The sequence below is a fragment of the Vibrio sp. 2-Bac 85 genome, from assembly GCF_037546705.1.
In the GTDB taxonomy this organism is placed as follows: Bacteria; Pseudomonadota; Gammaproteobacteria; order Enterobacterales; family Psychromonadaceae; genus Psychromonas.
On the sequence record NZ_JALAAB010000015.1, the window covers coordinates 1 to 57,671 of the forward strand.

The 57,671-nt window shown below is 36.8% G+C and carries 49 protein-coding genes and 1 tRNA gene; 26 read left to right on the top strand and 24 right to left on the bottom strand.

Annotation, left to right across the window (positions count from 1 at the left end; genetic code table 11):
• Window positions 1–353 precede the first annotated feature (353 nt).
• Both MT390_RS14570 and MT390_RS14575 read right to left on the bottom strand, forming a co-directional pair.
• Window positions 354–441 (bottom strand) — tRNA-Ser (locus MT390_RS14570).
• 117 nt (window positions 442–558) lie between these two features.
• The gene (locus MT390_RS14575; RefSeq protein ID WP_499441892.1) at window positions 559–1,509 is read right to left on the bottom strand and encodes a glucokinase; all 951 of its coding nucleotides are present in this window, start codon (window positions 1,507–1,509) and stop codon (window positions 559–561) included.
• Between the two features lie 245 nt (window positions 1,510–1,754).
• Here MT390_RS14575 and MT390_RS14580 point away from each other — a divergent pair, with 245 nt between their 5' ends.
• Together MT390_RS14580 and pyk are read left to right on the top strand one after the other, a co-directional pair.
• A complete protein-coding gene (locus tag MT390_RS14580; protein ID WP_166372497.1) occupies window positions 1,755–2,606 on the top strand; it encodes a MurR/RpiR family transcriptional regulator in 852 nt (283 codons plus the stop codon).
• Between the two features lie 210 nt (window positions 2,607–2,816).
• On the top strand, window positions 2,817–4,250 hold the full coding sequence (pyk, locus tag MT390_RS14585; RefSeq protein WP_499441894.1) for a pyruvate kinase: 1,434 nt from the start codon (window positions 2,817–2,819) through the stop codon (window positions 4,248–4,250).
• 218 nt (window positions 4,251–4,468) lie between these two features.
• Here the strand turns inward: pyk and MT390_RS14590 are convergent, their stop codons facing one another.
• On the bottom strand, window positions 4,469–5,029 hold the full coding sequence (locus MT390_RS14590; RefSeq protein ID WP_499441896.1) for a glutathione S-transferase family protein: 561 nt from the start codon (window positions 5,027–5,029) through the stop codon (window positions 4,469–4,471).
• Between the two features lie 362 nt (window positions 5,030–5,391).
• Complete coding sequence (locus tag MT390_RS14595) at window positions 5,392–6,411, bottom strand: GGDEF domain-containing protein (protein WP_499441897.1); 1,020 nt, start codon at window positions 6,409–6,411, stop codon at window positions 5,392–5,394.
• 540 nt (window positions 6,412–6,951) lie between these two features.
• Here MT390_RS14595 and MT390_RS14600 point away from each other — a divergent pair.
• Together MT390_RS14600 and MT390_RS14605 are read left to right on the top strand one after the other, a co-directional pair.
• Entirely contained in the window at window positions 6,952–8,229 is a 1,278-nt protein-coding gene (locus tag MT390_RS14600; RefSeq protein WP_499441988.1) for a YjiH family protein, read from the top strand.
• Between the two features lie 20 nt (window positions 8,230–8,249).
• Window positions 8,250–8,846, top strand: a complete 597-nt coding sequence (locus tag MT390_RS14605; protein WP_166372492.1) for a MarC family protein — start codon at window positions 8,250–8,252, stop codon at window positions 8,844–8,846.
• Window positions 8,847–8,971: 125 nt separating this feature from the next.
• Here the strand turns inward: MT390_RS14605 and dinB are convergent, their stop codons facing one another.
• Window positions 8,972–10,081, bottom strand: coding sequence for a DNA polymerase IV (gene dinB, locus MT390_RS14610; protein WP_499441898.1), 1,110 nt, complete (start codon window positions 10,079–10,081; stop codon window positions 8,972–8,974).
• 260 nt (window positions 10,082–10,341) lie between these two features.
• Between dinB and MT390_RS14615 the strand changes: the two genes are divergently transcribed.
• Both MT390_RS14615 and cueR read left to right on the top strand, forming a co-directional pair.
• The gene (locus MT390_RS14615) at window positions 10,342–12,732 is read left to right on the top strand and encodes a heavy metal translocating P-type ATPase (RefSeq protein ID WP_499441900.1); all 2,391 of its coding nucleotides are present in this window, start codon (window positions 10,342–10,344) and stop codon (window positions 12,730–12,732) included.
• Between the two features lie 128 nt (window positions 12,733–12,860).
• A complete protein-coding gene (gene cueR, locus MT390_RS14620) occupies window positions 12,861–13,247 on the top strand; it encodes a Cu(I)-responsive transcriptional regulator (RefSeq protein ID WP_166372489.1) in 387 nt (128 codons plus the stop codon).
• Window positions 13,248–13,362: 115 nt separating this feature from the next.
• On the opposite strand, the gene MT390_RS14625 is transcribed toward cueR, so the two are convergent.
• The 8 genes from MT390_RS14625 to malQ all read right to left on the bottom strand — a co-directional run bounded on the left by MT390_RS14625 (window position 13,363) and on the right by malQ (window position 25,142).
• The gene (locus MT390_RS14625; protein ID WP_499441903.1) at window positions 13,363–14,706 is read right to left on the bottom strand and encodes a dicarboxylate/amino acid:cation symporter; all 1,344 of its coding nucleotides are present in this window, start codon (window positions 14,704–14,706) and stop codon (window positions 13,363–13,365) included.
• Window positions 14,707–14,950: 244 nt separating this feature from the next.
• Window positions 14,951–16,039: a DNA alkylation repair protein gene (locus tag MT390_RS14630; RefSeq protein WP_499441904.1), complete on the bottom strand. Its 1,089-nt coding sequence runs from the start codon at window positions 16,037–16,039 to the stop codon at window positions 14,951–14,953.
• 238 nt (window positions 16,040–16,277) lie between these two features.
• Window positions 16,278–17,045 (bottom strand): class II glutamine amidotransferase, encoded by a 768-nt coding sequence (locus tag MT390_RS14635; RefSeq protein WP_028867111.1) that lies wholly within the window; start codon window positions 17,043–17,045, stop codon window positions 16,278–16,280.
• 8 nt (window positions 17,046–17,053) lie between these two features.
• Window positions 17,054–17,629 carry a D-sedoheptulose 7-phosphate isomerase gene (gene lpcA / locus MT390_RS14640; protein ID WP_499441905.1) on the bottom strand — a complete coding sequence of 192 codons (576 nt, stop codon included), beginning with the start codon at window positions 17,627–17,629 and terminating at the stop codon, window positions 17,054–17,056.
• 208 nt (window positions 17,630–17,837) lie between these two features.
• On the bottom strand, window positions 17,838–18,122 hold the full coding sequence (locus MT390_RS14645; protein WP_166372484.1) for a DUF1315 family protein: 285 nt from the start codon (window positions 18,120–18,122) through the stop codon (window positions 17,838–17,840).
• A 367-nt stretch (window positions 18,123–18,489) separates the two neighbouring features.
• A complete protein-coding gene (glgX, locus tag MT390_RS14650; RefSeq protein WP_499441907.1) occupies window positions 18,490–20,586 on the bottom strand; it encodes a glycogen debranching protein GlgX in 2,097 nt (698 codons plus the stop codon).
• Window positions 20,587–22,800, bottom strand: coding sequence for a 1,4-alpha-glucan branching protein GlgB (gene glgB, locus MT390_RS14655; RefSeq protein ID WP_499441989.1), 2,214 nt, complete (start codon window positions 22,798–22,800; stop codon window positions 20,587–20,589).
• Window positions 22,801–22,949: 149 nt separating this feature from the next.
• Window positions 22,950–25,142 (bottom strand): 4-alpha-glucanotransferase, encoded by a 2,193-nt coding sequence (gene malQ / locus MT390_RS14660; RefSeq protein WP_499441909.1) that lies wholly within the window; start codon window positions 25,140–25,142, stop codon window positions 22,950–22,952.
• A gap of 303 nt (window positions 25,143–25,445) precedes the next feature.
• Between malQ and MT390_RS14665 the strand changes: the two genes are divergently transcribed.
• The 12 genes from MT390_RS14665 to MT390_RS14720 all read left to right on the top strand — a co-directional run bounded on the left by MT390_RS14665 (window position 25,446) and on the right by MT390_RS14720 (window position 37,640).
• On the top strand, window positions 25,446–26,339 hold the full coding sequence (locus MT390_RS14665; RefSeq protein WP_499441911.1) for a D-hexose-6-phosphate mutarotase: 894 nt from the start codon (window positions 25,446–25,448) through the stop codon (window positions 26,337–26,339).
• A gap of 354 nt (window positions 26,340–26,693) precedes the next feature.
• The gene (gene gap / locus MT390_RS14670) at window positions 26,694–27,686 is read left to right on the top strand and encodes a type I glyceraldehyde-3-phosphate dehydrogenase (RefSeq protein WP_166372481.1); all 993 of its coding nucleotides are present in this window, start codon (window positions 26,694–26,696) and stop codon (window positions 27,684–27,686) included.
• An 879-nt stretch (window positions 27,687–28,565) separates the two neighbouring features.
• Entirely contained in the window at window positions 28,566–29,996 is a 1,431-nt protein-coding gene (gene sbcB / locus MT390_RS14675) for an exodeoxyribonuclease I (protein ID WP_166372480.1), read from the top strand.
• 95 nt (window positions 29,997–30,091) lie between these two features.
• Window positions 30,092–30,676 (top strand): hypothetical protein, encoded by a 585-nt coding sequence (locus tag MT390_RS14680; RefSeq protein ID WP_499441913.1) that lies wholly within the window; start codon window positions 30,092–30,094, stop codon window positions 30,674–30,676.
• Between the two features lie 136 nt (window positions 30,677–30,812).
• A complete protein-coding gene (gene cysK, locus MT390_RS14685; RefSeq protein ID WP_499441914.1) occupies window positions 30,813–31,778 on the top strand; it encodes a cysteine synthase A in 966 nt (321 codons plus the stop codon).
• Between the two features lie 403 nt (window positions 31,779–32,181).
• The gene (locus MT390_RS14690) at window positions 32,182–32,439 is read left to right on the top strand and encodes an HPr family phosphocarrier protein (RefSeq protein WP_113818788.1); all 258 of its coding nucleotides are present in this window, start codon (window positions 32,182–32,184) and stop codon (window positions 32,437–32,439) included.
• Window positions 32,440–32,490: 51 nt separating this feature from the next.
• On the top strand, window positions 32,491–34,212 hold the full coding sequence (gene ptsI / locus MT390_RS14695) for a phosphoenolpyruvate-protein phosphotransferase PtsI (RefSeq protein WP_499441915.1): 1,722 nt from the start codon (window positions 32,491–32,493) through the stop codon (window positions 34,210–34,212).
• Window positions 34,213–34,282: 70 nt separating this feature from the next.
• Complete coding sequence (gene crr, locus MT390_RS14700; RefSeq protein ID WP_028867124.1) at window positions 34,283–34,792, top strand: PTS glucose transporter subunit IIA; 510 nt, start codon at window positions 34,283–34,285, stop codon at window positions 34,790–34,792.
• 263 nt (window positions 34,793–35,055) lie between these two features.
• Window positions 35,056–35,406: an ArsC family reductase gene (locus MT390_RS14705; RefSeq protein WP_499441916.1), complete on the top strand. Its 351-nt coding sequence runs from the start codon at window positions 35,056–35,058 to the stop codon at window positions 35,404–35,406.
• A 9-nt stretch (window positions 35,407–35,415) separates the two neighbouring features.
• Window positions 35,416–36,549 (top strand): succinyl-diaminopimelate desuccinylase, encoded by a 1,134-nt coding sequence (gene dapE, locus MT390_RS14710; protein ID WP_166372475.1) that lies wholly within the window; start codon window positions 35,416–35,418, stop codon window positions 36,547–36,549.
• 20 nt (window positions 36,550–36,569) lie between these two features.
• Complete coding sequence (locus MT390_RS14715) at window positions 36,570–37,232, top strand: M15 family metallopeptidase (protein ID WP_499441918.1); 663 nt, start codon at window positions 36,570–36,572, stop codon at window positions 37,230–37,232.
• Between the two features lie 21 nt (window positions 37,233–37,253).
• Complete coding sequence (locus MT390_RS14720) at window positions 37,254–37,640, top strand: PilZ domain-containing protein (RefSeq protein WP_299664868.1); 387 nt, start codon at window positions 37,254–37,256, stop codon at window positions 37,638–37,640.
• 282 nt (window positions 37,641–37,922) lie between these two features.
• Here the strand turns inward: MT390_RS14720 and MT390_RS14725 are convergent, their stop codons facing one another.
• Window positions 37,923–38,405, bottom strand: a complete 483-nt coding sequence (locus tag MT390_RS14725; protein ID WP_166372472.1) for a YajQ family cyclic di-GMP-binding protein — start codon at window positions 38,403–38,405, stop codon at window positions 37,923–37,925.
• A gap of 243 nt (window positions 38,406–38,648) precedes the next feature.
• Between MT390_RS14725 and MT390_RS14730 the strand changes: the two genes are divergently transcribed.
• Entirely contained in the window at window positions 38,649–39,623 is a 975-nt protein-coding gene (locus MT390_RS14730; protein WP_499441919.1) for a ketopantoate reductase family protein, read from the top strand.
• On the opposite strand, the gene MT390_RS14735 is transcribed toward MT390_RS14730, so the two are convergent.
• The 6 genes from MT390_RS14735 to yejK form a co-directional block, all read right to left on the bottom strand.
• Window positions 39,577–40,584, bottom strand: coding sequence for an LPP20 family lipoprotein (locus MT390_RS14735; RefSeq protein ID WP_499441921.1), 1,008 nt, complete (start codon window positions 40,582–40,584; stop codon window positions 39,577–39,579). The two genes, MT390_RS14730 and MT390_RS14735, sit on opposite strands and share 47 nt — an antisense overlap.
• 93 nt (window positions 40,585–40,677) lie before the next feature.
• Window positions 40,678–41,922 carry a COG3014 family protein gene (locus MT390_RS14740; protein ID WP_499441922.1) on the bottom strand — a complete coding sequence of 415 codons (1,245 nt, stop codon included), beginning with the start codon at window positions 41,920–41,922 and terminating at the stop codon, window positions 40,678–40,680.
• A gap of 177 nt (window positions 41,923–42,099) precedes the next feature.
• Window positions 42,100–42,699: a penicillin-binding protein activator LpoB gene (locus MT390_RS14745; protein ID WP_499441924.1), complete on the bottom strand. Its 600-nt coding sequence runs from the start codon at window positions 42,697–42,699 to the stop codon at window positions 42,100–42,102.
• 185 nt (window positions 42,700–42,884) lie between these two features.
• A complete protein-coding gene (locus MT390_RS14750; RefSeq protein ID WP_166372467.1) occupies window positions 42,885–43,232 on the bottom strand; it encodes an HIT domain-containing protein in 348 nt (115 codons plus the stop codon).
• Between the two features lie 84 nt (window positions 43,233–43,316).
• Window positions 43,317–44,183, bottom strand: a complete 867-nt coding sequence (locus MT390_RS14755; RefSeq protein ID WP_166372466.1) for a 6-carboxytetrahydropterin synthase — start codon at window positions 44,181–44,183, stop codon at window positions 43,317–43,319.
• A 33-nt stretch (window positions 44,184–44,216) separates the two neighbouring features.
• A complete protein-coding gene (gene yejK / locus MT390_RS14760; protein WP_299664890.1) occupies window positions 44,217–45,293 on the bottom strand; it encodes a nucleoid-associated protein YejK in 1,077 nt (358 codons plus the stop codon).
• A 263-nt stretch (window positions 45,294–45,556) separates the two neighbouring features.
• Here yejK and MT390_RS14765 point away from each other — a divergent pair, with 263 nt between their 5' ends.
• Both MT390_RS14765 and MT390_RS14770 read left to right on the top strand, forming a co-directional pair.
• Window positions 45,557–45,781, top strand: coding sequence for a YejL family protein (locus MT390_RS14765; RefSeq protein ID WP_028867137.1), 225 nt, complete (start codon window positions 45,557–45,559; stop codon window positions 45,779–45,781).
• A 5-nt stretch (window positions 45,782–45,786) separates the two neighbouring features.
• Window positions 45,787–47,592 (top strand): DUF3413 domain-containing protein, encoded by a 1,806-nt coding sequence (locus MT390_RS14770; RefSeq protein WP_499441926.1) that lies wholly within the window; start codon window positions 45,787–45,789, stop codon window positions 47,590–47,592.
• A gap of 119 nt (window positions 47,593–47,711) precedes the next feature.
• Here MT390_RS14770 and pncB read toward each other — a convergent pair whose 3' ends face one another.
• Both pncB and MT390_RS14780 read right to left on the bottom strand, forming a co-directional pair.
• Entirely contained in the window at window positions 47,712–48,932 is a 1,221-nt protein-coding gene (gene pncB / locus MT390_RS14775) for a nicotinate phosphoribosyltransferase (RefSeq protein ID WP_499441927.1), read from the bottom strand.
• A complete protein-coding gene (locus MT390_RS14780; protein ID WP_166372462.1) occupies window positions 48,932–49,576 on the bottom strand; it encodes an isochorismatase family protein in 645 nt (214 codons plus the stop codon). The genes pncB and MT390_RS14780 overlap by 1 nt, the downstream gene beginning before the upstream one ends.
• A 613-nt stretch (window positions 49,577–50,189) precedes the next feature.
• Between MT390_RS14780 and MT390_RS14785 the strand changes: the two genes are divergently transcribed.
• Window positions 50,190–51,572 (top strand): sodium-dependent transporter, encoded by a 1,383-nt coding sequence (locus MT390_RS14785; protein WP_166372461.1) that lies wholly within the window; start codon window positions 50,190–50,192, stop codon window positions 51,570–51,572.
• A 481-nt stretch (window positions 51,573–52,053) separates the two neighbouring features.
• Entirely contained in the window at window positions 52,054–52,350 is a 297-nt protein-coding gene (locus MT390_RS14790; protein ID WP_499441929.1) for an HlyU family transcriptional regulator, read from the top strand.
• 131 nt (window positions 52,351–52,481) lie between these two features.
• Here the strand turns inward: MT390_RS14790 and MT390_RS14795 are convergent, their stop codons facing one another.
• Entirely contained in the window at window positions 52,482–52,913 is a 432-nt protein-coding gene (locus MT390_RS14795; RefSeq protein WP_499441930.1) for a MarR family winged helix-turn-helix transcriptional regulator, read from the bottom strand.
• Between the two features lie 92 nt (window positions 52,914–53,005).
• Between MT390_RS14795 and MT390_RS14800 the strand changes: the two genes are divergently transcribed.
• A complete protein-coding gene (locus tag MT390_RS14800) occupies window positions 53,006–53,746 on the top strand; it encodes a siderophore-interacting protein (RefSeq protein WP_499441932.1) in 741 nt (246 codons plus the stop codon).
• Between the two features lie 534 nt (window positions 53,747–54,280).
• Window positions 54,281–55,552 (top strand): O-acetylhomoserine aminocarboxypropyltransferase/cysteine synthase family protein, encoded by a 1,272-nt coding sequence (locus MT390_RS14805; RefSeq protein ID WP_182690248.1) that lies wholly within the window; start codon window positions 54,281–54,283, stop codon window positions 55,550–55,552.
• Window positions 55,553–55,630: 78 nt separating this feature from the next.
• Here the strand turns inward: MT390_RS14805 and MT390_RS14810 are convergent, their stop codons facing one another.
• Window positions 55,631–56,623 (bottom strand): YheT family hydrolase, encoded by a 993-nt coding sequence (locus tag MT390_RS14810; RefSeq protein ID WP_499441934.1) that lies wholly within the window; start codon window positions 56,621–56,623, stop codon window positions 55,631–55,633.
• Window positions 56,624–56,733: 110 nt separating this feature from the next.
• Here MT390_RS14810 and MT390_RS14815 point away from each other — a divergent pair, with 110 nt between their 5' ends.
• The gene (locus MT390_RS14815; RefSeq protein ID WP_499441936.1) at window positions 56,734–57,606 is read left to right on the top strand and encodes a carboxylate/amino acid/amine transporter; all 873 of its coding nucleotides are present in this window, start codon (window positions 56,734–56,736) and stop codon (window positions 57,604–57,606) included.
• Window positions 57,607–57,671: the final 65 nt, after the last annotated feature.

Below are 57,671 nucleotides of genomic sequence, written 5' to 3' on the forward strand. Positions count from 1 at the left end.
TATTATTAAACAGAATTATTCCGTATAACCGGTGGATATACAGAACACACTATTTTATTTAAATTTGACATGACAATACCAAAATAAGCAAGTTAATCATAATGTTAATAACAAAAACTAAAAGCTTCGTCATGTGGATAGACAGAAATATTCCGTATTTCCGGCGGAAATACGAAATGGCACATTAACTGTGTATAGAGGCACTATTTATAGTGTAAGGAAATTAAAATGAAGTCTGCATTTTTAAATGTTATTACTGATAAGATGCATTTTAAGTTTTTAGAGACATAAAAAAACCCGCAAGCCTTTTAATAAGCGTTGCGGGTTTTCCCGTACCTTGACGGTACTAAATGTGGCGGAGAACAAGAGATTCGAACTCTCGAAGGGTTGCCCCTTACACACTTTCCAGGCGTGCGCCTTCAGCCACTCGGCCAATTCTCCGTAAATTTTAAAACTGCTCATTAATCATACTGAAAGTGCGTATGTATTAGATAAGCGGAGCGCATGATAGTTAACTCAGTGCTGTAAATCAACTATTAACGCTCATTATTCAGATATTTATGACAATTCTTGTTGTAAATAGACGGCTGCGCCTAATAAACCAGGATTTTCATGGGTAATTAAATAAGTAGGTACTGTTTTCAAAAAGCCTGCAAAACGCCCTTTAGCTTCAAAAAATGCTCGGAATTCACTATTTTGGAAGAAGTCGATAAAGCGAGGCACGATACCACCCGCAATATAAACGCCGCCCTTACAATCTAAGTTCAAAGCTAAGTTGCCGGCAAAACCACCCATTGCTTGGCAAAACAAGGTTAATGTTTGTTCAGCTATTTCGCATTCTGCCGCTAATGCTGATTTGGTAATTTCAGCGGGTTCAAAAAACTCAGGTTGTTTACCAGCAAGGCGGCAAAGTGCATGATAAATATTGACTAAACCTTGGCCAGATAACAAGCGCTCATTGGATACATGACCAAACTGCGATTGTAATAATAATAATACATCGGCTTGTTGTGAGGTGTTAGGTGCAAAACTAGAATGTCCGCCCTCTCCATCTAAACTCACCCATTTTTGATCGTGTTTAATAAGGTGGGATACGCCCAATCCAGTGCCAGGTCCAAATATAGCTTTCACTGCATTGTCGACGACTTCACCACCACCAATTTGAATTTTTTGCTTATCGTCAACAAAAGGCACAGCCAGTGAAATAGCGGTGTAATCATTGATAACATAGAGCGTTTTTAAAGCTAGCTTGTGCTGTAACTCACTTTTTGAGAACTGCCAGCTCAAGTTGGTCATACTGACTAAATCATCTTCAACTGGGCAAGCAATGCCAACACAAAGGTGACTAACGGGATCTGATAAAGTAGCAAAATATTGCGCTAATGCAGATTCTAAAGTGATGAATTGTGCACATGGATACTCTCTTACTTTAGACATTTCACCACTGGCGATGTCTAACACTGCTAAACGTATATTGGTGCCACCGACATCTGCAACAACTGATAACATGGTTCTGCTCCTACACTTTTTAAGTTTCTTTGATCAAGAGGCAGATCAGCCTCTCAGTTTTTTTTATTTTAGCCTTTTTTATTTGATCTAAAACATTGTTTTTATGTAATAAAATGACAAAAAAAGCAGGCTACTTTATAATCCATTTAGAATTTAAACGATTTTTTTGTAGTTTTATTTCATTTCTAGTTACAAAAATTCTTACTAGACACTAATCGCATCGTTACTACTGAGTGAACAATATAATGAATACTTTAGAGTTAATTAAAAAAAATCTCGATACATTTAGTAAATCTGAACGCAAAGTAGCGGAAGCTATTTTGGCGTCTCCACAAACAGCGATTCACTCTAGCATTGCTAATTTAGCAAAAATAGCAGAAGTCAGTGAGCCGACTGTTAACCGCTTTTGTCGTCGCTTAGACACTAAGGGTTTTCCTGATTTTAAACTACATTTAGCACAAAGTTTAGCGAATGGTACCCCATATGTGAACCGTAATGTGAATGAAGATGATGGCCCTGAAGCTTATACGTCGAAAATTTTCGAGTCGACGATGGCTTGTTTGAATGCAGCGAAGAACGGCTTAGATGTTAATTTGATCAATCGTGCGGTCGATGTGCTTACACAAGCAAATAAAATATCTTTCTTTGGTTTAGGAGCTTCTTCATCGGTTGCGCACGATGCACTTAATAAGTTTTTCCGTTTTAACATTCCGGTATCGTGTTTTGATGATGTGGTGATGCAACGCATGAGCTGCATTAATTGTACTGAGGGTGATGTGATTGTTTTGATCTCTCATACTGGGCGCACTAAACCTTTGGTTGAAGTTGCCCAACTTGCACGTGAAAACGATGCTTTTGTGATTGCTTTAACAGCGGCTAACTCGCCTTTAGCTGAACAAAGCAATTTAGTGTTATCACTAGGCGTGCCTGAGGATACTGATATTTATATGCCTATGTCGTCACGTATTGCACAGCTGGTATTAATTGATGTATTGACCACTGGATTTACCTTACGCCGTGGCGCTAAATTTAGAGATAATTTAAAACGCGTTAAAGCGGGTATTAAAGATTCTCGCTTTGAAAAAACAGAAGATTAGGCATTTTTTATCTTGCAAACGTTCACTCGTTTTAATGTGATCCGTTTGCAAGTTAGCTTCCCTAACAATTGTTCCCAATACTCACAGCTAATGATCATAGCGAAGAACTATAGTGAAAAACCATAGCTAATCATCGTGATAACATAAGTTGTAATCGAAAGTTCATTAACCCCCTTTATACTTATCTTTTTATTTTTAACAGGAGTTAACATGCCAAGACGTACCAAAATCGTAACCACTTTAGGCCCCGCAACGGATCGCGGTAATAATTTAGAGCAGATTATTGCTGCTGGCGCTAATATGGTACGTATGAATTTCTCTCATGGTGAAGCAGCTGATCACGTAAAACGTGCCCTACAAGTGAGAGAGATTGCGAGTAGATTAGGCAAAGAAGTAGCTATCATGGGGGATCTACAAGGTCCTAAAATTCGCGTATCTACTTTTGAGAACAACAAAATACAATTGACTATTGGTGATAAATTTACACTCGATAGCGATATTGAAAAAGGCCAAGGTAACCAGCAACAAGTTGGCCTTGATTACAAAACATTACCCCAAGAAGTTGATACCGGCGATGTATTGTTATTAGATGATGGCCGCGTTCAATTAAAAGTTGAATCTGTTGAAGGTAATAAAGTACATACGGTTGTTACTATTGGCGGACCTTTATCTAACAATAAAGGAATTAATAAACAAGGTGGTGGTTTATCTGCCGCTGCGTTAACAGACAAAGATAAAAGAGATATTTTTACTGCTGCTGAAATTGGTTGTGATTACCTTGCCGTTTCATTTCCTCGAAATGGTGCTGATTTACATTACGCACGAAAATTAGCACAGGAAGCAGGCTGTTTTGCGAAAATAGTCGCTAAAGTAGAACGTGCTGAAGCAGTTGAAACTAAAGAAGCTTTAGAAGACATTATTTTAGCGTCTGATGTGGTGATGGTTGCCCGTGGCGATCTAGGTGTTGAAATTGGGGATGCTCGATTAGTGGGTGTTCAAAAAGATATGATCCGTACTGCTCGTCGTTTAAATCGTGTAGTGATCACTGCAACGCAAATGATGGAATCAATGATCAGCGCGCCAATGCCAACACGTGCTGAAGTAATGGATGTCGCAAATGCGGTATTAGATGGTACTGATGCGGTTATGTTATCGGGTGAAACAGCTGCGGGTGATTACCCTGTTGAAACGGTTAAAGCAATGAGCGAAGTGTGTATTGGTGCTGAAAAACATCCAAGCATTAACGTTTCTAATCACCGTATCAATTATACTTTTGATGATCCAAGTGAAGCATTAGCTATGACGACTATGTATGCGGCTAACCATACTAATGGCGTGACAGCGATTGTTGCTTTAACGGCCTCTGGCTCTACCCCATTATTAATGTCACGTTTGAGTTCTGGTTTGCCAATTTATGCATTATCAAGCAATCAACAAACATTAAATTACTGTGCTTTATACCGTGGTGTAACACCCGTTAAGTTTGACTCTACAACGACAAACAGTATTGAGTTTATTGCTAATGCGCTAGAAACGCTTAAGTCATCGGGTTTAATTAAAACTGGCGATCTAATCTTATTAACGCACGGTGACAATGTTAAACAAGGTTTCACCAATACTTGTAAGATTATTAAAGTAGAATAACGTTTAATTAAGCTTGTAGTATTACAGTTAAGCTTATTAACGACTATAAAAAAGAACGCTCATAAAAACAATGACCATAAAAAAAGCCGCTTTATTGTTAACCTTATTAGTTAGCAAAAAGCGGCTTTTTTGTTTTTATCGATTGACGAGTCAATCTACAAGTTAACGAATCAATTAATAGTCACCTAAGTAATTGAAGTTCATTAAACACTCAGTCTTTACCCTACAGGTGCTGTTTCAACAAAGATTGGGTCTGTATTCGCTAGGGTTAATAGTTGTTGTAAATTAGGCAGATCTTTTAATGATAAAAGATCTCGGTACGTTGCCCAGTCAAGAAATACGGCTACTCTCATTTCTGCATTGGTTAATGGTAAAGCTTGGCTAAACTTTTTGTTATTCATCGCCACTACCCCTGATTGTGTACGCTGCTGTTGACGTGTTAAATACAGGCTTTTTTCAGGCGTGATGCCATCAAACTTAGCTAACATAAATAAATTTACGTATGCATCCATCAAGGTATTGGTCATATGGTAGAGCTCAACTTCTTCTACATCTGATAAAAAGTCTTCCCCTGCTACTTCATAGATATGTGTTAAAATCGAGCTAGAGTCAGTCAATTGTAATTCACAATCAACCAATAAAGGTACTTTTTGGGTTGGTGATAACTCTGCGCTTTTGGTCATGTCTATTTCAATGAAATCAAAATCTAGTACCGTTTGTAAAAATGCAATACGACATTGGCGTACAAAAGGCGAAGTATAACTACCGTATAATTCCATGAGGATCCCTAAAATATCAGTAAACTAAAAAATAAATGCAGCGTCTCAGCTTTCCATGACTTTGCATCAGTGAGGTGCTACAACATTGAGAACGTTATTAGCACCTTGAAAAACTTACTGTATGGGCAGATTAATGAATAGTCAATAAACACTGTTTATTAAGTTAACTGTTTTTAATGCGTTGGCATCATTGACAGCTAGTCCTATAAACAAAGTTGTAAATATACCTATAAACATATTTGTAATTAAAATTGTAACCAAAACTTCAATTACAGCTTTAAACAAAGCTGTAACTAAAAGCTATCGTTATATCGAAAAATATAACTGTGGGCAGGGGTTGAGCTTTGGCTTTGCCATGTTCGTTATATTGGCAAAACCCGATTACGACCTAAACGTTTTGCTTTATATAAATAGTCATCGGCCCGTGCGATTAATTCGGTGATGCTTTCACCCGATTTACTTTCAACGACACCAAACGATGCGGTGATGTTATTGATCATTTGTCCTGAACGTTTGTCTTTTAAGGTCAATTTTTCAAATTGTTTTCGTGTGGTTTCGGCAAATTGCCGTGCGATTCGTACATTTGTTTTAGGTAATAACATCACAAACTCTTCACCACCAAATCGATAAGCCGTGCTCCCATTGCGCATAACATCATTGATTTTTCTGCCTACTGCTTTTAAGACTTGATCACCTAATAAATGTCCCCAAGTATCATTGAATTTTTTAAAATGGTCGATATCACAAAGAATAAGGCATAAACCTTTGGTATCGGCTTTTAAATACGCAGATAACTCAGTATCAAATGCATTGCGATTAAATAATCCCGTTAAAGAGTCATACATAGCCGCATGGCGAGTTTGCACTAACTGTTCTTTTAATGAATCAATTTCACTTTTTGCAACGCTTAAGCTATTACCAAAAAAACGCGTTGCATTACGCATCTGTTTGGCATCTCTTTCTAGATTCTTTAATAACCCGATCACCTCATCGATAGACCAGCCTTCTTCTTCCACTTTACTAATATTAGCGACAGTCTTTTCAAAAGATTGTTGAAATTGATTGGTATCAGAATGGGTATCGATAATTGACTTATCAAGCTGAAGCATCATTTTTTCAATGGAGGTACGGAGCTCTGAGGTTGCATTCTCTTCTTCCGAACGAATATGTTCTCGATACAAGGATTCAGCTTGAATAGGTGGGCAGTTATCATTATCTTTCAATAATTTATCCATTGACTCTTTTAATGCAACATTTTTTTCTGCTGCATAATGATACCAAAGTGCATAATTACTGGGTGTGGTCGGGACTGAATATTTCATCATCAGTGGTAATGCTTTTTTTAAATTTTTTGCTGATTCAACAATTAATTCTCTGCTCATAAGGCTTCTTTCTTATCAAGTCATTGTAAATAGTGATTATAGTGGTTAAGAGTATAGATTGATTTATGAAAATTGATTTATTCAGTATCAATAAGTAAACGTAATGGATCACATTTTTAATCATAACTCGCCTTAATTATTGGCTGAAAAATAGTTTTATAGGTATTAAGCGATAATGCACCATTAACTGTGTCCGTTGCCGTTCAAATTACAGAAGCTAATAAGCAGTTAGCTATCCCCTTACTTTCTATTCACTGATTTAAATTAGCTAACTTACTTTACTAACAGCGAGTTTTGGCCCCCCTTTTTTGCCTTAATTTAACTTTTTCTGATCTGGTTCAGTAAATGTTAGTACATGTCGATTTACAACAGAATATAAAGCAAGTACCCTTGCCGCCTTGCGCGTGATTGCGCTATTAACCTTAGCTTTTAATGCTAATAAACTTAACAAAGGTAGACAGTGTGACAGAAAAAAAATCATTTACGTTCGCGACGATTTTGACGTTTATTATTCCCTCTTTAATTGGCTTATTATTATTTATGACGCCTATTAATTACGATAATTCGTTAACTATCCCGATCGCTATTATCTCCAAAGCCCTACAAGCGTTTCTAGGAGATTCTGCCACATTGATCGTAACCTTAGTGGTTCTAACTACTGCGGTTTTAAGTTTATTATGTAAATTTATTAAACCTGCTTTTTTAGTAAATAATGAATTTTTAAATGGATTATTAAACGTCAGCCCTGCTTGGTTGTTGGTACGCGTATTAGGCGCGATTTTTATCACTCTAACCTATTGGCAAGTTGGCCCAGAAATGATCAACTCAGGTAATACAGGGGCCTTAGTGTTGAACGACCTATTACCTATTTTACTTTGTGTATTTATTTTTGCTGGTTTGTTACTACCTTTATTGCTTAATTTTGGTTTGTTAGAATTATTTGGTACCTTATTAACCAAGATTATGCGTCCTGTATTTAACTTACCTGGCCGTAGTGCCATTGACTGTATGGCATCTTGGTTAGGTGACGGCAGTGTTGGTATCCTATTAACCAGTAAACAATATGAATCACGTTTTTATACGCAACGTGAAGCGGCTGTTATTGGTACAACGTTCTCTGCTGTATCCATTACCTTTTCATTGGTGGTGATTGCACAAGTTAAATTAGAGTACTTATTTTTACCTTTTTACCTCTCTGTATGTGCAGCCGGTTTGGTTGCTGCTATCGTAGTGCCTAAATTACCGCCTTTATGCTTTAAAAAAGACACTTATATTGATGGTTCTTCACGTCACGAAAATGATGAAAAAACGCCTGAAGGTCACCATGTTTTATCTTGGGGATTACATCAAGCATTAGAGCGAGCTGAACATTCAAAAGGAATTAAACATACAATAGTAGATGGCTTAAAAAATGTTATTGATATGGTCTTTGGTGTGATCCCAGTGATCATGGCGATTGGTACGGTAGCTTTGGTTATTGCTGAATATACGCCTATCTTTAACTATTTAGGCATGCCATTTATTCCACTACTTGAACTATTACAAATTCCAGAAGCTGAACAAGCATCAACCACTATTGTGGTCGGTTTTGCTGATATGTTTATTCCATCGATTCTAGCGGCTTCTATCGAATCTGATATGACCCGTTTCATCATTGCTGCAATGTCTGTGACTCAATTAATCTATATGAGTGAAGTCGGTGCGTTATTAATAGGCAGTAAAATACCGATTAATATTGTTGAATTATTTATCATTTTTATTCTTCGTACTCTGGTGACTTTGCCTGTGATTGCTGGAATAGCACACCTTATATTTTAAAGCGGTACTGAGATAATAAAATGGACATTACACTATACTTGCACGCTATGACCGGTTTATTGGTTATTATTGACCCCATTGGTTCGGCGCTTATTTTTAATTCACTAACTTCTGGTAGTGATCAAAAATACCGTAACTTAATGGCCATAAAGTCAGTTTTAATAAGTGGTGTAACGCTCATTTTATTTGGTAATTACGGTGAGGCATTGTTTTATCACCTTGGCATTAATATTAACTCCCTACGCATTTCCGGCGGTTTATTACTTTTCTATACCGCCTTTATGATGATCACACAGGAGTTAAAATTTGCTAAGACTGAAAAAGACGCGGATATTTCAGTCTTTCCAATGTCGATTCCCTTATTAGCAGGGCCAGGTACCTTAACTTTAGCTATTTTATTATTTTCTCAAAATACAGAAGGTAATTCAGTGGTTTCGGTTAGCGCCGCCATCATCAGTGTTTTAGTAATAACCTTGTTCGCTATGGTCACATCAAAGTACTTAAAAAAAGTCATTGGTAAAACCGGTGATGAAATCTTACGACGTTTTTTAGGCGTGATCCTCGCTGCGTTAGCGATTCAATTTATTTATGAAGGTATTCGTAACATCTCGATGTGATAATAATTGGCAAGGTATAACTATTTTTACACCTTGCTAATTTTTAGTACCTTCTTATCTTTCGATGCTTTGTTAATTTTTTGTATGCTAAAAACAGCAATGGTTAATTAGCACACTTCAATACTTTATAAATCTAAATTAAGCTGCTTTTCTTGTACTTCAGGTTTTAACATGACACTGAGACCAAGTAACCTTATCTCTCGGCCCTGTTGTCGTTGTAGAATTTCCTGTAGTAATTCGCGAAAATGCGATAAATTTAGCTGCTTTTGCCCATGTTCTATGGTTGTTAATTGAAAATCAGCAAACTTAATTTTAATGCTCTGTTTGGTAATTTTTTTAGAAGGGGAAGCACGTTCTAATCGTTTATCCAATTCATGATAAAGGTGCTGTTCAATGAACTGCCAACATTCATCAAAAGTTGAAATATTGCTTGAAAATGTTCGCTCTACTCCAACCGATTTTCGCTCTCGTTCAGTGATCACTTCCCGTTCATCAATACCATGGCTGTAATTCCATAGCGATAATCCCATGCGACCAAATTTTCTAAGTAATTCACGATAATCAGTGTTTTTAATATCTTCACAAAGGTAAAAGTTTTCCTGATGAAGTTTTTTTAAACTGACTTTACCCACACCCGGTATTTTCTCAAGAGGCAGTGTATCGATGACACCTTGAACTTGATCCGGTGGAATAACACATTGGCCATCTGGTTTATTCAGATCAGAAGCCACTTTGGCCAGAAACTTGATGGGAGCAACGCCCGCTGAAGCAGTCAGATTCAATTCATTGCGTATATCATTTCTAATGGCTTCAGCTATTAACGTGGCCGAACCATGTAATTGTCGGCATTCTGTAACATCAAGGAATGCCTCATCTAACGATAACGGTTCTATAAGGTGGGTATAGCGTTCAAAAATAGCTCTTATCTGTTTCGAAACGGCTTTATAAACATGCATTCGACCAGGTACAACAGTTAATTGCGGGCATAACTTCAAAGCCTGAGAAGTTGGCATTGCCGAATGAACACCATATTGTCGTGCATTATAGTTACAAGTACTGATCACCCCTCGCTGTGAAGTACTTCCTCCAACAGCAAGCGGTATATCTTTATAATTTGGTTGATCACGCATTTCTACCGAGGCAAAAAATGAGTCCATATCGATATGTACTATTTTACGCTGCAAAGGTGTTTTAACATTCTCCTCTGTATTCGGATAGCGAGTATCTTTACTCATATCATGACAAACCTTAAATAGAATGATGTGATAAACGATTAGATATAGTTAAATTACATAGTTAAATCAACTGTTTTTATATCCAGTTGATGATATTGAAATATGCAAAAATTACAAGCGTTAATAAAATGTCTTAATTAGGTTTGACATTACCCTAAGGGTAAGGGTTATGCTTTATGCATCGAAACTATACAGTAAGGCTTTTTAGTCTTTTATGAACAACCTATTACTGGATAAACAATAAGCAGGAGATAACTGATATGACAACAACGCAACAAATAACATTCCCTGTCTATGGTATGAATTGTGCAAGTTGTGCGAGTAAGCTAAGTGCTGCCTTTAATACTCTTGATGGCATAGAGGCGAATGTAAATATCACACTAGAAAAAGCAAGTTTAGACGTCAATAAGTCGCTATTAAATGCCCCGCTTGCGCCACAAATTATGACTATTTTAGAGCAAAAAGGCTATCAAACGGATCATCAACAAGTTATTTTTGAAGCTGAGTGGTCTTGCTCAAGCTGTGTTGAATCAACGGTTACAGCCTTAAAAAAACATCCATTAGTTGTTGATGTTAAAGCTAACTTTGCAACGCAGACTGTGTATATTGAAACCCTAGCCAGCTTTGTCAACGACACATTCATTAGTGAACTTGTCGATTTAAGTCCCTACCCATTAACACAAAAAAAAGCACTAAACTCACAGCAACAACAATTAGCGAAACAACAAAAAGAAGATAAAAAACAGTTACATGAAAAACTCGGTTTAGCTATTGCGCTATTACTAAGCTTGCCATTTTGGTTGGCCATGGTGAGTATGCTATTTAATGATGCCCCGCTATTATCCCCTTGGTTAGAGTTTGCCTTGGCGACCCCTTTGCAATTTATTGTCGGCGCTCGTTTCTATAAAGGAGCATGGAGAAGCATTAAAGGACGTTCAGCAAATATGGATGTGTTAGTGGTCTTAGGCACCTCTGCCGCCTACTTTTTTAGCCTGTATATGATATTAACAGGACATGCTGGGCATCTTTATTTTGAAAGCAGTAGTTTAGTGATCGTATTGATCCGTTTAGGGAAGTTTTTGGAGTTTCAGGCTAAACAAGCTAGCTCAAAAGCCGTGAGTGCGCTTAGTAAATTACAAGCTGTTGATGCTTTAGTCAAAAAAGGCAAAGAATTTAAACGCGTGCTGATTGATCAAGTTCAAGTGAACGATCTAATACAAATCGCTGCCGGTGATAAAGTACCTGTTGATGGAATTATTTTAGAAGGAAGCAGTTATATTGATGAGTCGTTATTAACCGGTGAAAGTAAACCAATACTCAAGCAAGTAAAAGATACAGCCTTTGCCGGTACCATTAATGGCGATGGTGTTTTATTAATGAAAAGCACCGCTGTTAAAGAACAAACTAAATTGTATCAGATTATCCAATTAGTTGAGTCAGCGCAAATGAGTAAAGCGCCTATATTACAGTTAGTTGATAGAATAAGTTCTATTTTTGTACCGATTGTATTAGCCATTGCGCTGGTCACGTTTAGTGCATGGTGGTTATATAATGGTGATTTTGAACAGGCATTAATCCACAGTGTTGCGGTATTAGTGATCGCCTGTCCCTGTGCGTTAGGTTTAGCGACACCAACGGCTATGGTAGTGGGTACCGGCTTAGCTGCACAAAAAGGTATTTTAATAAAAGATATTAATACGTTACAGCTTGCACATAAACTAACTCATATTGCCTTTGATAAAACAGGTACTTTAACTAAAGGGCAAGTTAGTTTAAATAATATTACTGCCTTTGATAAAGACTTTTTGCCGTTATTATTGGGTTTACAACAGGCAAGCAAGCACCCGATAGCCAAAGCGGTCAGTGCACATTGTCAAACACTTGATGTACAAGCAATGGACGTGAGTGACATTCGTAGTATCCATGGTGAAGGCATTCAAGGTCATTTTAATAACCAAGTCGTGATTGCAGGTAATGCTAAGATATTAGCGCGATTTGATATCGATTTAATACAGCAACTTGCTATTCATGGTGTTAAGCCAGACTCAACAGATAATATTATTTATGTTTGTTATCAACAATATCTGATTGGCTATTTTACTATTGAAGATCAAGTGCGTGCTGAAAGCCAACAAGCTATTTCAGACTTACATGAATTAGGTTTAGCAACCACACTTATCAGTGGAGATAAGGAAAATGTAGTGCAGTCGATGAGCAAGAAGCTGGGTATAAAAAGTTACTTTGCTGAGCAAACGCCTGAACAAAAACTGCAACAGCTCTCGACGTTACAACAACAATCACTGGTTGCCATGGTAGGTGATGGTGTTAATGATGCGCCTGCATTAGCAAAAGCAGACGTCAGTATAGCAATGGGTGGCGGCAGTGATGTTGCAAAACAAACTGCTTCAATGACATTAATGCGCGACGATCCTCGTTTGATTGCCGTGGCGATTAAAATATCACGCAGTACTTGGTCAACCATTCGTCAAAACTTATTCTGGGCATTTATCTTTAATAGTTTAGCTATTCCAGCGGCTGCTTTTGGTTATTTAAACCCTACACTAGCGGCCATTGCGATGACAGCATCAAGTTTAACGGTGTTAAGTAATTCTTTATTGTTAAAACGCATTAAAATCGACATTGATAAATAAGTATAGAGATCACTGTTGCACGTTAATGTGTAATAGTAACACTAAACAATGATCTTATAAATTATGAACATATAAATCATAATTTTATAACGTATGACTTTAACACTCTGCGACAGGTAGGAGCCGCTATGTATTCAATCAGCCAAGCAGCAAAAGAAACGGGGTTGTCAGTAAAATCAATTCGTCATTATGAATCTATTGGTTTGATTAGCACACCGCCAAGGGGAGAAAATGATTATCGTTTTTACACTCCAAAAATATTAAAACAACTACATTTTATCCATAAAACTAAGTTGGCAGGGTTTAATCTAAAAGAGTGTAAAGCATTATTAGTACTCGGTGAGGATGAAAACAGAAGTAGCGCAGATGTAAAAAAGATTGCCTTAGAGAAAATTAAGGAAATCGAGATGCGTATTCAACAGCAGCAAGCGATTGTTAATCAATTAACCAAGATCACACAACAGTGTCACGGCGATCAACATTCGCAATGCAGTATTATCGACGCATTTAGCTAAACCTTTTCAGCTTGTATTGATCCTATTGCAATCTAGGCTTGTACTAAAAGTTAATAACATAAAAAACCCAGTTCAAACTGGGTTTTTAAACCAATGTAACAAGCCACCAGCTCTGTTATTGCTTGGTTTCGCCTAATTGTACTGATTCATCGATAGCACCAGCATTCGGGTCGTTAAATACATCAATGTCCATCTCTCCTTCTGACTTCGCAACAATACAGGTGACCACACTGTCACCAGTAATGTTAACGGCAGTGCGGATCATATCCAATAATCTATCAACACCAAGGATCATGGCGATACCTTCAACTGGCAACCCCACTTGATTCAGTACCATGGCGAGCATAATTAAGCCAACACCAGGTACGCCAGCGGTGCCTACTGAGGCTAAAGTCGCGGTCAGAATAACAGCTCCATAATCTGAAAGACTTAAGTGAATATTAAAAGCCTGTGCAATAAAGACGGTGGCGACACCGTGCATGATGGCAGTCCCATCCATATTAATGGTGGCACCCAGTGGAATGGTAAACGAGGCAACTTTATTATTAACCCCTAGACGCTTGGTTGCTGTTTCTAGGGTCACAGGAATAGTTGCATTTGATGAAGCTGTTGAAAAAGCAAAAGTGATCGAAGTTTCCATCTTTTTGAAAAACGTGATTGGATTTAAACCAGTGAACGTTTTAAAGAAAATACTATAGGTCACAAAAGCATGCAGTAACAAGGTAGCACTTAATACTAAGAAGTAATTGATTAAATTGAATATGGCTTCTAATCCAATTTCGTTAAATAGTTTTGCCATTAAGAAAAACACCCCGTAAGGCGCAATGTTCATCAACATAACAACTAACTTCATAATCACTTTGTTGAAGTCATAAAATAAGCTTGCAATGCGCTCGCCCTCTGGGCCTGAAACACTAATAGCAATACCGAACAAAATTGAAAATACAATAATTTGCAATGTATTACCTTCAGCCATAGAGCTAATAGGATTGGTTGGAAACATGTTAATAATAACGTCTCCCAACGATGGCGCATCTTTAGTGGAATAACTGGTTGCCTGCGCTAGATCGACACCTACGCCAGGTTCAAAAATATTAGCCATCAATATAGCAAGTGTGATCGCGATAGCCGTCGTGACTATATAAAATGCTAAGGTTTTTCCACCTAAACGACCTAATGTAGAGAGATCTTTTAAACTACTTGTTCCACACACTAATGACACAAAAATCAATGGCACTACGAGCATTTTAAGCGTAGCGATAAAAACTTTACCGCCAACATAAAAGATACCGTTTACAATATAGTCTTGAACAAATACAACATCAGCTAATAGACTGCGGATCAAAAAGCCGACCAAAATACCTAAGCCCATTCCTAACAATACACGCTTAGTTAATGACATTTTATTTTTGCTTGTTGTTGGTGTTACTGCGGGATTTACTGAAGGTGTTATGGTCATATTACTTCCCTGCTTTTCATTACGTAATCCTTTACTTTTCAAAACTTTAAAAATCAAACATTAGGCTTCAATCTATGCCTCATCGTTAAGTACACACGCAAGGCAAATTAACTACTCATAGGTTCGCAAAATAAATGTAGTTTAAGCACATAATTACGACCTAAGCAGTTTGTTGAATTTTGCAACTTGAATGGTAATGGGTATAGATCACAATTCTACAGAAATGACGAGATTTTAATACTTTTTAATCTTCTAACATAAAATCAATATCAGCCAATTGCACACCATTAACTAGGATAGCAACACTATGTTGGCCACTGTAATATTGTCTTGTAGAGATATTTTTAAAACTGAATGATTTATTAATTAGCTTGTTATCTTTATTGATAACCGCCTCCGAGAGTTGGAATATCTTACGGGCTTGTTGTCCATTTTTTTTCATAAAATCAATGGCAAATTCGATTCTTAGTTTATTCAAGGGCAAGGATTTTTGATGGACCAGATGACAAGAGAAAGTAAAAACCTCCCCCATCGACACTGCTTTATCTGCCTTAAAATTAACTACTTCGATATGTTCTGGTGGTAAAAAACCAAATAACGACAATGCAGTTGGATGGGCTTGCTTTAATAAGCTTCGACATGCGTGTTTTATTAAACGTTTTGTCTCTGTAGTTTTACTTTCAGCTAACCACTGTTGTGCTAAGTTAACCACAATCAAAGGGTGATCCTTGGCAATATCATTGAGATTATTAGCCACACTTCGTCGTACATATTCACTATCATCATTTTTTAATGCCTCTAAAATAGGCAAGATGAAGTTGGGATCTTTTTTGAATTCAGGTAAAGCCATTGCCCAAGGTAATCGAGGTCGGCACCCTTCCGACGCTAAACGACGTATATGACTATCATCACTATTACACCATGTTAATAACACCGCTTGCATCTGTTGCGGGTATTTAACAATAAAAGGCCGTACCGCAAACTCCGCACTGGCAAACTGGGTTATATAAGAGAGAGCATCAATAGAGGCTGAAAATTCATGTAATCCATAGCATTCCACAAAAGCAGGAATAAACATACCTTCGTAACTTGTAAAATGAGGTGCTATTTTTTTAATAATCGCTAAGGTTTGTAAGTAGTCGAGATCAATAAACAGATTTAATTGATGCGCAAGGTGTAAAGTCCGCGCTTTAAGCTCTTTATCTGCCCATTCGTCGTTAAACACCGCTTTGATAAATTGGCTTTTTTGTAATGATGGATAACTTTTTTCAACAACATCAGCAAGGTGCGAAATATAATCTGGGTTATATACATCTTTTAATAAAGCAGCCATGTTGTTCCTATTTTATTTAGTTAGTTGTTTAATTGGTTAGTTGTTTAATCGGTTAGTTGTTTAATCGGTTGGATGTTAAGTTGGTCCTAGATTAGCATAATAAGTGCAATTTCTTAGATTGGATGTTCAACAGTTTAGTGGCATAAATAATAGAGATGGTGCGGGAATGAGAACGAGGCCAATTTATTCACATCTATGACCTCATACTGATTACTGATTACTGATTACTGATTACTGATTACAAAATTAACTCACCAAAATGGAAAACACAGAACTGTCCTGTTTCCATCTTGTTCCAGGCTTCATCTTTAGTGAGCGGTCGCGTTGCAATCACAGTAACAATATCACTGTCAGAAGTTTCCTCTTGAAAATCAACAATCATGTCTTCATCGATTAACTGTGCTTTACCAAAAGGAGCTCGTCGTGTTATCCAGTGTAAATTATTAGTGCAATAGCACATCACGTACTGACCATCGCTCAGCAACATATTAAAAACACCTAATGCTCTTAATTGATCTGCATAACTGGCTATTTTTTTAAAGATTAATCGCATATCAGTCGGTTGTTCAGGGAAGTCTTGATGTAGCTTGTGCAAAATCCAACAAAAGGCACGTTCACTGTCTGTTTCTCCAACAGGGCAAGCGTGCCCCATTTCTAAGCTTTCGTATCCAGTAAGTTGTCCATTATGCGCATAAGTCCAATTACGTCCCCATAGCTCACGAATAAAAGGATGTGTATTCTCTAAATTAACACCACCACGATTTGCTTGACGGATATGGCTGATCACCGATTTACTTTTAATTGGATATTTTTTAACAAGCTCTGCAATTTTAGAGTCACAGCTAGGATTTGGATCTTTAAAACTACGACAGCCTTTGCCTTCATAAAAGGTGATTCCCCACCCATCTTTATGAGGTCCGGTTGCACCGCCTCGTTTCACTAACCCACTAAAGCTAAAACAGATATCAGTTGGGACATTGGCACTCATGCCTAATAATTCACACATTGTTTAACCTAAGCCATTTTCTTTTCAATTAAATAGATCAAAATATGAATGATCTTAATATGTATTTCTTGAATACGATCAGCATAACCAAAGTGTGGTACTCGAATTTCAACATCCGCAAGACCCGCCATTTTTCCACCGTCTTTACCGGTTAATGCGATCACTTTAATGCCTTTACTTTTTGCAACGTCAATGGCCTTTAGAATATTAGTCGAGTTGCCACTGGTCGATAAACAGAATAAGACATCCCCAGCACGTCCAACACCTTCTAAATAGCGCGCAAATATTTGTTCAAAACCATAGTCATTGCCTACACAGGAAATATGACTAGCATCTGAAATTGCAATCGCTGGGTATGATGGGCGATGTTCACGGTAACGTCCCGTTAACTCTTCCGCAAAATGCATGGCATCACAATGAGAGCCGCCATTACCACAGGCTAATACTTTGCCATCATTTTTAAAAGCATCAGCTAATAATGAAGCCGCATCTTCAATATTTTGTAAGTTTTGTTGTTCCGATAGAAATGCGGTTAACACCTGTTGAGCTTCTTGTAGCTCATCTTTAATAATCGATAAATTCATAGTACCTACTTAATTGGATTGATTGATAATCAGCTCAGAAAACGTAACCATCAATATTTTATTAATTTATATTTATTAACTTATATTGTTCAACTTACGAGTGAGCGCTCGTATTTCTCCATGATACTGTGAGATGTAAAGTCAGCAAGGAAAATCTACAACTTCAGCCGACGCGAGAAGTTTATTCTTAGCTTAAAATGACGAATGGCTATAAATTAATTAAATGTACTTCGTCAGTTTCAGCTGTTTTTGCAAATTGATTTTTTAATACTTTTTTTGATTCCATATAAATTTCACCATTTTGAGCAATGGTGAAATGGTCTGGCTCAACATTAAACTCTTTTTGGTAAGCCATCACCAACTGTAGCGAGTGTGCTTTTTGCTCCTCGGTAAGTGGCGCACCATCTAACCATTTCCCTGTTTCTACGGCTGTTTTTAGCTTTTCATAAAGCTCTGAAGATATATTTTTTGCATACTCATTGATATTTGACACAGACTTTACCCGTAACTAGTTTAGTAATGTGAAGCAAGTATATTTATTTACTTAAAATTATCTAGTGATGATTGCGCAAGCATGAATATTTTTGCCATAGATCGGCTTTTTATAACAAACAGTAGTTGAATGAGAATCATAACAAAAGGGTTTTGAACAATGGACGAATCTAAAAAATAATACAAAGGATAAACTGAAAGGTGGATATCTTGCGGGGACTTATATTCAATGAAGTGAATACGATTTATCACCATCAAAAACGCCTTAAACTTTTAGTTATCTATTATTAACAATAATTAAGATAAAAAATGTTTAAGGCATTTTTATAAGTTTTATATTCGCATAAGAAGACTTTATTTTTTAGCTATTAATCTCTTAATTTAGCTTTAAATAATAAAATAGAGTGTGCTTTTGCAAATACAGGACTGACTACTTTTTTAGGGTCTTCAATCAATTCTCCGCTAGGACAGTTAGTATCCATTACTTCATACCAATCTTTATTGTCAGGTAACTCAGGAAGTTGACAAGCAATTTGATAAGTTGATGCATTCAAGATTAAATGCCAATGTTCACCAGCAGGATCCGCTTCTTTTAACTCTACAGCAAGAGCTTGTGAGTTAGAGGCATGCCAATCAGACTGTCCCATCACATAACCATCTGGATGATACCATTGCACTTGATCACTCACTAACTCATCGTCATTTAATATCAAATCACCAAATAAACGAGAACTTTTACGTAACGCGATCAATTGAGAAGTGAATTTAAATAAGGCTAAATCTGCTTTACTTTGGTCCCAGTTAATCCAACTAATTTGGTTATCTTGACAATAAGCATTATTGTTACCAGATTGATGGTTACCCATCTCGTCACCGGATAAAAAATGCGGTGTGCCTTGAGATAAAAATAATGTCGCAATCATATTACGTTTTTGTTGCTGTCTTAATGTGTTGATACGCGCATCTTTAGTTGGCCCTTCACAGCCATAATTAGCTGATAGGTTATGGCCATGACCATCTCGATTGTTTTCACCATTGTCTTGGTTATGACGGTCTTGAAAAGACACCATATCATCCAAGGTGAATCCATCGTGATAACAGATATAATTAACACTAGTGGTATTGGTACGTAGTCCAATTGGAAAGAAGTCATGTGAGCCTAGAAGACGCATTGCCACTTCAGAGACGATCCCGGTATCACCTCGCCAAAAAGAACGCATTGTATCGCGATAACGATCGTTACACTCTTTCCATTGTTCAGGGAATGCGCCTAAACGGTATCCGCCCGGTCCAATATCCCAAGGTTCAGCAATCAAAATCACATCACTTAACACAGGATCTTGTAATAATGCTTTGAAAAAGGCACTTCTCTCTGTAAAGCCTTGTGCTTCACGCGCTAAGGTAACCGCCAAGTCAAATCTAAAGCCATCAACTTGCATTTCTGTTACCCAGTAACGTAATGCATCCATAGTGATCTTTAATGACCAACTAAAATCTAAATTAACCGTATTACCACAACCAGAGTGATTACTGTATCGCTGATAATCAAGCCCCAGTTTACTGTTTTCAAAGGTATAATATTGTTTATTATCAAAGCCTTTAAAACTCAGAATCAAACCATCACTACCTGATTCTGCAGTATGATTAAAAACAACATCTAAAATAACTTCAATGTTAGCTGCATGAAGTTCACGCACCATAGTTTTGAACTCAGCAATCGCATCATATTGGGCGTAACGAGTTTCAGGTGCAAAGAAGTTGATTGGGTTATATCCCCAATAATTGGTCAACCCTAGTTTTTTTAAACGTGGTTCACTGACAAAACTAAACACCGGCATGATTTGTAAACTGGTCACGCCTAGAGATTGGTAATGTTTGATGCTTTCAGGGTGTGATAAACCTCGATACTTGCCGCGCATTGGCAAAGGAATATTGGGGTTGGTTCGAGTAAAACCTTTAGTATGCACTTCGTATAAAATACGATGTTGTTCTTCTATTGCAGGTTTTTCTACATTCTGCCAATCAAAATGGTCATCAACCACCACTGATTTAGCTACATAGGCATCATTATAATCGCTTTGTGATTGCACAAAACTGTGTTGAATTTTACTTAGGCATTTGGTGTATGGATCAATTAATAAGTTTTTATCATTGAATAACAGCCCATTTTTAGGTTGATACTCACCGTAGACACGGTAACCATACATCTGCCCGGCCGTTACACCTTCTAAATAAATATGCCAAAGATGTGAATGAGCAGGTATGAGAAAAAAACTATCAATTTGATTTTCATTTTTATCAAATAGACATAATTCAACACGCTTCCCTTCCTGGCAATGCACTGAGAAGTTGCAACCTTGTTTGTCTAAGGTTGCTCCTAAGGGATAGTTCTTCCCCGTAAAACTAACAAATAGATGCTCTTTAGCATCTATTTGTGTAGCCAATTCCATTTTTTTTCCTGACACTTACGATCCTTTTTTCTTCAAATACACTGTCGATAATGGAGGCAAGTTTAACACAATAGAATGATCTTTACCCTGCCAAGGGTAATCTTCACTATTAAAGACACCCATTTGGTCTCCCATTTGGTAATTACTACCCCAATAATATTCACTATCAGTATTTAAAACGACTTCGTACTGGCCGGCTTCATCAACGGGTAGACGGTAACGCTCACGCGGTACAGGAGTGAAGTTACTCACACAGATAACATGTTCGGTTTTAGCAATGTTATAACGAATAAACGAAACAACGCTATTTTCACCATCACTGTGGTCTAACCAAGCAAATCCCTGTGGCTCATAGTCAGATTCATACATTGCACTGTGACTTTTATAAAAATGGTTCAAGTCACAAATAAGTTGTTTTTGGCCCTTATGTTTATCATAAGATAATAGGTCCCAATCTAAACTTTGGTTATGGTTCCATTCACGAGCTTGCGCGATCTCCCCGCCCATAAAGTTTAGTTTCTTACCAGGGTGGCCGTACATATAACCCATATAGGCACGCAAGTTAGCAGCACCCTGCCATTCATCACCAGGCATTTTTTCTAACATACTTTTCTTACCATGTACGACTTCATCGTGTGATATTGGTAAAACAAAATGTTCATTGTAGTGATAAACCATCGCAAAAGTCATTTCATGGTGATGATATTTACGGTACATAGGATCTTGCTGCATATAACTTAATGTATCGTGCATCCAACCCATATTCCATTTGAAGCCAAATCCAAGTCCGCCATCAAAAGTAGGCTTTGAAACACCAGAGAAAGCTGTCGACTCTTCAGCAATGGTCATTGCGTGAGGATATTGTTTATAAACTTCTTCGTTAAACCATTTTAATAAGCTGATCGCTTCATAGTTATGATTCCCGCCATCAACATTCGGTACCCACTCACCCTCTTCGCGAGAGTAATCCCAATACAACATAGAGGCAACGGCATCAACACGTAATCCATCAACATGGAATTTATCAAGCCAAATCAAAGCACTTGCAACTAAGAATTGACGCACATTGTCACGACCAAAATCATAGATATAAGAATTCCAATCTGGGTGCCAACCACGACGTGGATCTTCGTATTCATAAAGTGGAGTACCGTCGAAGCGTGCTAATCCATGGGGGTCTGATGGGAAATGTGCAGGTACCCAGTCAACAATAACGCCGATGCCAGCTTGGTGACATTGGTCAATAAAGTATTTAAGATCATCTGCATCACCGAAACGACTGGTAGCAGCAAATAAACCTACCGGTTGATATCCCCACGAGCCGTCGAAAGGAAACTCTGAAATAGGCAACACTTCTAAATGTGTATATCCCATCTCAACTAAGTAAGGTAACAAGTCAGACGCCAATTCACGATAGGTGAGCATGCGTTCATGACCATTTTCATTTTTGCGTTTCCACGAGCCTAAGTGCACTTCATAGATACTCATGGCAGCGTAGCGTTTATCACCTAACTGCGAAGCACGCCATGCATCGTCATTCCATTGGTAAGCATCATGGTCAACCACAATTGATGAATGAGAAGGATATAATTCAGCTTGAAAACCAACTGGATCGGCTTTATGCGGTAAACGATTACCTAGTCCATCTTTGAGTTCAAATTTATAAGCACAACCAGCAGCTAAACCAGGGATAAATAACACCCAATGCCCGCACCAACTGCGTTGCATAGGATTACGTTGTCCATCCCAATGATTTTCAGCAGAAATAAGACTGACACTACTTGCATTGGGTGCATATACAATAAACCTAACACCACTAACTTCAACACCGTCAACAGTCACTGTTTTTAATTGAGCGCCTAACGTATGGTAAACATTTTGTGGTGCTTCATGCAAAGTAGATAAACCATCAAATGCAATCTCATGAAACTGATAGGGGTCGATGAATTGATGACTACCACTTTTATATTGAGCATCTAACTGATAAACAAATTTATCGGTTACTTGCGGTAAGTTAATTTCAAATAAACCATCTTCGTAGACTTTTAATAATTCACCAGAAATACCGCTATCATCAAGAGCAGAAAATGAAACTGAAGTCGCATCAGGCAGCCAAGCACGTAACAAGAAACCATCACTAATTGGATTTTTAATTAACCCTAATTGCTCAAAAGGATTGGCTAATCGCGCTTCCTTAAGTGATCCTAAAAGTTCATGCTTTAATGGCATCGTTTTAATAGTTGCAGGCACTTTTGCAGCAACTGCTTTTTGATCAGATGTTGCTTTTACCGGTGATTTCTTTGGTGACACTTTCTTTGACGTTGTTTTTTTAGTCATTTTAAATACCTAATCCGAAGTTTATTTAGCCTAATGTCTGATTATTTAGATCTTGCTTCTGTCAAATCTTTCAATAGGCACTGAATAGCTGAGTCAGCAAAAATAGCGTCTAAATTTTTAGATAATTTCCGTTGCCAGTTTTTATATTCATCGCTTGTGCCAGGCACATTAACTGGTTGATCCATTTCTAAAAAATCTTCTAGCTGCAAACTTAACAATGAAGCACTGCCCGCCGCAAGGTGTTTTTGTAACGCAAAGTTCAATACTTGATCCATGCCAGTAGTATTGGCGTCTCGGTTGTAATTTTCAGGTAAACTACCATGCCCATGTAAGCTATCGAGAATCTGTTGCTTGCACTCTACACGGTCACGAAATAGCTTTTCCAACACAGCGGGGTCTGGATATAAACCTAAACTTTTGCCTAAATACAGATCTTCACAATGCCAATATCCTTTAATTGTCGGCATATCATGGGTTGATAACGTAGCCATCGCCTGTTGAATATAATGGGATGGGGATAGAAAACCGCCATCTTCAGCTTGCTCAAAGAAAAACACTTTATAAGAATAAACGCCGGCTTCTTTAAGTAGTTCATCCATACCATCAGGAACGGTCCCTAAATCTTCACCAATAACTAGACATTGATTACGCACACTTTCTAATGCCAATAAATTTAACATGTCATAAATATTGTAATAAATATAAGCACCACAACCAGCAGGTGCACCTTCAGGAACCCACCAAAGTCTTAATAGAGCCATCACATGGTCAATACGTAATGCGCCACAATGACTCATATTTGATTGTAGTAATTCAATAAAAGGTTGATAGCCAGTTTCATATAACTTATCTGGAGATAGAGGAGGTAGTCCCCAACTTTGACCTAAAGGACCTAAAATATCAGGTGGCGCACCAATACTAATATTTTCATAATAAAGTTCATGATTAGCCCATATTTCACTGCTATTCTTACTCACGCCAACGGCCAGATCACGATAAATACCTAGAGTCATGCCTAATGATTTTGCAAGTTCATCAGCTTCTGCTAATTGCGTTTCTGTGAGCCATTGGCAATAACACCAAAATAAAATTTCAGCTTCATTTTCTAAGCACCATTGTTGGGTTTCAGGTGTAGCGAATGATTGAAAACCTTCCGGCCATACAGGCCATCCCCAAGCTTGCTCGTTTTCAGCCAAAAACTTAAACTGCAGAGCATCGAAAGCAGCTTGCTGCTTTAATGAATCGCCCTTTTCTTCTACAAACTTATTAAGTGCCTGCAAACGTAGATTATTTACCGATTGTCCATCATTTAAGGTTGCAAACAAGTCTCGTAATGCACTCAATTTTAATGCAGTAACATTCTCGTAATCTACCCATTCAGTCGCTCGCAGCGAACTTAATTGTTGCTGAAAATCACTGGTTGCTAATTTATCTTTTAACGTTTTGCAATGTTCAAATTCAGGAACCGCATGAATATCGGTATAAAGGATATTTAACCACTTACGTGATGAAGGACTGTAGGGACTCGCATTGTTAGGTTGTGCAGGGCTAAGCGCATGGATTGGGTTTAAGCCGATAAAGTCGCCACCGCTTTGTGCTGTTTTAGTCAATAATGACTTCAAGTCTGAGAAATCACCAATCCCCCAGTTATTTTGACTTTTCAAACAATATAGTTGAACACTCGTGCCCCATAGTTTTTTACCTTCTTGCATCGCCTTCGGCGTAAAACAAGCACTTGGAGTAATAATTAAAGCCATATTAGCTAATGGTTCATCATTACCCTGTTCCAATAAATTGAGTTGATGATAACCGATGGCTAACTCAGTGGGTAAAGTAACTTGATATAGTTGAAATTCAACATCACCTATATCTTTATTACCTAATAGTGGGAAATCTGTTGCAGTAATTGTTGTATCTATTTGTTGACCATCTTCCATGATGATTCTGTAAATAAGAGGATCGGTAACAAAATCAATAGGCAGATGCACCTCAAGTTGATATTCCGATGCCTGCTGTTGCACTGATACAGGAGCGAGTAGTCTCAACCAATGTTGTGTTTCTTGTTCTTCATAATGTGCAGATAGTGCTTGCTCATCCGAAGCATCAAACCCCATATGATTGATAATATTTTTAATACTTTCATCAAGAACAGTTGCAGGCGCTCCCCACGCATCAACAAAATTTGGATCAATCCCTTTCAATTGCATAAACGACTCTAATGCAGAACTATTCATAAAACACCTATGTATGGTTAATTTATCGCTAGATTTTAATATTAAAAATGAATGTGTAACAAAATAGATAAAATTTATAACGAATTCATCAGTGGATAATAACTTAATCAAATAGTTATTTTACTAAAAATATTAAATCTTATGCATGTTTATAATTTACTTTTCAAAACCATATCAAAATTTGTTTCACTTTTATATTAACAAGCTTCGCAAATGATTTAGCTCACTAATTTAAATAAACAATATAGTAGAATGAATAAAACATAACTGAACTTCATACAATTCATGACATAGGGAACAAAAATGATTTCACATTTGAGACTTAACACAACAAAAACTCTCTCTGAACAGGTTTCACTTCAAGTGGACAGTAAAGGCTTTGAGTTTATTATTATTAATCACCCCAAATTTGATGCTGCATTTACCTTACATGGCGCACATTTGATTCACTTCCAAGCAAAACAGCAAGCACCGCTTATTTATTTAAGCAAAACGGCTTTGTTTGATGATAAAAAAGCAATTCGTGGTGGTGTGCCTGTTTGTTGGCCTTGGTTTGGTAATACCGAAGAAAGCCTTAGCAAAAAATTACCAGGGCATGGCTTTGCTCGTACCAGCAAGTGGGCTGTATCAATTATCGATGAGACATCCGATGCAATTGACCTTGAATTCACACTATCAGCTAATGAAGTAACTAAAGCGATTTGGGATCATGATTTTACATTAACGTTGAAAGCTTCTTTGTCTGACCACGTTGAACTGTCACTAATTACCCAAAATACCGGTACCGATACTTTCAAGTATGGTGGTGCTTTGCACTCTTACTTATGTGTTGCTGATATCACTCAATGTACTATTGATGGTTTAGCATCGACTTATTCTGATTCCTTAGATGAAGGAAAACAGAAGAATGCAGAAAAAACATTACCTATAGATGGTCCTATTGATTCAATTTATGCAATCAACGAAGGTGATGTTATTGTTAATGACGCAAATAATGAACGTAAAATAATAGTGACTAACACCGGTAATGACTCTGTGGTAGTTTGGAATCCGTGGATAAAAGGTGCAATTGCATTTGCTGATATGCCAGATGATGGTTACCAAACAATGATGTGTATTGAATCAGCAATTACTTCAAAACAAGGTGTATTAGTTGAATCAGGGCAATCTCACACACTAAAAACCGTGATTAAATAACGCACTGTTATTCATAAAATGAAATTTACTAACAAAAAAAGAATAAAAAGCACCAATATAGTGAAATAAAAGTAATCATATTATTACAGTTAGGTATTGACTTATTGAAATCGCACTTTAATCATGGTTTTTCTTTATTTTCTCTAGAATTGCCCTTAATATGCTCGTGTAATTTAATTACTGTGATACCAGTTCAAAAAAACACACTAATTTTTAATTAAATACTTTAAAAGGTTTAATCAAACAAAAAATGTGTTTTCAGAGCTTATAACTTGACTAACATCAAGTCGTTGGCGTTTTTGACGCTTATAATGATGACAAGTTTAAAATCAAACCTCCATAAGGAACAATAAAATGACAATTAAAGTAGGTATTAACGGCTTCGGTCGTATCGGCCGTTTCGTATTCCGTGCATCATGTGAACGTGATGATATTCAAGTTGTTGCAATCAATGACTTAATCGACGTTGAATACATGGCTTACATGCTTAAATATGACTCAACTCACGGACGTTTCAACGGTACTGTTGAAGTTAAAGACGGTAACCTAATCGTAAATGGTAACACTGTACGTGTAACTGCAGAGCGTAACCCTGAAGATCTAAAATGGGATGCTGCTGGCGTTGACGTAGTAGCTGAAGCAACTGGTCTTTTCCTTACTGACGAAACAGCTCGTAAGCACATTACTGCTGGCGCTAAAAAAGTTGTTTTAACTGGTCCTTCTGGTGACGTACCAATGTTCGTTAACGGTGTAAACTTTGCAGCTTACGCTGGTCAAGATATCGTTTCTAACGCTTCTTGTACTACTAACTGTTTAGCACCTGTTGCTAAAGTACTTAACGACAAATGGGGCATTGAATCTGGTCTAATGACGACTGTTCATGCAACAACTGCTACTCAAAAAACTGTTGACGGTCCTTCAATGAAAGACTGGCGCGGTGGTCGTGGTGCTTCTCAAAACATCATTCCATCTTCAACTGGTGCAGCTAAAGCTGTAGGTAAAGTTCTTCCAGAACTAAACGGTCTTCTAACAGGTATGGCTTTCCGTGTACCAACTGCTAACGTTTCTGTTGTTGACTTAACTGTTAACCTTAAAACAGCTGCTACATACGAAGAAATTTGTGCTGCAATGAAAGCTGCTTCTGAAGGCGAAATGGCTGGTGTTCTTGGTTACACTGAAGATGCTGTTGTTTCAACTGACTTCAATGGTGAAACATTGACTTCAATCTTCGACGCTAAAGCTGGTGTTGCACTAACTGACAAATTCGTTAAAGTTGTATCTTGGTACGATAACGAAATCGGTTACTCAAATAAAGTTCTAGACTTAATCGCTCTTATCTCTAAATAAGTTTGTTTAAATAGAATTTATAAAAGCCTGCCTAGTGCAGGTTTTTTTGTATCTGTAATTTATGTTAAAGCTAACTTCTTGTAGTTGGATCTTGCTCCGATTACGAAATCTAACGGTTTAACATTACATAAAAACAAAGTTCTAAACCTAATCTCACTCCTATAGCAAATGACGCTAAATAAGTTTAATTAGTTAGCATTATAAAGCCTACCTAGTGCAGCTTTTTGTATCTGTAATAGTATTAAAAACTAGTTAAAGCTAACCCTCGGTACGATAACCAAAGCAGTTACTCAAGCAAAGTGCCAGATCTAATTTCAACTCTATATGTAAATACGCTAAATACTCGCTACAAAATTTACGGGATATAATCGTGCTTTTATCGTTTAAAGTTGCTTTTTTTTATCTCTAAATCTAAGTCGTTATTGACGACTAATTCTTGAAATGAACGCATTTAACTTATTCTTAGAATAAAAAATCACTCGAATGACATTCATGACACATTACTGTTTACCCATTATTAAAATGTTTTACATGAAGAAAAACATTTAAAAAGACAAGTTATTTTTAGTGCTTTAGTAACCAAACTGTAATTAATACACTAAAAGATGAAAGTGAGACCATCTAAAGCAACATAAAAATAACATTGAGCAACATTCAATAACATCTAACAACGTCCAATAACAGAACAGTCACTTTTTAGATCAATTCTCACGATTCATCAACAAAACCTTCATATACAAAGAGCATCAGCTTAATTGTATTGAAAAATTATGATTGTTTCGTAAATACTTATTATTCAACCGCATTAAGTTCAATTGATTCGCTTTTTAGGATCAAATTAGCCACAATATAACAACTGAACATTTTGGATATAAGAATATGAATCAAGCATCTCCAAGCCTTTTTTGGCACGATTATGAAACATTTGGATTGAACCCTGGCACTGACCGCCCTTCTCAATTTGCAGGAATTCGAACGGATCTTGATTTAAATATTATTTCAGAACCTTACGAGTGGTATTGCCGCCCACCGAATGATTATTTACCTGCACCAGAGGCCTGTTTAGTGACAGGAATAACGCCTCAACATGCTTTACAACATGGTGAATTTGAAAATCAATTTATATTCAACATATTGCAACAATTCCAACAACCCCAAACCTGTGTTGTTGGTTACAACAATATTCGTTTTGATGATGAAGTTACACGCTTTACTTTGTACCGAAATTTTCACGATCCTTACCAAAGAGAGTGGCAAAATGGCTGTTCGCGTTGGGATATTATCGACATGGTACGCGCATGTTATGCCCTTAGGCCGGAAGGTATTGAGTGGGTATTTGATGACAATGATGCACCAAGCTTTAGATTAGAGTTATTAACTAAAGCAAATGAGATAACTCATCAACAAGCACATGATGCAATGTCTGATGTTTATGCCACGATTGCGATGGCAAAACTGATCAAGGACACGCACCCTAAATTATACGAATATTGTTATAGCCTGAGACAAAAAAATAAAGTTTTAGAACAACTTAAGCTCGGTACTTTTACACCATTAGTGCATATTTCCGGCATGTTTTCTGCGCTACAGGGTTGTTGTTCTTATATTCTTCCGATCGCGCAACATCCGACAAATAACAATGCGGTTATTGTGCTTGATTTAAATAAAGATCTTTCACAGTTGGCTGCTTTAACGGTAGAACAATTACAAACCTATTTATATACCGCTACGGATGATTTACCTGAAGGTATTAATAGACCTCCTATAAAGCTTATTCATATTAATAAATGTCCAATCGTTGCTAGTGCAAAAACATTAACCGCAGAAAGAGCTAAAGAATTGGGTGTCGATGCTAAACAATGTCGCCTTTCTATGGACTTTTTCTCGGCAAACAGACAGCTAGTAGAGAAGCTGATATCAGTATTTAATACTGATGCCAAAATTAATAAGGAACAGCAGCCAGAGCAAAAACTCTATTCTGGTGGTTTTCCAACGGCTAATGATAAACAACAAGCAAAAACGATTTGTGCTCTTTCTCCACAGCAAATAATCAATCATGAAGTTAATTTTGACGATCCTAACTTGGCTACACTTTGGTGGCGATATAAAGCGAGAAATTATCCTCAAACGCTGACGATTGAAGAGCAACAAAAGTGGGCTAGACATAGAGAAGCTTATCTGATTGATCATACTAATGACTATGTAGAACGTCTTAATATCTTGGCGATCGAGCATCAACATAGTGCTGAAAAGATAGAGATCTTACAAAAACTGGGACATTATCTAGAGTTTTTGAATGAAAATGGTTAAAAAATAACAAAATTACTCTACAATTAATGATTAACAGCAAAGTGCTGCAATTGTCATACTAGGATTAAGAAGATCAAGGAGCGATCAAGTTGAGTATGTGGTCTGGATTAAAGTTACCTTCAGTAAAATTAACAATATTGGTGCTAAGTTACTTAGTCACTCCAAGTGTTAGTTTTGCTCAAGATAATAACCAAAATCAACTACAACTGGATTACCAGTTAAGCATGAAAAAAGTTAATTTTTTGGAGAAGCCCTTCTCTTCATTTTATTATATTTCAGAAGCAACTTATCACTACCTCGATTCTGCATTCAATGGTTTTTATCAACGCATAACTTTCGACACTTCTATCAAAGACAGTACCTTTAAAAAAAGTAAACAATACGAAATAATTTCAGTTCCGTTCATTTCAAATAACAGCCAATTAGTTCAATTTGAGATATTTGGAAAGTTCTCTGATCCTAGTAACGATAATCATCGAGATATGTCACCAGGCCGTACTTTATATGAATATATTGAAAACTCCGAAGCCCTCGATATTTATAATAGTGAACTATCTCTTGGAGCCGGTATTAGCTTTCAAACATCCCCTTACAGTAAAATCAAAGTATTGATTTCTAATAGAAACCTACCAGGTTACGGTGCAAGCCAAGCTTTAATTGGTTTCGAATCACGCTTTTAACTTATCTTCCCCCTCTAAAATACAACTTATCTCAAAAACCTATATGGTATAACAAAATTTCACTTCCCCATTTACAAACATTAGATATGCTATCAAGAACTAATTATTAAATAACCCAACGGATAGGAACATCATTATGAGTAAGATTTTTAGCGATAATTCACAAACCATCGGTCATACGCCGTTAGTACGTTTAAACAATGTGACTACAGGTAATGTATTTGTAAAGGTTGAAAGTCGTAACCCAAGTTTCAGCGTTAAAGATCGCATCGGCGCTAACATGATTGATGCAGCGGAAAAAGATGGCACATTAACTAAAGGTGTTGAATTAGTTGAAGCAACAAGCGGTAATACTGGTATCGCACTTGCTTTTGTTGCAGCTGCACGTGGTTATAAAATCACACTAACAATGCCAAATACAATGAGTATTGAGCGTCGTAAATTATTAAAAGCATTAGGCGCAAACTTAGTATTGACTGAAGGCGCACTAGGCATGAAAGGCGCAATCAATAAAGCGGAAGAGCTAGCAGCATCAGCGCCAGGAAAATACTTAGTTTTACGCCAATTTGATAACCCCGCTAACCCGCAAATCCACGAACAAACGACTGGTCCTGAAATTTGGAATGATACAGACGGTGAAATAGATGTATTTGTAGCTGGTGTGGGTACTGGTGGTACGATTTCTGGCGTTAGTCGTTACATCAAAGAAACACAAGGCAAAGCAATTATTAGTGTGGCAGTAGAACCGACAGATTCACCGGTTATTTCTCAAACACTAGCTGGTGAAGAGATCAAACCGGGTCCACATAAAATACAAGGTATTGGCGCAGGATTTATTCCTAAAAACTTAGATATCTCATTAATTGATAGAGCTGAAGCGGTAAGCAATGAAGATGCAATCGCAATGGCTCGTCGTCTAATGGAAGAGGAAGGCATCCTAGCAGGTATTTCTTCAGGAGCAGCCGTTGTAGCCGCAGCACGTTTAGCTGCTCAACCAGAATTCAAAGATAAAAATATTGTTGTAATACTACCTAGTTCAGGTGAGCGTTATTTATCAACGGCGTTATTTGCAGGTCTATTTGACGGCGAAAACTTTGCATAAATCGTTACATATTGTGTAATTTTATAATTTTATAAAGGTACTTTTTAGTACCTTTTTTTTTACTTCCAATCCCCTAACAACTTACATAGACTAAAAAACATACAAACACACGTATAATAGCTTATTTTCATCACCTATTCAGAGAAAATCATTGACCTTATCTGTCTTATTTAGGATCATGAAATCCAATTTTTTAATTGTTATAATTACAAAAAGCTGAATAAAATTAACAGAAAAGTGAAAGTGAATATTTATTCAAACAAATATTGACCTATGTCTAAACTTTCTTATCGTTTTTTATGTTTAATCAGCTTGTTATTATAATTTACTTCAGCTAATAACTATTTTTTTAATGACATTAAATTAATTGTTATTACCATTTAAACTTAAATAAGGTGCTCTCATGTATCAAAAAACAGTAACTATCACTGCTCCAAATGGCCTTCATACTCGTCCTGCTGCACAATTTGTTAAGGAAGCAAAATCATTTGCATCTGACATTTCTGTTGAAGTTGGCAGCAAGTCTGCAAGTGCTAAAAGCCTTTTCAAACTACAAACTTTAGGTTTAACTCAAGGTACATCTGTAAACATCAAAGCTGAAGGCGCAGACGAACAAAAAGCTGTTGATACTTTAGTTGAATTAATGGCAACTTTAGTTTAATTCAAAACATCTTTTATTAGATCAAATTCAGTAGTTTTTTAAGGATAGGTTATGATATCTGGCATACTTGCATCCCCTGGTATTACGTTTGCAAAAGCGTTGTTATTACAAGAAGACGAAATTTCTCTCAATACTGAGAAAGTAGACAATATTGAACACGAAATTACTCGATTTGTTGATGGCCGAGCAAAAACTTCAGCTCAACTAGAAATAGTCAAGCAAAAAGCGCTTGAAACATTTGGTGAAGAGAAAGAAGCTATCTTTGAAGGGCATATAATGCTCCTTGAAGACGAAGAGCTTGAAGAAGATATCATCGCCTATATGAAAAAAAATAAGTGCACAGCTGATTTCGCAATCAACTCGATTGTGGAAGAGAATGCACAAATGTTACAAGAATTAGATGACCCATATTTACGTGAACGTGCTGCGGATTTCCGTGATATCGGCAATCGTTTACTTAAAAATGTATTAGGCATTGAATTAGTTAATTTAAGTGATATCGCTGAAGAAGTAATTTTAGTCGCTAATGACTTAACGCCTTCTGAGACAGCACAGATTAATCTTGATAAAGTATTAGGTTTTATCACTGATATCGGTGGCCGTACCTCACACACATCAATTATGGCACGTTCATTAGAAATTCCAGCGATTGTTGGTACTAATGATATTACAAAATGTGTGAAAAATGGTGACATGATTATTCTTGATGCCTTGAATAATAAAATCATTATTAATCCAAATAAAACACAATTGGCTGAAGCTAAATTGGTACGTGATGCCTTCTTAGAAGAAAAAGCTGAACTTGCTAAATTAAAAGACTTACCTGCTATGACTTTAGATGGTCATCAAGTAGAAGTAGGGTCAAATGTTGGTTCGGTAAAAGATACCGATGGCGCTAAACGAAATGGCGCTGAATGTGTTGGTTTATACCGCACAGAATTTTTATTCATGGACCGCGATCAACTACCTACTGAAGATGAGCAATTTGTTGCTTATAAAGATGTAGTTGAAGCAATGGAAGGCAAACCTTGTATTATCCGTACTATGGATATTGGTGGTGATAAGGACTTACCTTACCTAAATCTTCCTGCTGAATTAAACCCATTCTTAGGATGGCGTGCAATTCGAATTTGTTTCGACCGCCCTGAAATAATGAACCCACAATTACGTGCCCTACTTCGTGCTTCTGCATTTGGTAAGATCCGTATCATGTTCCCGATGATCATTTCAGTAGAAGAAGTTCGCAAGCTAAAAGATATTTTAGAATTGTTGAAAACAGAATTGCGTGATGAAAATCTTGCCTTTGATGAAGAAATTGAAATTGGCGTAATGATTGAGACACCTGCAGCAGCTGCGATTGCTCATCATTTAATTAAAGAAGTCGATTTCTTCAGTATCGGTACAAACGATTTAACACAATATACACTTGCTGTAGACCGTGGTAATGAACTAATTTCTGATTTATATAATCCACTTTCACCATCGGTGTTAACAATTATTAAGACCGTTATTGATGCTTCACATGCAGCAGGAAAATGGACGGGTATGTGTGGTGAATTAGCGGGTGACGAGCATGCAACACTATTGCTATTAGGTATGGGATTAGATGAGTTCTCTATGAGTGCTATCTCAATACCAACCGTGAAAAAAATTATTCGCAGCACTAATTTTGCTGATGCTAAAGAACTCGCTGATAAAGCCCTTTCAATGGCAACTGCTGCTGAAATTGAAGCCTTAGTTAACGATTTCAATCGAGCTAAAGGAATTAGTTAACTAATTCATTTTAAAGGTGATATAACATCACCTTTTATTGTACTTTATCAAATATTTGGAGTTTACTAATATGGGTTTTTTTGATTCTTTAAAAAAAGCAGTAACAGGCAATACACAAACAGCTAGTACTATTAATATCATTGCACCACTTTCAGGTGAAATTGTTGCTATTGAAGATGTGCCAGATGTTGTTTTTGCCGAAAAAATTGTTGGTGACGGTATTGCAATTCGCCCAACAGGCAACAAAATGGTTGCACCTTGTGACGGTGAAATTGGTAAAATTTTTGAAACAAACCACGCATTCTCATTAGAGTCAGATACGGGAATTGAGCTATTTGTTCACTTCGGTATTGATACAGTTGAGTTAAAAGGTGAAGGTTTCACTCGTATCGCTCAAGAAGGTCAAAAAGTTAAAGCCGGTGATACTATCATCGAATTTGATTTAGCTTTCTTAACTGCAAAAGCAAAATCAATTTTGACACCTGTTGTGATCTCAAATATGGATGAGATTAAAGAGCTACAAAAAATGTCTGGTACTGTTGAAGTAGCAACTGATGTAGTATTAAAAATAGTTAAATAATCTTTTTAATTATTTTGATATTCTCTTATTAAGAGTCGCTTAGGCGGCTCTTTTGTTATCTGCATCTCTTTAATTACTATCCATTATTAAACAACTGACCTTCTCAAATTTTGCTTAACGAGTCTTCGTAAACACCCATTGCCATTCAATATGCAAATATCATCCGCAGCATAGAAGGTATATTCACAGCTATATATTTTTCTTCTCCTTGCTTACTTGTTACAATCCCCTATCTTTTTTATTCTAATACTTAAGTGCTTCTTATGAATACAATAATGTACGGTATCCCAAATTGCGATACGATTAAAAAAGCCCAAAAATGGCTTAATGAAAATAATATCTCGTTTACTTTCCATGATTATCGTAAAGATGGTTTAGATAACCAATTACTAGAACAATTTTATCAACTAGCAAGTTGGGATCAATTGCTCAATAAGCGCAGTACTAGTTACCGAGTGTTAACCGAACAACAAAAAGAATCATTAAATGCCGAGACCATTAGTCCCTATTTTATTGAATCTCCAACATTGATTAAACGTCCATTAGTGATCCACAATAATGTGGCTATAGTCGGCTTTAATGCTAAGAACTATCAACAATTTTTTGCTGTATAAGGAAATACAATGACTCATTCCCCAGTGGTAAGCCTGTTACAGGATTTAATCAGCCGTCGTTCAGTCACACCTGAAGATGCAGGATGCCAAGACTTATTAATCGCACGTCTTGAAAAACTTGGTTTTGTCTGTGAAACCATGGAATTTGAAGATACGTTAAATCTATGGGCGAGAAGAGGAACTGAAGCTCCTTTATTTTGTTTTGCAGGACATACTGATGTAGTACCAACAGGTCCGGAAAGTAAATGGGCAACACCTCCATTTGAACCAACTATCATCGATGGTATGTTATATGGGCGTGGTGCTGCCGACATGAAAAGTGGTATTGCCTGCTTTATGTTAGGACTTGAAGCTTTCATTGAAGAACATCAAGACCATAAAGGTTCTATTGCATTGCTTATCACCAGTGATGAAGAAGGTCCGTTTATCAACGGAACAACGCGTGTTATTGATGTATTAGAAGCAAGAAATGAAAAAATTGATTACTGCATCGTTGGCGAGCCTTCAAGCACCAATCATGTTGGCGATATAATAAAAAATGGTCGACGTGGTTCGTTAACGGCAGATATTACCTTCAAAGGTACGCAGGGGCATGTTGCTTACCCACACCTAGTTAATAATCCAATTCACCTTGCGACGCCAACCTTAACTGAATTAGTACAAACAGAATGGGATAAAGGTAATCAATACTTCCCTGCGACTAGCTTTCAAATCACCAATTTCAACTCCGGCACAGGTGCCAGCAATGTTGTACCAGGTGATGCAGTTGTGCAGTGTAACTTCCGCTACTCAACAGAGTTAACAGCGGATATGATCACAGAGAAAGTAGAAAAGATCCTTAATAAAGCAGAATTTGAGTACGAAATACACTGGACCTATAACGGACAACCTTTCATCACTGAACCAGGATCGTTAACCGATGCAGTTGCACAAGCTATTTTAGCAACCAACGGTATCACCACTGAACTATCAACCAGTGGTGGAACATCTGACGCACGCTTTATTGCGCCGACAGGTGCACAAGTTGTTGAGTTAGGGCCTATTAATGCCACTATTCATAAAGTTAATGAATCAACCAATGTGCAACAACTTGATGAGCTTGTAGATATTTTTAAACTCACCTTGAAAAATTTATTAGCATGATCTCAAGGTCAATGACACCAATGCAGTTAACCGGACAGGTACAAACTCATCTTGTAGAGTTCGCACCTAACCGATTACTGCACAAACAAGTCATTGCTGATTTTTCTGCGCTCCAACAGGCGGCGAAACGTGATGGGTTTACATTACATATTGCCAGCGCGTTTCGTAGTTTTGAGCGTCAGTTACTTATTTGGAATAAAAAGTATGCAGGCCTCGCTCCTATTTTAGATGAACATGAAGTTGCCATACAGAGCGATAAGATCAGTGAAATAGACAAATTATACAAAATCTTACATTGGTCCGCACTACCTTCTGCCAGTCGTCACCATTGGGGTACGGATATAGATGTTTACGACCCCACTTTATTACCCGCTGAACAATCTTTACAACTGCAAAAAAGTGAATATTTAAACGGTGGTTACTTCTCAGAGCTAACCGAATGGCTGGGTAATAATATTGAACAATTTGGTTTTTATCGGCCTTATCAGCATGACCAAGGAGGTGTTGCACAAGAGCCTTGGCATATCAGTTACTTTCCATTGGCTGATGATTTTTTATCACAACTGGATTTAGATCTTATTTCCAACACCTTAAAGCAATATTCTATTCAAGGTGAATCGCTAATTCAGCAAGAGTTGCCTACCATATATAAACAATATATTTGTAATATAAACACACGGTAAGTATCCACTAAAGGAATAATCATGTCTGAACGTCGTAAATTTTCGCGTATAAACTTCCAATGCCATTGCTCACTCATTTTTGATCAAAAGATTGCTACACATGACTTTGATGCTTCACTGGTAGATATCTCACTTAATGGTGCATTAGTGGCTGTTACTGCCCTTTCACCCGATGTAAATCAACAACAGGTTCAGGTTAGTCTGACGCTTCAAGGATCTGACGTACAACTGCTGCTAAACGGCACAGTAAGTCATCAACAAGATCAACTATTAGGTATTCACTTTACTAAAATTGAGTTAGAAACAATGTCACATTTAAAGCGATTGATTGAGCTTAATTTAGGCGATCATGATGAAATGCACAGGGAATTCGAACAGTTGATTGAAATGCATATTGCTGAGAGTTAATCTATTCTCTATCTGTAAAAGTGACTGTTAATGATTTATCCTTAATAAGTTAGTAATGAGGAATGTTTAGTATGAGTAGCTAGTATGAATGTTTAGCCTAGTTGCCCATTCATACTTAACTTTTAATCGACTGCACTCAAGGAATAAAGGGCAGAGGATAAACTTGCAAAGCATAAGAGCTCAGAGGATCAAATTGCAAAGCATAAGAGTAAGAGGGTATAAGCTCAAAGCAGTAAACTAAACACCATTAAATTGCTTAATTCACTGCTTAATCAATAAAAGTTAGTCTTTAAAGTTATTAAATTGAAAGCCCATTCCTAGGTCACATTCTTTTACCAAACGCATTGCTTGTTGTAAATCATCACGTTTTTTACCCGTAACTCTTAGCTGTTCACCTTGGATAGAAACCTGCACTTTAATTTTACTGTCTTTAATTAATTTAACTAATTTCTTTGCGGTAGGTTGGTCAACCCCTACTTTAAACTTAACCGTTTGAGACCAAAATTTACCCGATTGGTCACATTTTTCAGGGTCCATCGCACGCGTGTCTACATTACGCTTAACTAAATTAGCACGTAACATGTCGCGTAATGAATTAATTTGCATTTCCGCTTCAGCTTCTAATTTCACAACTTCTTTATTTAGCGTTATAGATGCTTTTACACCACGAAAATCGAAACGAGTACCGAGTTCGCGACTGGTATTATCGACGGCATTTTTAACTTCCACTAAATCAACTTCTGAAACGATATCAAATGAAGGCATTTTTGTTCCTTAATAAACAATTAAAATAATTAATAGTAAATTTACCAGAAAACCTCGCTAGCATCTATCTCCCTACTGGACTTTGTTAGGTATCTCTTAGGTTGATATCATCCCTTAGACTTAAAGGTACTCTCTGAATCATTTTTTAATCAACTATTGAGTTTTGTACAAGGCTGATTAGTAACGGGTATAATAAGATAAAGTAAGCATAAAATAATGACATGATAGAGGTAAGGGACAAGTATGATTCAAATTATTGGTGCAGGTGCAATTGGCTGCTTATGGCTGGCAAAATTACAACAGTCAGGCAGTGTTTGTCACCTTGTATGTAGGTCAAAAACCACCAAATCAATCTTACAGTTTACCAATTTATCTGGTCAGCAAAGTTTACTCACTATTTCTGTAAGCCAAAAGGTATTAAATACAAGCACAGAGCAAAAAAACAGTACTATTGTGGTTTGTGTCAAAGCACAGCACGTTGTCTCTGCTTTATTAGCACAGCAAAAATATATAGATATAAAACAAACACTTATTCTAATGCATAATGGCTACGGTTGTGCAGAACAAGTACGGAAACACTTCCCCGACAATCCAATCATTTGTGCGACTACAGCAAATGCAAGTTTAGTTAATGCGCCATTGAATGTTATGCACACTGGTATGGGCCCTACTTACCTAGGCGCTTTTATAGATTCAGCTGAAATGGAGGAACTGACAGAGGAAGATAAAGAATCACCAACACAATTACATCATTTTTTAAAGCCCGTTATTGAGCCACTGCAACAGGCAATGCCAGAAGTATATTGGAGTGAAGACATTGTAAAAAAATGTTGGCTAAAGCTGGTCATCAATGCTGTTATTAACCCCCTCACGGCAATTCACCAAATACAAAATGGACAATTGCAATCACCTGAATATGCTGTCGTTATTCAACCTTTAATTTCAGAAATCTTTGCCATTGCAGAAGCAGAGCATATTGATTTTGAATTACTCGTTTTACAGCAAAATATAGCTCAAGTGATCCTAGCTACAGCAAAAAACTTTTCATCAATGAATCGAGATATTTTTTATCACCGCCCCACTGAAATCGAATTTATTAATGGTTATTTAATAAAAAAGGCACAACAACATAACATTGAGGTGCCTCTTTTACTTGAGTTATACAATAAAGTTAAAGTGTTGGAGAATCACTCAGCAATTGCTGAAGATAAGTATTAATACTCTCGTTTAACTTATCTCTCAAACGCAGTTCCAATAACTCTGGCTGCTGCGCAGACACTTTAATAGGCCAACGTTTACGACTGATCACTTTACCATTTTCTGAAAAACTCAATTCATAACTACCACGTAGCCAGTACCACTGTTCAAGACGCGTTGGTTTAGTCACATCAATCGAGCTTGATAATTGTAAAGCGGACGTATCAACAACTTTCACACCCAATGTTGATAGTCCTGCTTGTAATAAACTGATATCTGTCTCGCTATCTTCGGCAACACTAACTTCTAAAGAAGCTAAGTTATTACGTATTAACTGTTCAATGTCTTGACTAGAAACTTCATTAGGAATGCCGCGTCCTCTAATATAGGCTAACTGTAAATCAGCCATTTTTCGAGAAACTTGCAGATCTCTCGCATTACGTAATGCGTTAACGGCTAAAATAGAATTAGGTGCGGTGTTTTGACTATAATCTATGAGCTTGAGAGCCTCTTGATCCGCTTCCATAATTGTTTCTGTCAGGTTTTGCGCGGCACTAATTTTATGTAACACAGCTAACGCATAATATTCACCACTTTGGCTCAACCAAGTCTCTTTTATTTCAACGCCTGCAATGGCTTGATTCGTCTTCGTCGCAATATTACGTTGTAAGCTGCTCGAACTCTCCATGGTGACACCTAAAGCGCTTTCATTTTTGATTGCCTCGGTCAATGTATGTGTTTCAGCTTTAACATTAACGGAAAATATTTCGACTAAATTAGCAACCGCATTTTTACCTGCAAGTGTTCTACTCGATGCCTGTCCCACAGCCGTTAAATAGACATTACTAGGATAAGTTGTTTGGGCATGGTCAATCCAATCCGGTCGTTGCTTTTTATCTTGTTCAATATCACTCGATGATGAACAAGCAGAAATTAACAATATTGATAATAAAATAGGTAACGAGAAGGTTATTTTGTTCATAAAAACTCCATAAAATTTAATCGGTAAAAACGTATGAATAAAAATTTGATTCTATTCTACGAGCTGCAATGTATTCTTTATTATGTATTTTAATCATTGCTCATAATGGAACACTTTATCGGATAATCCTGTACTTAAAATGACATGCTGATTTGGGGCAGCTAATTCCACTACACTATCCCCTTGATGATTGGTTGATACAACAATATTATCAGCATCTGTTTCTAGATAACTAAACTGTATGGTTGCAGGTAACATATTCCAACTTCTCAAATCCGCTACCTCACTAAATATCGTCGCTAAGTTTACTAATAGCCCCAAGATTGGATCTTTATCCTGTGCTTCCTTAACCAATTGATATTTAGAAATAGCACGCGTCGTGGTTAACAATAAAATGGAGGGATATTCTTTATCTAAATCTTCTCGTACTAGCTTATCTACATTTTCTACTACTTCACTGTTGATTTGCTGCTTATCATCATTAATTTGATTGTGCTGAGGTCTGCGCTGAACACTTGCGTAAGCTGGCATTGAAACTCTGACAATTTGCTTCCCATTAAAACTAGGAACCGCGAGACTTTGTTGCACCTTATTTGAAACCACCCCGTCAAAATAAAGACCGAAGACTTGGTGCTTTTTCTGCTTTATTTGCTTTAGTTTATTCAGTGCTGGATATTGTTGACTGTAATATTGGTATTGAGTGTCATTGCCCATTTTATCACTCATGCGCAATAGGCCTAATTTCAATCCTTTAGGTAAGCTTATGTTACGTTCCTTGAGTATTTTTTCTGCCAATTGGTAACTAATAAATGCATTAGAACGTTCATCCAACAACTCATAGATAATTGCAGACAACAAATGAGTACTGGCTAATTGACCATTCAATTGATCATTTTCAGCCAGCTTTTTCATTGCTACATCTGCTTGTAACATTTCAACACGTGCATCATCGATGCTGTTGTTAAATAAGTAACCCAATGCCAACATGTTATGCACCATTACACGATCAGTAGGATAACCGCTGTAACGCCTGAACGTTTCATTAACAGTGCCCGCAGCAACATTCTCCGAAATAGAGGTTGCTTGCAATGAAAGCATTTCATTTTTTGCTTTTAATAAAGAATCGATTGATAGTTCAAACTCACCGGAAAGTAACTGTAAATAACCTAGATTCAAATAGTACTGAGCAAAATCTGATTGATCAGGCTCTGTCTCACTAAGTATCGAGAGGATCTTTTCTGGGGGTTCTTGTTGAAGTTGGTTGGCCAGTTTAATATTGTTATGTTGAGCTGCGCAGCCCGATAATAAGCATAAAAGAACAAACATTATTTTGTGCATAAAGAGACCACTTTCAAATTAAATAAGCGCTAAGCAGAGCTTAATTAGATATACCCGCTATATTCAAACTATAAAATGAGCAAGATTCAAACTCTGAAATGAACAAATCTAAATATGCACACTTCCTAGCTAAAAAGTTGAATATGTAACGGGTATATAAATGTCGATTGAATATGCTTAACCGCGTAGTTTGCTGTTTTTAACCAGCTTTTTAATTTTCTTCTCACCAATCCACACTTTACGGTTATCTTTAATGCTGATCAACTCTAGATTAACCTGATAGAAACGAATTTGAGTACTTCCATCAACATCGATAATGGTATTGATTTGACCTTGCATCATAAAGTCAGCACCATATTCTTGGCCCATTTCTTTACGTGTTGCTTCAGAAGCATTTAAGTCTTGATCCGCTCGTTCATCACGAATTTCTTGACGATTAGCAGAACTTGCTACAAATTGTACTTCACCTGAATTGATTAACTCACGCTCCATGTTCGCAATAAACGTATTAGTGTTGATATGCTCATGACTTAAGTTTTTTACACGTCCGACGATCACCGCAGGATCTTTACCTTCACTCTTAACAAATTTAGAAATCCAAGCTCGGGATAAAGAGTCTTCGATCATTTCACGTGCAACTAACTGTGAATCAGTATCATTCCATGCACCACTTAAATCAATTTGTTGTTGTGCATCTAAACGCTCAACCGATGTTGAACAAGCTGATAAAATCAAACTTGCCATTATTGCTAACCAAAAACTAGATTGTTTTTTCATCGTAAATTCCACCTAAAAAGAATAATTGAAGATAACTGTAAATATTTGTTAACCATGACATAAAAAATTATCTATTTACAGTAATGTAATTAGATTATCTATCTGTAACAGTATAATGAGCTGCTTTGGCTTCTATGCTCCCCATTAAAATCGAGTACAAAAAGCTAAGAGTAAGCTAATCTATTTTAGCTCACCAATTTTCCCAGAGCTTTGCCACCTAACAAGTGTAAGTGAATATGGTACACTTCCTGTCCACCATCAGCATTACAATTCATAATTAAACGATAACCCGATTCAGCAATACCCTCTTGCTTCGCCAATTGTTTTGCAACGGTATACATTTTACCAATAAGAAACTCATCTTCTATTTCGATATCATTTGCAGTTGCGATCAATTTATTAGGAATGATCAAAATATGTATAGGAGCCTGTGGAGAAATATCGCGAAACGCAGTCACATATTGATCTTGATATAACGTATCAGACGGAATATCTTTATCGATAATTTTTCTAAATATAGTTTCTTCGGCCATCTTAAATCCTTAAAGCGAGTATTGAATTAATTTCTTAACGACAGTTAAATGTTTGCCGTACCATACAATTAAACAGATGAACGATTACAACTCGGCAATCGCACCTTTACCGATCCCTTCATAAGCATAAACAATGACATTGTTTTGCCCTTCTTCTTGTTTGATAGTTTCGCATATAAAGCGAGCTAACTCTTCAACCGTTGTGTCATTATTGAGTACTTCACAGCGACTTGCAGGCATCAACAACTCAAAATACCCCTGTGCAGAATGATAAGCAGAACAATGCATTGGCACCGTTGACTCTGAAGGCGTAAAAGATAGTAACGTAGAGTCTAATAAATCTTCGTCGCTTGCTAAATAAATATCAGACCAACGTTGGGCCCATTTTTTAACCCATAGTTCACTATATTGACCATTAATATAAATATCAATTTTTGAACGATGCCCATGGGCAATACGTTGGCAATTACCATCGTGCTTTTTTAATCCATGCGTATAATGATAATAAGGTGTTGAAATTACTTCTGAACGTAACGTAATGGATAATCCGGTTATATTTTTAGGTAACTTAACTAATAATACTTGCTCTAAATATGCCTCTAATAACGGAATGGTTATGCTTTCAGCATCTAACAAGCAATAAGCTTGGTGCGGGCTTTTTAGCTGAATAACACTATGATCTTCAAGTATATAATCTACTTGAGTGCGATCAGCTTGAATCGATACAGAACAATAATCAGCAGACTGTGGCACCAGTAACTTATGATCTACTTCCGCGTCAATAATTGCTTTGATTTGTTTTTTAACTAGTGAAAAATCTAATAACATAGATTGTTCGTTTAATTGTCCATCTAGAACGACGTCTACTTGATAGCTTTCGCCAACAAAACCACGTCTGTGATCTAGATAGGTAGAATCGATGACCGTTAAATCTCGTACAAATAATTTCATGCTTTAATCACTTTTTTAAATTAACAGTCAACCTTAAAAAGGCGCTTTGCCATCGTCAGATGTTTGTGCAGACTCAGTTTTACTATCAGTCTCGATTAACGCATCGCGTTTAAGTTGTTCACGAAGATTTGGTGGAATACCTTGGATAGTCAATGTATCTGAAGCTTCATCATAGCTGATTGAAGTACCTAAATGTTTTTGGTCGAAGCTGATGTTCATACCGCCGCCTTGGCCAGTGTACTTGGTTAGCTTTCTCATTAATGTTCGGTCAGCAGGAAAGTTCTCTTCTAGTTGATAATCCTCAGTGACAAAATCATAAAAACTACCTTCAAGGCTAGAAGCGCTTTTAAACTCTTCGGATAAACTCGACAGGTCAATATCTTCGCCTTCTTTTAATTGCTCTTTACAATAATTTGAAGTGACTTCACGTACTGTTTGTTTTTGTTCTGTAGGTAAAGCTTGTTTTTCACAAAATTCATCGACCGCTTTTAACAAACCTTGGTTTTGTGCTTTTGCATCAAACCCTTCTTTTGCGCCCATAAAGTCTAAAAAGAAATCGGATACTTTTCTACCCACTCGTCCTTTAATAAATGATATGTAACGATTAGCTTCTGGATCGCGAGCTAATAAAGTGAGGTCAATTCTGGCCACAAGTTGAATTTTACTCGTTTCAATATGCTGACTAACTTGTAGTTCTAAGTTTTCGTTGACGCTAATCGATTGGTTATTTTGTAATAACGCCACCAATAAATAGTCACTAGTTGTCCAACTATACTTAGTAATCAACAACACACCCTCTTCTGCAAAGTCATGCTCTTTTAATTCATTAACCAAACACGTTGCTGCTTGTTGTGAAAAGCTAACAAAGTCTAATTCACCCGATAACTCTTCTTTCAAGGCGCGATGAAATACTTGTGGCTTGTCAGCTTCAGCAGCGAAATAAGCAAATGCTTTATTAGATTTACTTTGATAACCACGGTGTAAGTCCATCACCAGTTGCTCAATAGAAGGGGAAATAGGTAATTCACCTTCGCGCATTTTACAATTTAAAACCCCTTCGCTATTGTAACTAAGCGAATGTAAAATGATGTTAGTAGCAGAAACGTTCATAGATAGAGAGACCTTATTGAAGCAAGTGAACTTAATTGGTAAATTATACACACCACGGCGGATCTTAAAACAGCAAATCGAAGCTTATTGTGCGAATCTAGGTTCGGATTCACTTTCATAATTAACAGACAGATACGCTAAAGAGGATATTATGTTTGGTTAATTATCCGATCAACTTTAAAATTCCAGTCTTTAAGTGATTGGTATAATAATATGAGTGCGGTATCATATCGCAATTATTATCCCTTAATTAGAAGTTTATTATGCCAATTCAATCGAAATACTCTAGCCAAAAAATCGAAACTATTCTTGACCAGGTAATGGAGGTTTTACACGACAATGATGTGTCCGTTGATTTGAGTCTAATGATTCTCGGAAATAGCATTACACATGTTATTAATAGCCAAGTACCAACATCTCAACGTAAAGCCATTAGCGACAAATTTGTAAAAGCATTAAGTGCTTCTATTAATTTGAAAGATAAATAATAACAATGGTAGAAACGGGTCATAAATTCCACGATAACGTAGCCAAGCAAGTAGCTTGGGCGCACTGGTTTACATTTTTCAATATTGTTGCCATCTCTTTAATTAGCCTGCGTTATATCGCCTATTCAGGGTTAGCTGATTCAAGCTTAGGCATTTTTTATCAATTCTTAAGCTTAGTTGGCCATTTCAGTTTCCTTGGGGCGATGGTCTTCGGCATTCTGTTATTTCCGTTAGCTTTTTTAATTTCCCATAATTTGACCTATCGAATAATTTCTATTGTGATCGCAACCACTGCGATCACTTTTTTGATTATTGACACCCAAATTTTTCGGCTTTATGATTTCCATCTAAATCCACTTATTTGGCAATTTTTACAAAAACCGGAACAAGTTGAAGCGATTTATTCAATCAACCTTCACTATATTTCAATACCAATCACATTCTCATTGGAACTGCTTTTTTCCTTTTTATTATGGAAAAAAGTACGAAAAATTCAGTCTAAACACATCGGCAAGCCTATCGCCCTGTTTTTATTCGCGGCTTTTGTGCTCACACATCTTGTTTTTATTTGGGCTGATGCCACGCAATACCGACCAATCACCCATCAAAAGTCACTTTATCCGTTATCCTACCCGATGACTGCACGCACTTTTTTGACTAAACAGGGTTGGTTAAATGAAGACAAATTACAAAAAAATAGTCTGGGTCAAGCAGGAACCAATCAACAACAACTTAATTATCCACTCACGCCGTTAAGCTATGCACAAAAACCAACAATAAATGCCAACAATAACGTGTTGATCATTAATGTAGAGTCTTTGCGTGCTGACATGTTAAACCTTAATAACATGCCTAATTTAGAAGCTTTAAGCGAGCAAGGAATGAATTTTAAAAATCATTTCAGTGGTGCTAATAATAGCCGACAAGGTGTATTCAGTTTGTTTTATGGGCTACCCAATAGTTATTGGAATGCTGTAACTGAAAACCATATCGCTCCTATTTTCATGAATGAAGTGGTGGCGCAACAACGCCCTATTGGACTATTTTCAAGTATTGGATTTGTGCACCCTGAGTTTTTGCAAAGCAGTTTTAGTCAATTGAAAACAACACCTGATGTCTATTACTCAAAAGCAGAAAATAACATTCAAGTAGTTCAGCAATGGGTAAAATGGGCCGCAACTCAACAGGCAGATAAACCTTGGTTTAGCTATGTGTACTTAGAGCAAAAAAATGACCATTTATTTTCTCAAGCTACGCATAGAACAATTCCCGAACAAAGTGAAAACTTGTCTCTATATCAGTCTCAGGTTGCGACCATCGATAACCAGATACAACGTTTAATAGAAACTTTAAAAGAACAAAAACAATACCAAAATACTATTATTGTTATCACTGGGACTCACGGACAATCATTTAAAGGTCAAAATACAAATGATGAGTTAATTAATGGTTCACATGTACCATTAGTCATTATTTGGCCTGATAAAACACCTAAAAACATTTATAGAATGACAAGCCATGTGGATATTATACCGACGTTAATGCAAGATATTTTTGCAGTGAAAAATCCTGCAAATTCTTACAGTAGTGGCCAACATTTATTAGATAACAATGTACGCCAGTATGTATTATCTGGCGATATAGATAATTATATTATTTATGAAACAGATAAAATCACGCAATTCTCAGGAAATGGCGATATTGATAGTATTGACTGGCAAGGTGAAGGTGTTGGTAAAGCGGGTAATGAAAATGAATTTGATATTACCTTACTGATTGACGTGCTATCGAAATTACGTCGCTTTAATTAACACTACGACTGACACTGCAACTAACATTATGACAACAAAAAAGGGCTCAATGCTACTACTTAAAGTAATAGCGTTAAGCCCTTTTTTATTGAATTAATGCTATTTAAAGAAGTAAAAAGCTATTTAGATATTTTTACCGTACTAGGATCAATCCCATATTGACTGGCTAAATATTGTAAATAACCGAGATCTTCACACATACTTTTGCCAGGCTCATCAGAAATTTTAGCAACCGGTTTACCATTAACCGTGATCATTTTGATCACGATACTTAATGGCGTGTTGCCTACATCGTTCATTAAATTCGTACCAATACCAAATGTGACTTTAATGCGCCCTCTGAATCGTTTCCATATTTCGAGCATACGAGGAAAGTCTAAAGAGTCACTAAATACCAGTGTTTTATTTAGTGGTTCAATGTCCATACTTTGGTATAGAGCAATGGCTTTTTCTCCCCATATAAAGGGACAACCACTATCGTGACGAAGGCCATCATATAATTTACCAAAATACGGATCGTCAAAGTCGCGAATAAAAGAATCCATCGAATAACAATCTGTTAATGCAGTACCAAGTCGTCCTCTGTATTCTCTTACCCAACCTTCTAATGCTGCAGTTTGCGCATCCGCCAAGCGGGTTACTGCTTGCCAACTCTGAAACCATTCGTGAGCCATGGTACCGAGCGCGGGTAAACCCAGCATTCTTGCAAAATGAACACTACTTGTTCCGACAAAGGAATCTGGTAATTCAGCTTTCAAGGTTGTTAATACTTCTTCTTGCCAATCTTTACTGGCTCGACGCCGAGTTCCAAAATCTATAAAACTAAAACCACTTAAATCACCTTCGGCTTTAAGCAGCGCAATTTTTGAAGCTAATTTTTCACGAGCGATAAATAGATCGAAACCACTACAATTAATATAAGTGTGTAATTCGCTGATAATAGATAAAGCATAAATTTCAAATAAACTGACGTGTAATAAAGGACCATCAAAACGTAAATTAATATTTTCCCCATCTGAATGTAGGTGTATGAATTTCATATTTAATTTAAAAATACGTAAGAATTCAATATAATCAGGTTTAATAAAAGACAACTTCGCTAGATAATCTAATTCTTCGTCTGTAAAAGATAGCGTACAAATATGCTCTAGTTGCTTTTGAATTTCTGGAATCAAAGGCGTTAAATCTAAGCCTTCCTTATTTCTACATGCAAATTTCCACTGCACATTAACTAGACGGAACTCCGCTGCATGATAAAAAGCCTGCAACATGGTTATTTTATAAAAATCAATATCCATTAAGCTATTAATCAACCAACGATCTATTTTTGTATTACTCATTACAACTCCAGTTCCTGACTATTATTAATCAGTGTTGCACCTGCCATTTGCATTGTTGTACAGGCTATTTTTGTCGATTCACGGTCAACCCCACGGCAAGCCGCTAAATTAACAATCACTTTAAATCCAGCCCTACATAACTGTAACACCGATGTTTTAACACAATAATCAGTCGCAAGCCCCCCAACAATAACCACTTCAACCCCTTGTTGTTGCAACCATTCAATTGCACCAGTGCTTTCAGTTTCAGCAAGGTCTTGATAACAAGCACCATAGGGGTGTTTAAAAGGCTGCTCACCTTTTTTAACTAATAAATCGTACTCAGTTTCATTAGGTAATCCAGGTATTAAACTATTTCCTTTTGTACCAACCACGCAATGCGCTGGCCATTTAATATCTAAACTAGGGTAATCCCCCTCCACCGGCGTCATCACTTGATCAGCAGATTCCGCTATCCAAGGTGCCTGAGCAGGATGGCAATCTTTACTAACTAATCGATAGTCAGCAAACTTAGCTTGAGCATTTAACTCTGGTGCAATTAAATCCCCTTCAACTATCGGTAACTCATCGGGACACAAAGGAGTAAAACCACATTGAGGGTCGATATCAAAACTGGCCGTTTTCGTTTTTACAATTTTGATCATTAAATACTCCTATTTATTTTTTGATGTTTAACAGTGTACGAGCCGAGTAACTGTAATGCTTCATCAAATGACAGCTTTTAGTCACAACTTTTAATTGAAACCTCTGTTGTTAAGGTATTAATTTAAAATCTTGGCGTATTTGATCTATTAAATTTACACAGAAGAACAGCTTGAGAGATTAAGATTAAAAAAGCATTTAGTTTACTCCTGTACACAATGACTGGCAAGGTAGTGGAAATACAGTGTCATGCTATAGCTATGCTCATTAAACTATTTTTTATTTACAAAACACCAATAATTATGATTTAAAAGATTCGAGTCAGCTTTAAACCTGATATATAGAATATTGTTTGCAACACCTTAAAAGTCGATTATTCTGTGCAATATCAATTTCTATAAACCACAGCAATGCTAAGGTATTGCTCATTTCACTGAGTTGCGTGCCATTTTATTGAGCTGAGTATGCTTTCAATAACATAAATTAATTTTTATGATGGTTTATGTAGCCTATAGCCCGAACTTTTATTATTCTTAGGCAATTATTCGCTTAAATTATGTTTTAATACGTTTCTGCTATAAAAATATCTATTTTAATTACATCTCAAGGATTTAAATGAACACTGATACACATGTCTCCAATCGATGGTCAAGTCGATACGCGTACGTTTTAGCTGCAACCGGTGCTGCAGTTGGACTTGGTAATATTTGGAAATTTCCCTACATCATGGGTGAAAATGGTGGTGGTGCATTCGTTTTTGTATACCTTCTATGTATCTTTTTAATCGGTATACCTGTGATGATGGCTGAAGTAGTGATCGGTAAACGTGGTCGTTCAACACCAGCGAATGCTATAGCACATGTTGCTACCGAATCAGGTCATTCCTCTCATTGGTCAATCATTGGCACTATCGGTGTATTAGCGGGTTTCTTAATACTTAGTTTTTACGCAGTAATTGCAGGTTGGGCAGCAGCTTACGTATTTTTTGCTGGCTCAGGCGAGTTCAGTTCTGCGGCTGCAGTACCTGCAACTAATGCAGACGTAATTGGCGCTTTATTTACTGACTTAATTACTAGTGTTTCACAACTGCTTGTTTGGTCTTCATTAACACTTATTGCCGCTGTTTATGTAATTTCAAAAGGTGTAAAAAATGGTTTAGAAACAGCCATTACTTACTTAATGCCATCTTTATTACTACTATTAGTGGGCATTATGCTTTACTCCGCTGTCGTCGGTGATTTTGCATCTGCATTTAGCTTTATGTTCCATATAGACTTTTCTCAGCTTACTATTGAAGGTGCATTAGTTGCATTAGGCCACGCCTTTTTCACTCTAAGCTTAGCAATGGGTATTATGATGATTTATGGTGCTTACCTGCCAAAAGGTGTATCAATTGTAAAAACATCTATTACTATCGCGATTGCCGATACGGTTGTTGCATTAATTGCAGGCTTAGCTATTTACCCAATCGTATTTGCTAATGGTTTAGAGCCAAGTGCAGGACCTGGTTTATTATTCCAATCGCTTCCACTTGCGTTTGGTTCAATGCCATTTGGTGATTTAGTAGGCACACTATTCTTTATCATGATTGTATTTGCAGCCTTTACTTCTGTAATAGCTTTACTTGAATCCCCTACTGCTTACTTAGCTGAACGTCAAAACATGAGTCGTACTAAAGCGGCTATCATTGCAGGTGTAACAGTTTGGCTTTTAAGTCTATTAACTATTTACTCATTTGCAGGCGCAGAATGGACAAAACTATCATTCGGTATGGGCGGAGACATTTTTGAGTTCTTAGATTACATCACGGCGAATATTCTATTACCGCTGGGTGGTATCTTTATCTCAATTTTTGCTGGCTGGGTGATCAAGCCAGAAATTTTGAAAGAAGAGTTCCAAATGTCAGATACAGCTTTCTCGATTGTATTATTGTTACTACGTTTTGTAGCACCAATCGGTATTTTATTAGTATTTGCCAATGCTATCGGTTTATTTTAAACATAAGCTTATTGCGTAAAATAAGCACAATATACTGATTGTTGTGCTTATCATGTATAACAGAATATAAGCAACTCCTTGAGTTGCTTTTTTTTGCTCTCGAAATAGAATATTGGAACGCTTACTTATTTTGATACTTTATCACTACAGGCAATGATCTTAACACTTTAAGTTAAAATGCATTGTATTATGACAATTCCACTAAATAACTGATCGAGCTTAGTTAGCGAATTCAACATTGAAGATCATCACTTCTGGATTATCAATTTTGCAAGCAGAATAAATGTTTGACGCAATATTTAATCACGCACTTAATAGAGTTAGTATTACAGAGAGGTGTTTAGTTTTTTGATAAATAATGGACTTCAAATAAACGAGTAGAACACTGCTATATATGAAGATTATTCAGTTAATCTATCAATTATTTCAAACATAAATACAAGCAATGATGCAACATGAAAGAATTTAAGGAAAATATATAATGGGATTTTTATCAAGTATCACTTCACTTTTTTCAAGCAACACTTCAGAAGCAACAACAACAGCCGAAGAGGCTGCAAGCGTAGCCTATAATGGCTTTATTATTACGCCTGCCCCCATAGCAGAGGGCGGACAATTTCGAGTAGCAGCGACGATCACCAAGGGTGAAGATGAAACATTACAAACGCATCAATTTATACGCTCTGATTTAGTAGGTAGTCGTGACGAATGTATTGAGATCACCATTAGAAAAGCAAAAATGACCGTTGATCAATTGGCAGACTCCCTATTCAATTAACTTATTTCTTCACATTGAAAATTAAAGTTTGAATGTTGAATGTAAATTATAAAAGAATTTCATCGCACCTTTTTAATTAAGATCTTGTTTTATTGAGGAGCTTATTTTATTAAATGAGCTCCTCGTTATCATCACTTAAATAATTTCAAATTATTTGTCATTGTCTCACTCACTTTATTAAACACGCGCAGTTCTTCCTGAGATAACCCTTGTAGCATCTGCTGTTTGATTTTTGCTTGTGCCTCAGAAAGTTGCGTAGCTAGCACTTCTCCATCTTCTGTCAGTGACAGGATCAAGCTACGCTTATCTTCGGGATTTGCTGTTTTAGTGATCCATTTATGCTCAATCATTTCTTTAATCAATCGCGCTATTTGTGATTTATCTTTGTCAAAAAAACACACAATATCGTGCGCGGTACAGGATTCATTTTTTTTAATAAAAGATAAACATTTTACATGCATCGAATTCAACCCAATTTCATTAGCTTTCAGTTCTGAACGCATCGCGAGACGATAGCAATGAACGATATTGAAAACAGCATCTGAACTAAAGTCATTTTTCATAGAGGGCACCTTTAAAGTTAGTTGACATTGTCAACTTAAATACATTATAGTAGACTTTATCAACTAAAGTAGGTTAATTCAAGGAAAACCCTATGCAACCTAAAAAGCCAAATAAGAATAAGCGATTAACGCATGTTTCACAGGTGATTGACCTTTCACCGCATTTACGTCGCATTGTTGTTACAGGTGATAGCCTTAACGATTTTCCGATTGACCAAGAAGGTTCCTATGTCAAAGTTGTAATAGAGAAAGAAGGTGAAGTCGTCATGCGTTCATATACGATTCGACTCTTTGACCAAGAAAAAAATGAACTATCTTTAGACTTTGTCATTAATCGTCATCAAGGTCCAGCGACTGACTGGGCTCAAAATGCGAAAATAGGTGATAGCGTTGGTATTGCAGGCCCAGGCCCAATGAAGATAACAAATTATGATCACCACAGTTATTTACTTGTGGGTGACTTAACCTCAATGAATGCATTAAATGGTTATATTCCAAAGTTCAAAAAAGAAGCCGATATTAAAGCCATTATCGCAGTGCCTAATCGTAAAGACATTATAAAAATGGATTATGATGATTTGCTTAACACACACTGGTTTATCGAGGATGAAGCCACAATAACATTAGAAGAAACGGTACTCGAGGCAGCGAAGAATATGGCAAAAGATAGTCATGTATTCCTAGGATTAGAAGCCAGAAGTATCCGCGCGCTACGTCCTGTTTTACAAGAAGAGATAGGCTTTGATCGCTTAAATATCTTTGCCGTGGGCTATTGGAAAAAAGGGGTTAATGCTGATCGTTTTGGAGCAGAAAAGCGTAATAATCCACTGTAATAAAAAGTTAGTTCACCGAAGACAATTTGATTAAATTAAAATATTAATGAGTTAAATAACAATAGTTTAGTAGTTTTGACTACCGGTCATAGATATTATTTTCCGTTTACTATGACTCATTTAGCTTTCATTATTTAAAATTTAAAATTTAGTATTAAAGAACAAGCACGCCTTTAAATCACAATTTCTAAAGGCTGTTGTTCTTAGATCTTTTTTGCCATCGTGAAACAATTCTCATTGAATAGTGCATATCTGCATAAATTATCCTGCATGCTAAATGATCAAAACTTGCTATAGCTTACAGAAACGACTGCCTTTAATTGCAACATCACTAGTAGCGATTAATATGTTATCTCTGTTTCACTCAAATTGCGTTTATTGTTGTTCATATAAGTTAGCCGATGTACTCGTCACTATTCAGATACAAAAAGTTTAACAAAAAAAAATTCTGTTAATCAACGAGTTAAATTACTTATTGAGTACGATATTCTGCAATATGCTGTGAAATGTTATTAATCATTATTTGGGGTATTTATGAAATTAGAATCACTTGCGTTACACCATGGTTATGAATCAGAAGCGACCACTAGAGCAGCAGCTGTGCCTATCTATCAAACCACTTCTTATACTTTTGATGATACCCAACACGGTGCTGATCTATTTGATTTAAAGGTACCAGGGAATATCTATACGCGCATAATGAACCCAACGACCGATGTATTAGAAAAGCGTGTAGCTGCAATGGAAGGCGGTATCGCGGCACTAGCAGTAGCATCCGGCATGTCAGCCATTACTTATGCTATTCAATGTATCTGTGAAGTTGGCACCAATATCATCAGTACCAGTCAACTTTACGGTGGGACTTACAATCTATTTGCTCATTCATTACCTAAACAAGGCATTGAAACCAGAATGGTTTCTTATGATGACTTTCAAGGGTTTGAAGATGCAATTGATGAAAATACGCGAGCTATCTTCTGTGAATCAATCGGTAATCCGGCCGGTAATATTGTTGATTTGCAAAAGCTAGCCGATATAGCGCATCGCCATGGATTACCATTAATTGTTGATAATACAGTAGCAACACCAGTGCTTTGTCGCCCTTTTGAGTTTGGTGCTGATATTGTAGTGCATTCTCTGACTAAATATATTGGCGGCCATGGTACCTCCATTGGTGGTGCAATCGTCGATTCAGGCAAATTTGACTGGGTTGCTAACAAACAACGTTTTGCCGTATTAAATGAGCCAGATCCTTCTTATCATGATGTGGTTTACACTGAAGCCTTTGGACCAGCTGCTTTTATAGGTCGTTGCCGCGTAGTACCTTTACGTAATACAGGCGCTGCTATCTCACCGATGAACTCATTCCAAATTATGCAGGGGCTAGAAACGCTGTGTTTACGTATGGAGAGACATTGTGAAAATGCAGAGAAACTTGCCACTTATTTAAGTAACCATGAAAAAGTCGCTTGGGTTAATTACGCCGCACTTGAAAGCAGTGCTTATTACCAAACTTGTCAAAAGATTTGTGGTGGTAAAGCTTCCGGTGTATTAAGTTTTGGCATTAAAGGTGGCGCTGAAGCTGGCGGTAAATTTATTGATGCACTACAAATGATTTTACGTCTTGTGAATATCGGCGATGCAAAATCTCTCGCTTGTCACCCTGCATCCACCACTCACCGTCAACTTAATGCTAATGAGCTAAAAGCGGCAGGTGTGAGTGAGGAATTAATCCGTATTTCAGTAGGGATTGAAAACATAGTTGATATCATTGCTGATGTAGAACAAGCATTAGCGAGCGTTTAAGCATTAATTAGCCAATACCCAGACAGTATAGAAATAATCATCACCTTCATTAAGGTGGTGATTATTTAGCTCAAGCAATTACTCAATCGCTTCTTGTTGTTGTTTTACAAGCTCAGAAACTCGGTCACTTGCCCAACTCTCTAGTCGCCAATTCTTAATAAAAGCACAATGCCCCCCTTTCTCTTGCAACTCTATGGTTAACCAAGGCGAGCTAAATAATTCATCCAATTGATCAGCAGGGATCATAGGATCATCTGCCGCAGCAATAATGGTTGTCGCAATCGCCAATTGACTAAGACTCTCACCCAATATTGAATAAGCATCGAAATATGCTTGAAGACTTTTAAATGGCGTATAACCTAATACAAAAAACTCATTCATTTGATCCAATGTTTTTAATTTTTTTAACTTATCGCCGTAATCAAAATGATCGTGATGTTGTAATTTTTTGAATAATGAATTTTTCCATCTTTTTACAAAATATTGCTCATACACAGGAAAACCCGTATTCAGCTTTTGCATCGTTGTTGTAGGATGTAATAATGGGCAAATGGCAATGGCTTGGTGCAAATTAATATGTTCAACCTTAGCGATATTCGCCACGCGTAAACAAAAATTACCGCCAAGCGAATAACCACACAAAACATTATGCCCCCCTCCAAATCGCTCGCAGAGATATTTAACAGCTTCCACTACTTCTTGCAAACGTGTTGAATTAGACAAATCTTTATTGAGGGACTGCGTACCACCATGATCGCGAAAATTTAAACGGAAAACATCATAACCATCATTTAATAATTTTTGACCATTGGAGAGTACATATAAAGACTCTGAGCACCCTTCCCAGCCATGTAAAATAATGGCGAGGCCTTTGCTAGTAACCTTAGTATGACTTTTTGTTAGAAAGCCCAGTAGTTTTACACCTTGAGGTGTTGTGATCACATGTCGTTCAGCCGTTTTTAATAATACAGAAGCACGTCTTTTCTCTAATAGCTTTCTCGGCCCAGTGCTGGACAAAATAGATTGTAAATGCTGATTGCTAAGCCCTTTGGCTGGTTTAAATTGACTCAATTTTTTTACCCATATATTTTCACAATAAAAGCGATATACATAAACAGATTTACCCTGATCACAGAAATCAGTAAACTAGCCGACATTATATTCAAATGGAATTGTTATTCATGCCAATACTTATTGCCGTCACCTTTTTATGGGCTTTTTCTTTTAGTTTAATTGGCGTTTACCTAGCCGGACAAGTCGATGCATGGTTTTCAGTGCTAATGCGAGTTGCGTTAGCGACAATAGTTTTTTTACCGTTTTTAAAACTACAACAAATCAGCATAAAAGTCGCGTTACAATTGATGGTCTGCGGTGCATTCCAACTCGGCATTATGTATGGCTTCTATTATCAATCTTTTTTATACCTTTCAGTCCCGGAAGTTTTACTGTTTACCGTAATGACCCCAATTTATATTACGCTACTGAATGACTTATTAGATCGAAGATTCAATGTCGGTTTTATTATTAGCGCATTATTAGCGGTTATTGGCGCGATTGCTATTCGTTATGAGGGTATTGATCAAGGATTCTTGAAAGGGTTATTAATAGTGCAAGGTGCCAATTTATGTTTTGCAACGGGGCAAGTTGGCTACAAACGTATTATTGCAAAAGAGCGTGAAGATTTGCCACAACGTACAGTCTTTGGATGGTTTTTCATTGGCGCATTAACCGTCGTGATCCCTTGTTATTTAGTACTTGGCGATCCCGATAAATTACCGACAACCACCCTACAATGGTCAATTTTGTTTTACTTAGGTATCGTCGCTTCTGGAATAGGTTACTTTGCTTGGAACAAAGGGGCAACGATGGTTAATATCGGTACATTAGCGGTGGCTAATAATTTATTAATTCCAGCAGGAATTATTGTCAATGTGTTATTTTGGAACCGAGATGCTGATATTTTAAGATTATCCATAGGTGCTGGCATTATCTTATTAGCATTGGCAGTCAATGATAAATTTAATCAGAAAATTCATAAATCTAAAGTAGAATGAATAATAGAATAGGTAAGAAGCATAACTAATAAAAAGGGTTAACCATCTCACGGACTATTTTATAA

Bases quoted from the DNA above. Each gene is read 5' to 3' on its own strand.
- MT390_RS14575 (WP_499441892.1), bottom strand. From the start codon at position 1,509: ATGTTATCAGTTGTTGCAGATGTCGGTGGCACCAATATACGTTTAGCA.
- MT390_RS14580 (WP_166372497.1), top strand. From the start codon at position 1,755: ATGAATACTTTAGAGTTAATTAAAAAAAATCTCGATACATTTAGTAAA.
- pyk (WP_499441894.1), top strand. From the start codon at position 2,817: ATGCCAAGACGTACCAAAATCGTAACCACTTTAGGCCCCGCAACGGAT.
- MT390_RS14590 (WP_499441896.1), bottom strand. From the start codon at position 5,029: ATGGAATTATACGGTAGTTATACTTCGCCTTTTGTACGCCAATGTCGT.
- MT390_RS14595 (WP_499441897.1), bottom strand. From the start codon at position 6,411: ATGAGCAGAGAATTAATTGTTGAATCAGCAAAAAATTTAAAAAAAGCA.
- MT390_RS14600 (WP_499441988.1), top strand. From the start codon at position 6,952: ATGACGCCTATTAATTACGATAATTCGTTAACTATCCCGATCGCTATT.
- MT390_RS14605 (WP_166372492.1), top strand. From the start codon at position 8,250: ATGGACATTACACTATACTTGCACGCTATGACCGGTTTATTGGTTATT.
- dinB (WP_499441898.1), bottom strand. From the start codon at position 10,081: ATGAGTAAAGATACTCGCTATCCGAATACAGAGGAGAATGTTAAAACA.
- MT390_RS14615 (WP_499441900.1), top strand. From the start codon at position 10,342: ATGACAACAACGCAACAAATAACATTCCCTGTCTATGGTATGAATTGT.
- cueR (WP_166372489.1), top strand. From the start codon at position 12,861: ATGTATTCAATCAGCCAAGCAGCAAAAGAAACGGGGTTGTCAGTAAAA.
- MT390_RS14625 (WP_499441903.1), bottom strand. From the start codon at position 14,706: ATGACCATAACACCTTCAGTAAATCCCGCAGTAACACCAACAACAAGC.
- MT390_RS14630 (WP_499441904.1), bottom strand. From the start codon at position 16,039: ATGGCTGCTTTATTAAAAGATGTATATAACCCAGATTATATTTCGCAC.
- MT390_RS14635 (WP_028867111.1), bottom strand. From the start codon at position 17,045: ATGTGTGAATTATTAGGCATGAGTGCCAATGTCCCAACTGATATCTGT.
- lpcA (WP_499441905.1), bottom strand. From the start codon at position 17,629: ATGAATTTATCGATTATTAAAGATGAGCTACAAGAAGCTCAACAGGTG.
- glgB (WP_499441989.1), bottom strand. From the start codon at position 22,800: ATGCCATTAAAGCATGAACTTTTAGGATCACTTAAGGAAGCGCGATTA.
- malQ (WP_499441909.1), bottom strand. From the start codon at position 25,142: ATGAATAGTTCTGCATTAGAGTCGTTTATGCAATTGAAAGGGATTGAT.
- MT390_RS14665 (WP_499441911.1), top strand. From the start codon at position 25,446: ATGATTTCACATTTGAGACTTAACACAACAAAAACTCTCTCTGAACAG.
- gap (WP_166372481.1), top strand. From the start codon at position 26,694: ATGACAATTAAAGTAGGTATTAACGGCTTCGGTCGTATCGGCCGTTTC.
- sbcB (WP_166372480.1), top strand. From the start codon at position 28,566: ATGAATCAAGCATCTCCAAGCCTTTTTTGGCACGATTATGAAACATTT.
- MT390_RS14680 (WP_499441913.1), top strand. From the start codon at position 30,092: ATGTGGTCTGGATTAAAGTTACCTTCAGTAAAATTAACAATATTGGTG.
- cysK (WP_499441914.1), top strand. From the start codon at position 30,813: ATGAGTAAGATTTTTAGCGATAATTCACAAACCATCGGTCATACGCCG.
- MT390_RS14690 (WP_113818788.1), top strand. From the start codon at position 32,182: ATGTATCAAAAAACAGTAACTATCACTGCTCCAAATGGCCTTCATACT.
- ptsI (WP_499441915.1), top strand. From the start codon at position 32,491: ATGATATCTGGCATACTTGCATCCCCTGGTATTACGTTTGCAAAAGCG.
- crr (WP_028867124.1), top strand. From the start codon at position 34,283: ATGGGTTTTTTTGATTCTTTAAAAAAAGCAGTAACAGGCAATACACAA.
- MT390_RS14705 (WP_499441916.1), top strand. From the start codon at position 35,056: ATGAATACAATAATGTACGGTATCCCAAATTGCGATACGATTAAAAAA.
- dapE (WP_166372475.1), top strand. From the start codon at position 35,416: ATGACTCATTCCCCAGTGGTAAGCCTGTTACAGGATTTAATCAGCCGT.
- MT390_RS14715 (WP_499441918.1), top strand. From the start codon at position 36,570: ATGCAGTTAACCGGACAGGTACAAACTCATCTTGTAGAGTTCGCACCT.
- MT390_RS14720 (WP_299664868.1), top strand. From the start codon at position 37,254: ATGTCTGAACGTCGTAAATTTTCGCGTATAAACTTCCAATGCCATTGC.
- MT390_RS14725 (WP_166372472.1), bottom strand. From the start codon at position 38,405: ATGCCTTCATTTGATATCGTTTCAGAAGTTGATTTAGTGGAAGTTAAA.
- MT390_RS14730 (WP_499441919.1), top strand. From the start codon at position 38,649: ATGATTCAAATTATTGGTGCAGGTGCAATTGGCTGCTTATGGCTGGCA.
- MT390_RS14735 (WP_499441921.1), bottom strand. From the start codon at position 40,584: ATGAACAAAATAACCTTCTCGTTACCTATTTTATTATCAATATTGTTA.
- MT390_RS14740 (WP_499441922.1), bottom strand. From the start codon at position 41,922: ATGCACAAAATAATGTTTGTTCTTTTATGCTTATTATCGGGCTGCGCA.
- MT390_RS14745 (WP_499441924.1), bottom strand. From the start codon at position 42,699: ATGAAAAAACAATCTAGTTTTTGGTTAGCAATAATGGCAAGTTTGATT.
- MT390_RS14750 (WP_166372467.1), bottom strand. From the start codon at position 43,232: ATGGCCGAAGAAACTATATTTAGAAAAATTATCGATAAAGATATTCCG.
- MT390_RS14755 (WP_166372466.1), bottom strand. From the start codon at position 44,183: ATGAAATTATTTGTACGAGATTTAACGGTCATCGATTCTACCTATCTA.
- yejK (WP_299664890.1), bottom strand. From the start codon at position 45,293: ATGAACGTTTCTGCTACTAACATCATTTTACATTCGCTTAGTTACAAT.
- MT390_RS14765 (WP_028867137.1), top strand. From the start codon at position 45,557: ATGCCAATTCAATCGAAATACTCTAGCCAAAAAATCGAAACTATTCTT.
- MT390_RS14770 (WP_499441926.1), top strand. From the start codon at position 45,787: ATGGTAGAAACGGGTCATAAATTCCACGATAACGTAGCCAAGCAAGTA.
- pncB (WP_499441927.1), bottom strand. From the start codon at position 48,932: ATGAGTAATACAAAAATAGATCGTTGGTTGATTAATAGCTTAATGGAT.
- MT390_RS14780 (WP_166372462.1), bottom strand. From the start codon at position 49,576: ATGATCAAAATTGTAAAAACGAAAACGGCCAGTTTTGATATCGACCCT.
- MT390_RS14785 (WP_166372461.1), top strand. From the start codon at position 50,190: ATGAACACTGATACACATGTCTCCAATCGATGGTCAAGTCGATACGCG.
- MT390_RS14790 (WP_499441929.1), top strand. From the start codon at position 52,054: ATGGGATTTTTATCAAGTATCACTTCACTTTTTTCAAGCAACACTTCA.
- MT390_RS14795 (WP_499441930.1), bottom strand. From the start codon at position 52,913: ATGAAAAATGACTTTAGTTCAGATGCTGTTTTCAATATCGTTCATTGC.
- MT390_RS14800 (WP_499441932.1), top strand. From the start codon at position 53,006: ATGCAACCTAAAAAGCCAAATAAGAATAAGCGATTAACGCATGTTTCA.
- MT390_RS14805 (WP_182690248.1), top strand. From the start codon at position 54,281: ATGAAATTAGAATCACTTGCGTTACACCATGGTTATGAATCAGAAGCG.
- MT390_RS14815 (WP_499441936.1), top strand. From the start codon at position 56,734: ATGCCAATACTTATTGCCGTCACCTTTTTATGGGCTTTTTCTTTTAGT.